The organism is Pseudomonas sp. TE3786 (assembly GCF_054057335.1).
The window spans coordinates 229,548-286,293 of record NZ_JBSRZF010000001.1 but is presented as its reverse complement, the minus strand read 5'-3'; the positions used below and the strand labels follow the sequence as shown (position 1 = coordinate 286,293).

The window sequence follows — 56,746 nt, the reverse complement described above, 5'->3', positions numbered from 1 at the left end:
GTGCCATTCGCCAACACCTCACCCGCTGGTACCTGGCCCGCCTGAGTGCGGCGCTGCCATTCAACATCGAAGTGCTGGGCAGCCTGCCCAGGCAACCGATGCTGTGGCTGAGCAACCATGTGTCGTGGACCGATATCCCGCTGCTGGGCATGTTGGCACCGCTGTCGTTTCTGTCCAAAGCCGAAGTGCGCACCTGGCCGGTGGCCGGATGGCTGGCGAAAAAGGCCGGCACCCTGTTTATTCGCCGCGGCTCAGGCGACAGCGCCCTGCTTGGCCAGCAACTGCTGGAACATCTGCGGGCTGACCGTGCCCTGCTGATTTTCCCCGAAGGCACCACCACCGACGGCCGCCAACTGCGCAGCTTCCATGGCCGCCTGCTGAGCAGCGCCATCGAAGCCGGTACGCCGTTGCAGCCGGTAGCGATTCGGTATGTGCGGGACAACCAGATCGATGTCGAGATTGCGCCGTTTATTGGTGACGACGACCTGGTCTCGCACCTGGTGCGTTTGCTGTCCAGTGATGTGGCGAGCGTGCGGATTCATCTGCTCGAACCGATTGAAAGCGTCGGCGCTTCGCGCAATGTGCTGGCCAAGCAGGCGCATCGGGCCATCAGCCTGGCGTTGTTTGGGGAAAGCGAGGTGGTGGACGTGGAAGAGCAGGACACCGAGTTGGCGGCATAGCTCTATGTAGGACGGTAAATTCTGGATCCCAGCCTGCGCTGGGATGACGGAGTACGCTCCACCACCACCGTCGTCCCAGCGCAGGCTGGGACCCAGAATGTCGAGCCGTACAAACCATCCGAAACCTAGCCAATCTGCGACCGAGCAAACCCCTGCAACTCTGGATAAAACGCCTGAAAGTCTTCGCTCAACGGCTCATACAACTCACGCAATTCGTCCATCGCCCCTTCCAGCATCTGCGGCCGTGACAAGCGCCGGCTCATGCCCAGCAGCACCTGCTGCAACACGGCAAATTCCTGGTAACTGCCCAACCAATCCTGGGCCGCCATGCGCGGGGCGATATAGGCCAGGCGCTCCGGCAGCGCCGGTTCCTCATCCAGTACCCGGTACACCCGCGCGGTGAATTGCGCCAAGGGCTCATCGGCATAATGCTGCCAATGCCGGGCCAGACAGTGGTCGAAAAACAGATCGATCAGGATGCCCGCCGTGCGCCGCCGTGCCTGGGGAAAACGCGCTTTGGCCTGCAGCACCAGCGGATGGCTGTCGGTATAGGCATCGATACGCCGGTGCACGGCGATGGCGTGCTCAAGCGGTGCCGGAAAGCGCCCGGCCAGCGGCCCTTTGACGAAATCGCCATACAGACTGCCCAGCAGTTGCGCCGGCTGATCGCCGCCCAAGTGAAGGTGTGCGAGGTAGTTCATAGGGCGAGTGTAGGGCCTGTCCGGGGATAAATCCCAGCCCGCGGATCACTCGTGCTGATGAGTACTATCGCCAGGATCAATCTGTATATCGGAAGTTACCGATATAAAGTTCGCCGCAAGCCGATAGCTACCCGGCACCACTAGCGAACCAACGGTCACCATCATGCCAATCGACCTCGACGAAATCTTCAAAGCCCTCGCCCACCCGGTGCGCCGCGAGATGCTCGTGTGGATGAAAGACCCGCATCAGCATTTCGTTGAGCAGGACCACCCCTTCGAGATCGGCGTATGTGCCGGCAAGTTCGACCAGAAAACCGGGCTGTCGCAGTCCACCGTTTCCGGCCATCTGGCCAGCCTGCAACGCGCAGGTCTGGTGACCAGCCGCAAGGTGGGGCAGTGGAACTTCTTCAAGCGTAACGAAGACTTGATCCAGGCCTTTATCACCCATTTGTACGACGCGCTCTAAGCGCCGCCGCCCTCTTCTTCCGGAGCCCCTCCATGCCTCTAGCCCTGATTGTCCTGGCGTTGTCCGCCTTCGCCATCGGCACCACCGAATTTGTCATCATGGGCCTGCTGCCCGATGTCGCCGCCGACCTTGGCGTGTCCATTCCCGGTGCCGGTTGGCTGGTTACCGGCTATGCCCTGGGTGTGGCCATCGGTGCGCCGTTTATGGCCATGGTCACCGCCAGCTGGCCGCGCAAGGCCGCGCTGCTGGCACTGATGAGCATCTTTATTGCCGGCAACCTGTTCTGTGCCCTGGCCACCGACTACAACATGCTGATGCTGGCGCGGGTGATTACCGCCCTGTGCCACGGCGCGTTCTTTGGTATCGGTTCAGTGGTCGCCGCCAGCCTGGTGCCGGCCAACCGCCGCGCCTCGGCCGTGGCCCTGATGTTCACCGGTCTGACCCTGGCCAACGTGCTCGGCGTGCCCCTGGGTACCGCCCTCGGTCAAGCCGCCGGCTGGCGCTCGCCGTTCTGGGCCGTGACCCTGATTGGCGTGCTGGCCCTGATCGGTCTGTGGCTGGCTCTACCGAATAAAAAGGAACAGGAAAAAACCGACCTGCGCAGCGAACTGCGCGCCCTGCGTGGCGTAGGTGTATGGCTGGCGCTGAGCACCACGGTGTTCTTCTCCGCCTCGATGTTTGCCCTGTTCACCTATATCGCGCCGCTGCTCGGTGAAGTGACCGGCGTGTCGCCCACTGGCGTGACCTGGACTCTGCTGTTGATCGGCCTCGGCCTGACCGTCGGCAATATCCTCGGCGGCAAGCTCGCCGACTGGCGCCTGGGCACCACCATGACCGGCGTATTTATCAGCCTGGCGGTGCTGTCGACCCTGTTCAGCTTTACCAGCGGCGCGCTGATTCCGGCAGAAATCACCCTGCTCCTCTGGGCCGTGGCCGCCTTCGCTGCCGTGCCGGCCCTGCAGATCAACGTGATGGCCTTTGGCAAAGACGCACCCAACCTGATTTCCACCCTGAATATCGGTGCCTTCAACCTCGGCAACGCCCTCGGTGCCTGGGTCGGTGGCGTGGTGATCAGCCGTGGCCTGGCCCTCACCGATGTGCCGCTGGCCGCCGCCGCGCTGGCCGTGGTCGCCCTGATCGCCACCCAACTGACCCGCAATGCCCGTAACCAATTGCAGCCGGTGCTCGACTGAGCCCGGTTGTTCGAACCAAGCCGTACCCCGCACTTACTTAATAAACAGCCACTGACTCACTAACGATCCTCGGAGATTTACCCATGGCGACTCTTTTCGACCCTATTACCATCGGCGACCTGCACCTGCAAAACCGCATCGTCATGGCCCCCCTCACCCGCTGCCGCGCCGATGAAGGCCGCGTGCCCAACGCGTTGATGGCCGAGTACTACGCCCAGCGTTCGTCCGCTGGCCTGATCCTCAGCGAAGCCACCTCGGTCACCCCGATGGGCGTCGGCTACCCCAACACCCCGGGCATCTGGTCCGACGCCCAGGTGCGTGGCTGGAGCAATATCACCAAAGCCGTACACGCCAATGGCGGCAAGATTTTCCTCCAACTCTGGCACGTCGGCCGCGTCTCCGACCCCAGCTACCTGGACGGTGAACTGCCGGTAGCGCCCAGCGCCATCGCGCCCAAAGGCCATGTCAGCCTGGTGCGTCCGCTGAAAGATTTCGTCACCCCGCGTGCCCTGGAAACCGAAGAGATCGCCGACATCGTCGAGGCCTACCGCCATGGCGCGGAAAACGCCAAAGCCGCCGGCTTCGATGGCGTGGAAGTGCACGGTGCCAACGGCTACCTGCTCGACCAGTTCCTGCAAGACAGCACCAACAAGCGCACCGACCAATACGGCGGCTCTATCGAAAACCGCGCCCGCCTGATGCTGGAAGTGACCGATGCAGTGCTCTCGGTCTGGGAACCGGGCCGCGTTGGCGTACACCTGGCACCGCGCGCCGACAGCCACGACATGGGCGACTCCGACCGCCTGGCGACCTTCGGCTATGTGGCGCGTGAACTGGGCAAACGCGGTATCGCGTTTATCTTCACCCGCGAAAAACTGGGCGACGACAGCATCAGCGCTGAACTGAAAGCAGCCTTTGGCGGTGCCTTTATCGCCAACGAACGCTTCACCAAAGACAGCGCCAATGCCCTGCTGGCCAGCGGTGGTGCCGATGCGATTGCCTTCGGTATTCCCTTTATCGCCAACCCGGACCTGCCGGCGCGCCTGCAGCAAGACGCACCGCTGAACGAACCGCACCCGGAAACCTTCTACGGCAGCGGCCCGGTCGGCTATATCGACTACCCACGCCTGTAACCCTCACGACTGGATAAAAAACGCCCGACGCACCCATGTGCGCCGGGCGTTTTTGCTTTTGCCCTGCGTAGGAGCGGCTTTAGCCGCGATTCCCTGCAAACGGCAATCGCGGCTAAAGCCGCTCCTACGGAACTCAATCTGCACCGCCAAATTCCGTCACTCCTGCGTCAGCTTTCATCCGGCACCCCGCCTGGATATTGCTAGAATGCCCACCCTCAATCTGTATGCCGCCGCTGGAGCCGTTTCATGACCGCCGTTTCGTCCACGCTTTCGCCCACCTTGCAACTGGCTTGCGACCTGATCCGCCGTCCTTCGGTGACGCCCGTGGACGCCGATTGCCAGGCAGTGATGATCGAACGCCTGCGCGCCCTGGGCTTTGCCATCGAGCCGATGCGCATCGAGGATGTGGATAACTTCTGGGCCACCCATGGCGGCGAAGGTCCGGTGCTGTGCTTTGCCGGGCACACCGATGTGGTGCCCACCGGCCCGTTGCAGGCCTGGCAGCACGCCCCGTTCGACGCCAAGGTCGATGAAGATGGCATGCTCTGCGGCCGTGGCGCGGCGGATATGAAGGGCAGCCTGGCGTCGATGATCATCGCCGTCGAGCGCTTCGTTGCCGACCACCCGAACCACAAAGGCCGTATTGCCTTTCTGATCACCAGCGACGAAGAAGGCCCGGCGCACCACGGCACCAAAGCGGTGGTCGAGCGTCTGGCGGCGCGCAAGGAACGCCTGGACTGGTGCATCGTCGGCGAACCGTCGAGCACCACCCTGGTCGGCGATGTGGTTAAAAATGGCCGTCGTGGTTCCCTCGGTGCCAAGCTCACCGTACGCGGTGTGCAGGGCCATGTGGCTTACCCGCATCTGGCCAAGAACCCGATTCACCTGGCCGCGCCAGCCCTTAGCGAACTGGCCGCCGAGCACTGGGATGACGGCAACGCCTTCTTTCCGCCCACCAGCTTCCAGATCTCCAACCTCAACTCCGGCACCGGTGCCACCAACGTGATTCCGGGCGACCTGGAGGCGGTGTTCAACTTCCGTTTCTCCACCGAATCCACCGTGGAAGGTCTGCAACAACGGGTTGCCACCATCCTCGATAAGCATGGCCTGGACTGGCATGTGGAATGGGCCTTGTCCGGCCTGCCGTTCCTCACCGAACCGGGTGCCTTGCTCGATGCGGTGGCCGCCGGAATCAAGACGGTCACTGGCCGCGACACCCAACCGTCCACCAGCGGCGGCACCTCGGATGGACGCTTTATCGCTACCCTGGGCACCCAGGTGGTCGAGCTGGGCCCGGTGAATGCCACTATCCACCAGATCAACGAACGGGTACTGGCCAGCGATCTCGATACCCTCACCGAGATCTACTACCAAACCCTCGTGAACCTGCTCGCCTGATGCTCGCCTGCCCGATCTGCAGCGCCCCGCTGCACGCGGTGGATAACGGTGTGGCCTGCCCGGCCAACCACCGTTTCGACCGCGCGCGCCAGGGCTACCTGAACCTGTTGCCGGTGCAACACAAAAACAGCCGCGACCCGGGCGACAACCAGGCCATGGTCGAAGCCCGCCGGCGTTTTCTTGAAGGCAGCCACTATGCCCCGGTGGCCAAACGCCTGGCCGAGCTGCTCGCCGAACGCGCCCCGGCGCGCTGGCTGGATATCGGCTGTGGCGAAGGCTATTACACCGCCCAGGTGGCCGACGCCCTGCCCGATGCCGATGGCTATGCCCTGGATATCTCCCGCGAAGCGGTGAAGCGCGCCTGCAAACGCAAGCCGCAACTCACCTGGCTGGTGGCGAGCATGGCGCGTATTCCCTTGGCTGACGCCAGTTGCCAGGCGCTGCTCAGCGTATTCAGCCCGCTGGATTGGCAAGAGGCCAAGCGCGTGCTGAGCCCGGGTGGCGGCCTGATGCGCATCGGCCCGACCAGCGAACACCTGATGGAACTGCGCGAAAAACTCTACGACCAGGTGCGCGACTACAGCGACGACAAACACCTGGCCCTGGTGCCCGACGGCATGCGCCATGCCCACAGCGAAGAACTGCGTTTTACCCTGAGCGTGGACAGCGAACAGGCTCGCGCCGACCTGCTGGCAATGACACCCCACGGCTGGCGTGCCAGTGCCGAACGGCGCGAAGCGGTGATTGCCGCACCGTTAAATGTCACCGTTTCCATGCGCTACGATTGGTTTGAATTAGATAGCCAGGCCTAAGCGGCTCTAGACGAATTACGAGAGAACCCCATGCGCCAACCCGATATCGAAATCTACGTAAAAGACGCCGACCACAACGCCATTACCGAGTGGCTGAGTGCCGCCCTGGGCCCTGTATCGGCCTGGCGCCAGCAAGGGCAAACGTATAAATGCAGCATCGCCAGCAGCCAAGGGCCGATCCCCGTCACCTGGCTGCCCAAGGCCGTGGGCAAATGGAACAGCCTGTTTCTGGAAAGCGACATCACCCCCTGGGACGACGACCTCGCCTGCGCCCGCGCCGCCTTCGCCGCACTGAACGTAGAAGTGCGCTGCGCACCGGGTGGCTGGAGTGAAGAAGAAGCCGAAGAGCAGGCCGATCGCTGGATTCGCATCAGCGCCGATGGCGAAGAAGAGATCACCTGGCATACCAGCTGATCGTCCCAGGCGATATTCGCCCTACAACAAAAAGCCCCGCATTTGCGGGGCTTTTTGTTAAACCGAAGAATCAGCCTCTGACTACGTCTTCGGCCTGGGGACCTTTCTGTCCGTCGATAACGGCGAACTCGACACGGTCACCTTCATTCAGGGACCGATGGCCTTCGCCGCGAATGGCCCGATAGTGAACGAACACATCGGCACCACTTTCACGCTGAATGAAGCCATAGCCTTTGGAATCATTGAACCACTTAACGGTTCCAGTCTCGCGATCAGCCATTACTACTTTCTCCAACTCGCATTTTTTTATGTCCTCTCAAGGAGGTATCGACGGATCAGCGGCAGCCAGCCCGAAACAGGCCAGCGCCGGCGTGATGCGCAAGCACAAAGCCTGCCAACGATTTCTTACATCTTCGCTACAAGGCCCGCAACAGAGCGGGCGGCGTGGCTTTAGAGTTAAGTACGAACGTACGAAATGGCGATAAAAACCCGGCAGCGCTGTGGGTATCGGTAACATTTCGGTGCAGGCCTCTTGTGAAGGCCCCGTGAGGCAGCAACACGCTTCCCACCTCATTCACCGTCATCCCAGCACACGCTGGAACCCAGAATTTCAAGACGAACTCTGTCTCCTTCAATACTCTGGATTCCAGCCTGCGCGGGAATGACAGTGGTTTGCCAGCCATATGTCTTTTGCCGGCACGCAGTTGATACGGCAAACTAGCGTCCCCGAGCCGCGGCTCGATTTCGACAGACTCTGTATGACCCGCTCCCCGTTTCGCCGCCTTGTTTTCGGTACCCTGCGCCGCTTGCTGTATTTGTGGGTGCGCTCGGAAACCATCAATCAATCCGCCTTCACCCTCAAGCTCGACCGCAGCAAGCCGGTGCTCTATGTACTGCAGCAGCCGTCGCTGAGCGATCTGGCGGTGGTCGACACGGAATGCACCAAGGCCGGCCTGCCACGCCCCGTGGTGCCGGTGGCGATCGGTGATCTGATCGAGCCCTCGGCCTTCTTCTACCTGAGCCCGGAGCCGGGCTGGTTGGGCGCGCCGAGCAAACCCGGCACCTCGCCGACCCTGGTGCGCCTGGTTGGCGCGCTAAATCAGCATGCGGTGGACGACGCGCAAATCGTCCCGGTCAGCGTGTTCTGGGGGCAGTCGCCAGACCGCGAAACCAGCCCGTGGAAACTGCTGTTCGCCGACAGCTGGGCCGTTACCGGACGCCTGCGTCGCTTGGTCAGCATTCTGATTCTGGGGCGCAAAACCCGCGTGCAGTTCTCTGCGCCCATTCACTTGCGCGAGCTGGTGGAACAAGACAAAGGCCACGAGCGCACCCTGCGCATGGTGCAGCGCATTTTGCGGGTGCACTTTCGTAACCAGAAATCCGCCGTGATCGGCCCGGATGTGTCGCACCGGCGCAATCTGGTGAAAGGCCTGGTGCATGGCCCACTGGTACGACAGGCGATTGCCGAGGAAGTCGAGCGGGAGAAAATCTCCCCGCAGAAAGCCGAAGCCCTGGCCCTGCGCTACGGCAACGAAATCGCCTCGGACTACACCTATACCGCCATCCGCTTCCTCGAACTGGTGCTCAGCTGGTTCTGGAACAAGATCTACGACGGCATCAAGGTCAACCATATCGAAGGCGTGCAGGACGTCGCCCAAGGTCACGAAGTGATCTATGTGCCCTGCCACCGCAGCCATATCGATTACCTGCTGCTGTCCTACCTGCTATTTCGCAACGGCCTGACCCCGCCGCATATCGCTGCTGGCATCAACCTGAATATGCCGGTGATCGGCAGCCTGCTACGCCGCGGCGGCGCGTTTTTTATGCGCCGTACCTTCAAGGGCAACCCGCTGTACACCGCAGTGTTCAACGAATACCTGCACACCCTGTTCAGCAAGGGTTTCCCGGTGGAGTACTTCGTCGAAGGCGGCCGCTCGCGCACCGGGCGCATGCTGCAACCGAAAACCGGCATGCTGGCGATTACCCTGCGCAGCTTTTTGCGCTCCAACCGCCTGCCGGTGGTGTTTGTGCCGGTGTATATCGGCTACGAGCGCGTGCTGGAAGGTCGCACTTACCTTGGCGAGCTGCGCGGGGCGAGCAAAAAGAAAGAATCGATTTTCGATATCTTCAAAGTCATCGGTGCCCTCAAGCAGCGGTTTGGCAGCGTGTGGGTGAACTTCGGTGAACCGATCAAGCTGGCCGAGTTCCTCGACACCGACCAACCCGGCTGGCGCGAACAAGACCTCGGCCCGCAGTTCCGCCCGAGCTGGTTGAGCGACACCACCCATCGCCTGTCCGAGCGCGTGGCCCGGCACCTCAACGAGGCGGCGGCGGTGAACCCGGTGAACCTGGTGGCGCTGGCCTTGCTCTCCACCAGCAAACTGGCCCTCGACGAACGCGCCCTGACCCGCGTGCTCGACCTGTACCTGACCCTGCTGCGCAGCGTGCCCTACTCGCCGCACACCACCCTGCCCGAAGGCGATGGCCAGGCGCTGATCCAATACGTGCAAGGCATGAAGCTATTGGCCGAGCAGAAAGACGCCCTGGGCAAAATCCTTTATCTGGATGAGCAGAACGCCATCCTGATGACCTACTACCGCAACAACGTGCTGCATATCTTTGCCCTGCCGGCCTTGCTCGCAAGCTTCTTCCAGAGCAGCGCACGGATGAGCCGCGAGCAGATTCTGCGCTACACCCGCGCGCTGTATCCGTACCTGCAGTCGGAGCTGTTTATCCGCTGGAGCCTGGAAGAGTTGGACGCGGTGGTAGACCAGTGGCTGACGGCGTTTGTCGAGCAAGGCCTGCTGAAATTCGAAACCGACGTGTATGTGCGCCCGGCACCCAGCTCGCGCAACTTTGTGCTGCTCACCCTGCTGTCGCGGGCGATTGCGCAAACCCTGCAGCGCTTCTATATGGCCACCGCCCTGCTGCTGCACGCCGGCCAGAGCGCCATCAGCGCCGAAGAGCTGGAAGACCTGTGTACGGTCATGGCCCAGCGCCTGTCGATTCTGCATGGCCTGAACGCCCCGGAGTTCTTCGACAAGAGCCTGTTCCGCCACTTTATCCAGACCCTGCTGGACCAAGGCGTACTGCGCCAGGATGCGGCCGGCAAACTCAGCCATCACCCGCTGCTGAACGAACTGGCCGAAGGTGCCGCCAAACGCGTATTGCCGGCCGAAATTCGTCTGTCCATCCGCCAGGTGGCGATGGATCGCAGTGAAGATGTGGCAGACGGCCTCTGAACCATGGCTGGCCGTGCCGAATTCCACCAGCAGAACCTCGAGCGCGCCCGCGCCGAGGCGCAGCGGTTGCTCGCCGAGCGGCCGCGGTTGGCCGGGTTATGGCTGAACTGGGTGGCCGCTGAGTTGTATCAACTGGGGCCGCCTGCGTACGCCAACATGGTCCGGCGCGAGCTGGAACAGGCGGCCAGCGCAGAATAAAAAATATCGTTTGCACGGATCGCGGCTGAAGCCGCTCCTACAGGTAGCACGCCCCGTAGGAGCGGCTTCAGCCGCGATCCCTGCGCACAGGGCTTAACGCGCCAACCGCTGCTTGCTGCGCAAATCAATCATGTCCTGTTCGGTGCAGGTCAATGGCGTGGCGCCGGTCAGGTCGTAGCAGCGCTGGCCGTAGCCCATGGGCCAGTAAATGATCGCGAACGGCGGCCAGAAAATCGACGCCACGCGAAAGCGCGAACGCAGCTTGCCTTCCTGCAGCACGGTGCCGCTGTCGTCGGTCAACTTATAGGGAATACCGCCAGCCGCACTCCAGGCAAACGGACGGGTTTTCACCAGGCCTTCGCTGTAGGTGGTCTCGCGTTTATAGATTTCGACTTTGCTGTGTTCAGGCAGCTTGAAATAGGTGGAGGTAGAGCAACCACTCACCAGAGCGGCCAACGCCAGAGCGCCGGCAATACGGGAAAACTTCATTGCGGGGGAATGTCCTTATACGCACGTTCTGCCGCCACCCAAAGCGGTAGCGGGCGCGCATAGTGCCTAGCCAAAGGCACTATTTCCAGCCCTTCGGTCTGCTTGCACGCGCGTACCGGGGTTGGCGCGGAGCGTAGGTTGGGTCGCTCCGTATTGGGCTGCGCCGTTGGCTCACCGAACGCGGACCGACCCAACCTAGGGTTACGCCGCTTTCGCTTTCATCTTCGCCCGCACCGCCACCAGGCAAGCCGCCACCAGGGCATTGGCCATTTCCAGCAGGTATTGGGCGGTATTGCGGCCAGCGTCGTTATCCAGGCTGTCGGTCATCAGCAGCCGGGTAACGCCATCCAGCAGGATCACAGTCTGTTCCAGCGCGTCGGTCAGCGGCACATCGGCATTTACCGCAAACACCGGAACGTCATCGGGTACACAGAAGGTTTGAGGTTGGGTGGTTTTCATCACAGCACCTCCCGGTTCAGAACAGGAGGATGGGGGGTGAGGGTATCGGGATAAGTCATTTTTAAGTTTCCTGGTAGTGATGCTGCTCCAGGTCGCCGTCAAACGATTAGGTGGCAGCTGTACGCGGGTTGACGGACCGGATTACCAGGAAACTCCAGCGCACCCGAGGATGCCCCACGCACAGCCGCCATGACAGAGAACAACAGACACCAGAAATGCATCTGCCATTCGGGGGGCTATGCGCCTGATAACTTCGGGCCGTCAAACCCGATCGCTGAACCATTCAGCGACGGGCTGGACTATGCCGACCGAACGAAAACCCTGACAAGCCAGCTCCCGCCGACAATCCCGTAGGCAACCAGGCGCATCGGGCGAGCATAGCCCGTAGGAATAGTCACGCCAACGTCCCCTCGGCCCCCCACTCACCCGGCCCCGCCACTGGGCTGCCAGCTGCCGCGCAGGCAGCGCTCGAAGATTATTCCTACGCAATTGCAGGCAGTCCGCCCACCCGCCAACCGGAAGCAAATGACATCAGCCCCGGCACCGCATTGCCGAAGCTTAGCGCCTCAATTCTCTTGCAGGTGTTGCCATGAAATCCCTCCCGTTTTCCCGCTCCCCCCTCGCCCAGGCCCTCTTCCCCTGGCGCCTTATTCCCGCCGCTGTTCTCTCCACACTCACCCTTCTCGCCGCCCAGCCCGCTGGGGCGGTGATGATGGATTTGGGGAATTTGCCTGGAGCCAGCGGTGGTATAGAAGCGCAGGCCATCAGCGGCGATGGCAAGGTGGTAGTTGGCGACGCGTGGACACAAAATCTCGGTTATATGCTATTCAGCCAAAGTGCTACTCAAGGTTTGATTCAAGTAGGCCGCACCTTCGGAACAGGCGCCTATGCCTATGGAGTGAGCAGTGACGGAACATCCATAGTGGGTACCGCCCAGATAGTACCCAGCAGCCCTGTCCGAAGGGCTTTCCTCTGGTCTGCCAGTAGCGGTTTTAAAGATCTAGGCACCTTGGGTGGGGAGGACAGCGATGGTCGTGGCATTAGCGACGACGGCAGTGTAGTGGTGGGGGGAAGCGCAAATGCCGCTGACACAAATCGTGCGTTTCGCTGGACAGCAGGAGGCGGGATGCAAGATCTCGGCAGCCTAGTACAAAATGGCGAGAGTTACGCCTTTGCCGTTAGTGGTGACGGCAATGTCGTGGTAGGCCGCAGTGACACTGCAGCCGGTGTACGCGCCGTTATCTGGAATAACTCTACCGGCGTTACCACCAACCTCGGTTCGTTTGGGGGTACCAGCGAGGCAAGAGCAGCAAACCGGGATGGCTCGGTGGTGGTGGGTGACAGCTCGGATGGTGCAAACTCCAGAGCGTTTCGCTGGACCTTGGCGGGCGGTTTACAAAATCTTGGAACGTTAGGGGGCGCTCGAAGCTACGCTCGCGATGTCAACGCCGATGGTTCGGTTGTGGTGGGTGGCGCGCAGCAAGCTGATGGAGCTACGCGGGCCTATCGCTGGACACAAGCCGGCGGCATGACCAACCTCGGCGTGCTGACGGGCCAGACCGTCAGTGAAGCCCGCGGCGTCAGCGACGATGGCCACACCGTAGTCGGCACCAGTGGCAACCGCGCCTTTATCTGGAGCGCCACCGACAGCGCCATCCAGGACCTCAGCAATGTGCAAGTTTCCCAGATCATCAGCTCCGATACTCTTTACCATCTCACCAGCGCACAAAACCGCCGTATCCGCGACCTTAACCAAACCCAGTGCATTCCCGGTGCCACCCAGCGCTATTGCCTGAGTGCAGGCCTTACCGGCTATAAAGGCGAAGCCACCACCAGCGGCACCCAGGGTATTGGCCAAGTGGCCGCCGGCCTGCGTTTGAACGAGCACTGGGCCCTGGGCGCCTCCGCGCAACTGGCCAACGCCGACCTGAACATCGACAGCGCCAAGCAAGACAAAGCCTATGCCCTTAGCCTATGGGGTTCGTTCCAGCAAAACGCCGATAACCTCGGTTGGAACGGCAACGCTAGCCTGGCCATGGGCAATAGCGACAGCAGCTTTGAACGCGGCATCGGCCTTACCGATGTACAACGCGCCCGCGCCACCACCACCATGAGCAGCGCTGCCCTGCGCGCCGCGGTTGGCTATGGCCTGCAAGCCGGCCGCACCCGCCTGACTCCGGAACTGGCCCTGAGCCATGGCCGTACCGATTACGACGGTTTTACCGAACGTAATGTGGCCTTCCCGCTGACCATCAATAGCGGCCATAGCACCGATACCTACGCCACCCTGGGTGTGCGCAGCGATACCCCGATCAGCGCCAAAGGCACTGTGCATCTGAACCTCGCAGTAGATACCTTGCTGAACGACGACACCCCGGCCATCGAAGGCAGCTCGGCGGTGCCTGGCCTGTCGCGCTTTACCTACACCAGCAACCTGGATAAACGCCGGGTGGTGCCGGTGGCCATGGCTGGCTATAGCCATGCCATTGATGCGAACTCCACCCTGGGTGGTGGGGTGCAGGTAGCCACTGCTCAATATCAAGGCGAGCGGGCGGTGTTTGGCTTGGGGGTGCAGTATCGGTATGCGTTTTAACTGAGGCCCAATCGCGGCTGAAGCCGCTCCTACCAGACCGCACAATCCGTAGGAGCGGCCGGCCGGCGCTGCGGTCAGCCGCGATGTTTTTGATCTTTCAGGCCGCGATAAACCATCAAACCGCCCGCCCAAACACCTCCGTCAAATGCTGCTCATAGCGAGCAATATCAGCTTCCACGTTGGGGCGCTTCATTACATCCACGCAGAGAAAGGTCGGCAGACCGGTCATACCCAAAAACTGGTTGGCCTTGTGGAATGGGAAGTACACCGCGTCCACGCCTTTGGCTTCGAAGAAGTCGGTGGGGTCGTCAAAGGCTTGCTGGGGGGCGTTCCAGGTGAGGGAGAGCATGTACTGTTTGCCCTGCAGCAAACCGCCGCTGCCGTATTTCTGCGAGGCGTCCGAGCGGGTGCGGCCGTCGTTGGCGTAGAGGCTGCCGTGGCCTTGGGTAAATACTTCGTCGATGTATTTCTTTACCGTCCAGGGCGCGCCCATCCACCAGCCGGGCATTTGGTAAATGATTACGTCAGCCCAGAGAAACTTTTGCACTTCTTCGGCGATGTCGTAGCCGCCATCGATAAAGGTTTGCCGTACGTCGAAGCCGGCGCGGTCCAGGTGGCTCAGGGCTGCATCGTGCAGGGTCTGGTTGTAGCGGCCGTCGGAGTGGGCGAACTGTTTGCCGCCATTGAGCAGAAGAATGTTTTTCACGGATAAACCTCGGGGAAGAAGCGAATGGCCGGCAGACTACCGGCCTCACGCGAGGTGATAAACCCGGGGAGGCGCAATTGATATTTGCGCTAAAAGCATGAATTACCCAGCCACTCTCTAAGTAAACTGCGGCAATCCACTTCAACCCGGAGCCGCCAGCCATGAGTGAGCAACCCTACGGTTTTATCCTGCACGCCCACACCAAACCGGAACAAGCCGAAGCCTTCCGCGCACTGTTCAGTGCCTATGTGGAACCCAGCCGCGCCGAGCCGGGCTGCATCGAGTACCACATGCTGCGCGATCAAGAAGACCCCAACCTGTTTATCTTTTACGAGATCTGGCAAAGCCAGGCGCACCTCGATGTACACAGCGCCCTGCCGCATATGCAGCGCTTTTTCCAGCAACGGATGGACTACCTGACCCGCGACTTCGACGTGCGCCGTATCGATATGCTCAGCCCCGCCTCGGCCAACCGCTGAGCCGGCCGGCCGAAAAACACTTGAAACCCTCGCCGCAGGTGCCGTCTAAACCTGTACTGCGGTCGCCACTGACCGACCTGCGCGAGGAGCCGAAAAATGAGTACGCACCTGATCAAACTCTTTACCCAGCCCGATCACAGCTGGACAGAAATCCGTAAAGAGGAAGAGCAAAAACCCCGCAACTACCTGCCCCATCTGATTTTTCTCGGGCTGATTCCGCCATTCGCGTTGTTTATTGGCACCACCCGGGTGGGCTGGAGCCTGGCCGAGAACGAAACCGTACGCCTGAGCGCCGACAGTGCTCTGCTGCTAAGCGCGGTGGTGTATGGCGCCATTCTGTTGGGCACGGCGCTGATGGGCGGGTTTATTCGCTGGATGTCGCGCAGCTTCGACGCCCGCCCCAGCCTTAACCAGTGCATCGGCTTTGCCGCCTATACCGCCACGCCGCTGTACCTGGCCGGGCTGGCGGCGCTGTACCCGAGCCGCTGGCTGGCGGTGGTGGTGTTGATGGCCGCCTGCGCCTATTCCACCTTTCTGCTCTTTGTTGGGCTGCCGACCTTTATGCGCCGCCCACAGGAGCAGGGCTTTCTGTTCGCCTCCTGCGTATGGGCGGTGGGCCTGTTGCTGATGGTTACCACCCTGGTGACGGCGATTCTGCTTTGGTACAACGGCCTGTCGCCGGAATACCTGCGCGGGCCGCTGGGGCAGTAACCGCAGACGGTTTTCGCCGCCTGCCTACTCCGCTAAGCTCGGGGCATTACCCTTGAAAGGAATGCCCCATGCTTGGTTCCACTGCCCGTTTCGCCACTCTGTTTGCCGGCCTGGCCCTGTCTGTGAATGCCTTGGCCCTGTCAATCAATGATCTGTCGCAAACCGATGCCAGTGCTGGCCTGAAAGACGCCCTTACCCAAGGCGCTCAGATTGCCGTAAAGCAGCTGGGCACCCCCGGCGGTTTCAGCAATAACGAAGACGTGCGGATCGAGCTGCCGGGCAAACTCGGCAAGGCCGCCAAGACCATGAAAATGATGGGCATGGGCGCGCAAGTCGACCAACTGGAAAGCAGCATGAACAAAGCCGCCGAGGCCGCCGTGCCGCAAGCCCAGGCGCTGCTGGTGGACGCGGTGAAAAAGATGACCGTGAGCGACGCCAAAGGCATCCTCGCCGGCAAGGACGACGCTGCTACCCAATACCTGAACAAAACCAGCCGCGAACAGATCCGCGCCAAGTTCCTGCCCATCGTCAAACAAGCCACCGACCAGGTCGGCCTGGCCAAGCAATACAACGCCTTCGCCGGCCAGGCCGCCAGTCTGGGGGTGGTGGATGCGAAAAGCGCCAATGTCGAAAACTATGTGACCGAGAAGGCCCTGGATGGCTTGTTTGCAATGATCGCCAAGCAGGAAGCCAGTATTCGAAAAGACCCAGCGGCTGCGGCGACCAGCTTGGCCAAGAAGGTGTTTGGGGCGTTGTGATTTGTCCTAAGCCCGATGGCAATGACTGAAAAAGATAGAAGCAAGTGTGAAACAAAAAGCCCGGTCAGTTGACCGGGCTTTTTGTTGGGGCCGTACCGCCTGAAAGGCGGGCGGTTAATTTTCCATCAAAAATCCAAGTACAAATACGCATACTCGTTGATGAAATCGATCCCCCCCACGCCGATCATGAACCCCATAGAGGTGCCGCTTGGCGCACTGATGTTGCGGACGGTTAGGGTGGCGACCCCGGCAGCATTGGTGGTTACGCTTGACGCAGACATTGCTACCGACGCCGAATCCCCACCAAACAATGCCAGGTATACCGGTACGCCCGACAGCGGCTGGCCACTGGGTCCCGTCACCGTTATGGAAATGGTGGACTGCGCGCCAGTGCGGATGGTTGTGGGCGAGGCGATCACAGCCACGTTCGCTACGTTGCGTACCGAAACAGAGCCCTGTACAGCACCGACCGATGCGGTGATGGTGTTATTGCCAGCAAAGGTTGCGCTGGTCATCACCACCGTAGCGACGCCGCTGGCGTTGGTGCTGGATGAAGTGCTGGACAGCTTACCTATCAAGCCCATGGCCCCACTTATGCCCCAGTTAACCGCCACACCCGCACCCAGCGCATTGCCATAGGCATCTTTCAGCGCGGCGCTTAGCGTGGCCGTGCTGCGCCCATCGGCGGCAAGGGCGGCGGCAGTGGTGGTTACGCTGATGGTGGCCAGCGGGCCAACGGTATAGGTCACGTTGGTTGAACCCTGCACACTACCCACGCTGCCTTTCAGCGTGGCAACACCCGCCACCGTGGAGCTGGTCAGCACCACCGTCGCCAGACCCGCCGCATTGGTAGCCGTGGCCGCACTGGCCAGAGTGCCGGAACTGGCCAGCCAATTCACTGAAGTACCCGTCAGCACCGCCCTGCCCTGGGCATCTTTCACTGTAGCCGTCAGCGTAGTAGTGCTGCTGCCATTGGCCGTCAGGCTGGTGGCAGCCGAGGTCACCACCACGCTGGCCGCTGGCCCGACGGTAAAGGCCACGTTCACCGCACGGGTTGCCGTGCCGGCTTTGGCGGTAACGCTGGCGGTGGCCACGGCGGTGGAACTGGTGAGGGTAGCGGTGGCCACGCCTTGGGCGTTGGTCAGCGAGCTGGCGCTGGCCAGGGTGCCGGCGGTGGTCGTCCAGGTGACTGCCTGGCCGGCGCCGAGGGCGTTGCCTTTGGCATCGGTGACGGTTGCGGTTAATACGCTGCTGCTGGTGCCGTCGGCCACGATGGAGGTCGGCGAGGCGGTGAGCGCTACGCTCTGCGGTGCGCCCGGGGTAAAGGTGACGCTGGCGCTGTTTTGCGCTGCTGCGGAAGTGGCGGTCACGGTGCTGGTACCGGTTACGGTGGCGCTGGTCAGTACCACGCTGGCCACACCGTTGCTGCCGGTGGTGGACGTGGCGCTGGCCAGGGTGCCCGCGGTACGGCTCCAGTTGACCACTACGCCGGCACCCACCAGGTTGCCGTTGCTGTCTTTCACCGTGGCACTCAGGGTGCTGGTGCTGGTGCCATCGGCGGTGATTGCGGTTGGCGTGGCGGTGACTACCAGGCTTTGCGCTGCGCCTGGCGTGAAGCTGACGTTACCGGTGTTTTGTGCGGCACCAGCGCTGGCGGTGACTGTGGCCGTGCCGGTTACCGTGGCGCTGCTCAGCACCACGCTGGCGGTGCCATTGCTGCCGGTGGTGGAGGTGGCGCTGGCCAGGGTGCCGGCCGAGCTGCTCCAGTTGACCACTACCCCTGCGCCCACCCGGTTGCCGGTTTTGTCTTTGACTTCGGCGCTCAGGGTGCTGGTGCTGCTGCCGTTGGCAACGATGGCCGTTGGCGTGGCGGTGACCACCAGATTCTGCGGCGCGCCCACGGTAAAGGCCACGGCGGCGGTGTTCTGCGCCGCACCGGCAGTTGCCGTAATGGTGGCCGAGCCCGCCAGGGTGGCGCTGGTAAGTACCACGCTGGCCACACCTTGCGCGTTGGTCAGCGAGCTGGTGTTGGCCAGGCTGCCGGCGCTGGTGCTCCAGTTCACTTGCACGCCTGCGCCCACCAGGTTGCCCTGACTGTCTTTGACTTCGGCGCTCAAGGTGCTGGTGCTGCTGGCGTCGGCAGTGATCGCCGTTGGGCTGGCCGTTACGCTCAGGCCATTGGTGCCGCTGGCTGGGGGGCCGGCAGTGAAGGCCACAGCGGCGCTGTTATTGGCCGCGCCGCTGCTGGCTTGTACCGAGGCAGAGCCGGTGACGGTGGCGCTGGTCAGTACTGCGCTGGCCACGCCCTGGGCATTGGTCAGCGAGCTGGCGCTGGCCAGGGTGCCGGCGCTGGTGCTCCAGTCCACTTGCACACCGGCGGCCACGGTATTGCCGTGGCTGTCTGTGACCACGGCGCTCAGGGTGCTGGTGCTGCTGCCATCGGCAGTGATTGCGGTTGGGCTGGCGCTCAGGCTCAGGCCTGCGCTACCAGCGGCGGGCGCGCCGGCGGTAAAGCTCAGGGCCACGGTGTTTTCCGCCGCCTGACTGCTGGCTTTGACCGTGGCCGGGCCGGTGACGCTGGCGCTGGTCAGCACCACGCTCGCCACGCCCTGGGCGTTGGTGACGGAGGTGGCGCTGGCCAGGGTGCCGGCGCTGGTGGTCCAGTTCACCGTGGCGCCTGCGCCCAGCAGGTTGCCGAAGCGGTCTTTGACTTCCGCGCTGAGGGTGCTGGTGCTGCTGCCGTCGGCGGTAAGGGTCGTTGGGCTGGCAGTCAGCGTAAGACCCGCGCTGCCGCTAGCGGGTAGGCCGGCGATAAAGGTAACGGTGGCGCTGTTATTGGCGGTGCCGCTGCTGGCTTGCACGGTGGCCGGGCCGGTAACGGTGGCGCTGGTGAGCAGCATGCTGGCCACGCCCTGGGCGTTGGTCAGCGAGCTGGCGTTGGCCAGGGTGCCGGCGCTGGTGCTCCAGCTAACCGATACACCGGCGGCTACGGTATTGCCATGGCTGTCTTTGACCACGGCGCTCAGGGTGCTGGCGCTGCTGCCATCGGCGGTGATCGCGGTCGGGCTGGCGCTCAGGCTCAGGCCGGCATTGCCGCTGGCCGGTGCGCCGGCGGTGAAGGTAACCGTCACCGAGTTATGGGCGGTGCCGCTGCTGGCTTGTACGGCGGCGGCGCCAGTGGTGGTGGCGCTGGTCAGCAGCACGCTGGCAACGCCTTGGGCATTGGTGACGGAGGTGGCGCTGGCCAGGGTGCCGGCGCTGGTGCTCCAGTTCACCGCAGTGCCGGCACCCACCGGGTTGCCATTGGCGTCCGAGATTACCGCGCTGATGGTGGAGGTGCTGCTGCCGTCGGCCACGATGGCGGCCGGGGCAGCAGACAGGCTGGCGGCAGCAGCGGCACCTGGGGTGAAGGTAACGGTGGCAGAGCCACTGGCGGCACCTGATTGGGCTGCAACGGTAACGGTACCGGCGCTGGTGGAGCTGGTCAGCACCACGCTGGCAACGCCGTTGGCATCGGTGACCGAGGTGGTTTTATCCAGGCTGCCGTCGCTGCTGGTCCAGTTCACTACCACGCCGGCACCGACCGGGTTGCCATTGGCATCCTTGATCACGGTGCTGATGCTGGTGGTGCTAAGGCCATCCGCCTCAATCGACGACGACGAAACCATGGGCGCAGTAGTTGCCGCAGCCCCCGGGATAAAGCTGACCGAGGTCGAGCCCTTGGCGGTACCCGAGGAGGATTCAACAGTAGCCGTACCGGCGCTGGTGGAGCTGGTCAGCACCACGCTGGCAACGCCATGGGCATCGGTCACCGAAGTGGCGTTATCCAGGCTGCCGTCGCTGGTGGTCCAGTGCACCACTACGCCCGCGCCGACCGGGTTGCCATTGGCATCCTTGATCACGGTGCTGATGGTGGAGGTGCTAACGCCGTCCGCCTGAATCGCCGCCGCGGAAGCCGTTGGCGCGGAGGAAGCCGCAGCGCCTGGAATAAAGGTGACTGAGGTCGAGCCTTTGGCGGTGCCCGAGGTGGCTTCAACGGTGGCTGTACCGGTGCTGGTCGAGCTGGTGAGCACCACGCTGGCGACACCGTTGGCATCGGTGACCGAGCTGGTTTTATCCAGGCTGCCGTCGCTGGTGGTCCAGTTCACCACTACGCCTGCGCCGACCGGGTTGCCGTTGGCGTCTTTGATCACGGTGCTGATGGTGGAGGTACTGCTGCCATCCGCGAGAATGGCCGGCGACGACACGCTTGGCGCGGAACTGGCCGCAGCGCCTGGGGTAAAGGTCACGGAGGTCGAGCCCTTGGCGGAACCGGATGAGGATTCGACGGTAGCTTTGCCCGCGGTAGTCGGGCTGGTCAGCACCACGCTGGCAACACTATTGGCATCGGTCACCGAGGTGGCGTTGTCCAGGGTGCCGCTGCTGGTGGTCCAGTTCACCACCACGCCCGCGCCCACCGGGTTGCCGTTGGCGTCTTTGATTACTGTGCTGATGGTGGTGGTGCTGGTGCCGTCCGCCTCAAGGGACGACGCAGAAGCGCTCGGTGCCGCGGAGGTGGCGCCGCCTGGGGTAAAGGTGACGGAGGTGGAGCCCTTGGCGGCACCCGAGGAGGATTCAACGGTGGCCGCACCTGCAGTGGTCGAGCTGGTCAGCAGCACAGTGGCAACGCCATTGGCATCGGTCAGCGAGGTGGGTTGGTCCAGGGTGCCGTTGCTGGTGCTCCAGTTCACCACCACGCCTGCGCCCACCGGATTGCCGTTGGCATCTTTGATCACGGTGCTGATGGTGGAGGTGCTGATGCCGTCTGCCAGAATCGACGAAGCGGAAGCCGATGGCGCGGCGGAGCTGGCGCTGCCAGGGGTAAAGGTGATCGAGGTCGAGCCTTTGGCGGCTCCCGAGCTGGATTCAACGGTGGCGTTACCTGCGGTGGTGGAGCTGGTGAGCACCACGGTTGCAACGCCATTGGCGTCGGTGACTGAGGTGGCGGTATCCAGGCTGCCGTTACTGGTGGTCCAGTTCACCACTACCCCGGCACCCACGGGATTGCCTTGAGGATCGCGGATCACCGTGCTGATGGTGGTGGTGCTTTTACCGTCGGCGGCAAGGGTGGGCGTACCGACCGTGGCGCGCAGGGTGCTCGGGCTGGTGGATTGCACCGTGATGGTCATCAGGTTGGAGCTCTGCTGATGCCCTGCCCGGCTGACACCATTGGCTTGCAAGGTATAGGTGTTGAGGCCGCCGGTTACGTAGGCCGGCAGATTCAGCGCGGCCTGACCGCTGCTGCTCAGGGGCTGGGCAAAGGCGGCCGCGCTGCCGGTCCAGCTCAGGCTGGCGAAGGCGTTGGCACCTTTGACGGTAAACGCCAGGTTGCGTTTTTCCTCACCTGCCAGGGTGGTCGGCAGGGTCAGGGGCATGGTCTTTTCCCGGTTTTCCATGACCATTTCCTGGTTACGCGACACCAGGTCGTGGCGCATGTTTTCCAGCATGCGGCTGGACATCAGGTTGGCGCTGGACAGCTGCTTGGCCAGCGGCACGCCGAAGCGGTAGGTGAAGCCCAGGTTGACCGAAGTGTTGGCGTTGTCGCCCTGCCCCAGACGATGGTTGACCGCCAGGCCGACCAGGGGGATGGGGTTATAGATAACGCCAACGGTCAGGGCATGGGGGTCTTTGTCGCGGTTGCTGGTGGAGAACAGGCCGACGTCGTCGCCACGGTATTTTTCATACACCAGCCTGCCGCCCAATTGCGGGTAGGCCGGCAGGTAGCCTTCGGCGCGTACGTCCCAGCCTTTGGCCGGGCGTTGCAGGAAGTCCTCTTGTTCGGTGGATTGCCGCCACTTGGAAAGCGGCCGGTAACTGTTGGCGCTGAGTTTGAGGAAGTCGGTCCAGGCTTCCACGCCAAGGCCAAGGCGATGGTGGTTGGCGGTTCGGTCGTGGTCGTAGAAGCTGTTGACGCCCAGCAGCCAGCCGGCCACATCACGGCGGTAGCCCAGGCCGACGTTGGTGGTGGTGCGGGAGTTTTCGCTATAGCTGTTGGCGCGGCGCGCGCCGATTTGGGTGAACAGCAGATTTTTGCCGACGCTGTAGAACGGAATCAGCATATCCAGGCTGCCACTGCGGATACCGCCCGGGGCGGCTTCGATGGCTAGCTCGGCGTTGATGCCATTGCGCGCGAGCCAGGCCTGGGCCACGTCGCTGGCGGAGTTGGAGAGCATCGCCGCGCCCTGGTTCACGGCCTGGCCAAGGCCTTGGCTGCGATCACGCAGTACGCTGGGCGCGAGGTCGCGATCGGTGGAGGCTTGCAGCATCCATTCCGGGCTGTACATGGAAACGTCTGAGGTGGACAAGAGATCGTGGTGAGTTGCCGAAGCGGCGGCCGGGGATGCCGTAGCGGTCGCCGGGCTGCCCAGCTCCGGCAGTTGCTGCTCAACGCGCGAGCCCGATTGGGCTTGGGCAAGGCTGGATGCCACGGGGGTATAAACGGTAGTCAGGCAGAGATAAACAATCAGGTATTTGCGAAGTAGGGCTGACATGATTTCCGGCGTCCTATTGCGAGAGCAGCTCGCGCGTTCAACAGAGCCGGGATTTTTCCTAAACGCGCCTTCTCGTTAAGCAGGACGGATTACCCTTTCTTGTAGGGTGTTTCCTTGGAAAGCCTCTTTCGGCGAAACCAATAAAAAAGCCCGGCCAATTGGCCGGGCTTTTCCCTTACAGGTACGGACTCAATCGGTCCCTACCCGCTCCTCTTTCTTCACCCTGAACCAGGCCGCATACAGCGCTGGCAGGAACAGCAGGGTCAGGGCGGTTGCCACTATCAAGCCGCCCATGATCGCCACCGCCATCGGCCCGAAGAAGGTTGAGCGCGACAGCGGAATCATCGCCAGTACTGCCGCCAAAGCGGTCAGCACGATGGGCCGGAAGCGTCTTACGGTGGCGTCGATGACGGCGTGCCAACGGTCGTGGCCGGCGGCGATGTCCTGTTCGATCTGGTCCACCAGAATCACCGAGTTGCGCATGATCATGCCGGACAAGGCGATGGTACCGAGCATGGCGACAAAGCCGAACGGCTGGTTGAACACCAGTAGGAACAGGGTCACGCCAATCAGCCCCAGGGGCGCGGTGAGAAACACCATGGCCGCGCGCGAGAAGCTTTTCAGCTGCAGCATCAGCAGGCCCAGCACCACCACGATAAACAGCGGAATACCGGCGTTTACCGAGTTCTGCCCGCGGGCCGAATCTTCCACGGTGCCGCCGACATCCAGCAGGTAGCCGTCAGGCAACTTGGCGCGCACGTCATTCAGGGTCGGCAGAATCTGTTTGACGATGCCCGCCGGCTGTTCCTTGCCATAGATATCGGCGCGCACGGTAACGGTCGGCAGGCGGTCGCGGTGCCAGATGATGCCTTCCTCGAAGCCGTACTTGAGGGTGGCGATCTGCGACAGCGCGACGTTTTTACCGGTGTCGGTGGGCACCGACAGGCTAGGCAGCAAGGCCAATTGCTGACGTTCACGCACGGTGCCGCGCAGGAGGATTTCGATCAGTTCGTTGTCTTCGCGGTACTGGCTGACGCTGTTACCCGAGAGCGCACTCTGCAGGAAGGTCGACAGGCTGGCGCTGCTCACCCCCAGGGCGCGGGCGCGTTCCTGGTCGATGCTCAGGTACACCACTTTGCTTGGTTCTTCCCAGTCCAGGTGCACGTTGGTGACATGGGGGTTTTCCCGCACGCGGGCCGCCACTTCGCGGGCCAGGGCGCGCACTTCGTCGATATGCTCGCCAGACACGCGGAACTGCACGGGGTAACCCACGGGCGGGCCGTTTTCCAGACGGGTGATACGGGTGCGCAAGGTCGGGAACTGGTCGGCAAGGGTTTCGATCAGCCATTTGCGGATGGCTTCGCGGTCTTCGATGCTTTTGCTCAGCACCACAAACTGGGCAAAGCTGGCGGCCGGCAGTTGCTGGTCCAGCGGCAGGTAGAAACGCGGCGAACCGGTACCGACATAGGCCACATAGTTGTCGATGCCGGGGTGGTCTTTGAGCATGGCTTCCAGATGGCGAACCTGCTCTTCAGTGGCCTTCAGCGAGGCACCTTCACTCAGTTTCAGATCGACCATCAGCTCCAGCCGCCCGGAGGACGGGAAGAACTGCTGTGGCACGAACTTGAACATAAAGATCGAGCCGGCAAACAGGGCGATGGTCAGCACGATTACGGTTTTGCGATGGCCCACGCACCACTCGATGGCCCCGCGCACCCGGCGGTAGAACGGCGTCGAGTAGGGGTCGTGGCCCTTGTCACTGCCGCCGTGTTTGGCGGCGTGCAATTTGGCCAGATCCGGCAGCAGTTTCTCGCCGATATAGGGCACGAAAATCACCGCGGCAATCCACGACACCAGCAAGGCGATGGCCACCACCTGGAAGATCGAGCGGGTGTATTCGCCGGTGCCCGACTGCGCGGTGGCAATCGGCAGAAAGCCGGCGGCGGTAATCAGCGTACCGGTGAGCATGGGGAAGGCGGTGCTGGTCCAGGCGAAGCTGGCGGCTTTGAACCGTGAGTAGCCCTGCTCCATCTTGATCGCCATCATCTCAATGGCAATGATCGCGTCGTCCACCAATAGCCCGAGGGCCAGCACCAGCGCGCCGAGGGAGATTTTGTGCAGGCCGATGCCGAAGTAGTACATGGCGGTAAAGGTCATCGCCAGCACCAGCGGAATCACCAGCGCCACCACCAGGCCAATGCGCAGACCGAGGGAAAAGAAGCACACCAGCATGACGATGGCCAAGGCTTCCACCAGCACCTGAACAAACTCGCCAACGCCGGTTTTTACCGCCGCCGGTTGGTCGGACACCTTGCTCAGTTGCATACCGGCCGGCAGGGTTTGCTGCATGCGGGCGAATTCTTTTTCCAGGGCATTGCCCAGCACCAGAATGTCGCCGCCGGGCTTCATCGATACGGTCAGGCCAATGGCGTCCTGGCCCATAAAGCGCATCCGTGGTGCGGGTGGGTCACTGAAGCCACGATGCACTTCGGCCACGTCGGAAATACGGAAGGTGCGGTCGCCGACGCGGATCGGAAAGGCCTTGATCTCGTCCACCGATTCAAAACGCCCGGTCACCCGCAACTGAATGCGGTCGCTGGGGGTTTCGAAGAAGCCTGACGAGGCGACGGTGTTCTGTTCTTCCAGGGCTTTTTGCACCGCGGCCAAAGGCAGGCCAAGGGTGGCGGCTTTGACGTTGGAGAGTTCGATCCAGATTTTTTCGTCCTGCAGCCCCAGCAGATCGACCTTGCCCACATCCTTGACCCGCTGCAGTTGCAGCTGAATGCGGTCGGCGTAGTCCTTGAGCACGGCGTAGTCGAAGCCTTCGCCGGTGAGGGCGTAGATATTGCCGTAGGTGGTGCCGAATTCATCGTTGAAGAACGGCCCCTGAATGCCCTGGGGCAAGGTGTAGCGGATGTCGTTGACCTTCTTGCGGATCTGGTACCAGAGCTCGGGAATATCGCGGGAGTTCATCGAGTCGCGGGCAACAAAGGTCACCTGCGATTCACCCGGGCGCGAGAAGGAAATAATCTTCTCGAACTCGCCGGTCTCCATCAGTTTTTTCTCGATGCGCTCTGTTACCTGCCGAGACATTTCCTCGGCACTGGCACCCGGCCAGTTGGTGCGCACCACCATGGCCTTGAAGGTAAAGGGCGGGTCTTCGCTCTGGCCCAACTTGGTGTAGGACAGTGCGCCGACAATCGCCAGAAGCAACATCAGGAACAGCACGATCTGCCGATTGCGCAGCGCCCATTCGGATAGGTTGAAGCTCATCCGTGCTTACTCCTGCGCTGCCAGTTTGACCGAGCGATTGGCGTGGTCCACGGGCCGTACTTCCTGACCCTCACGCAGTACTTGCACACCGGCGGCCACTACCCAGTCGGTGGCCTGCAGACCTTCGAGCACCGGCACCTGGTCTTCGCCATAGGGGCCGACTTTTACCGCGCGGCGCTGCAGCGTGGAGCTTTTCGGGTCCACCACCCAGACAAAGGGATGACCACCCTCGGAACTTAGCGCCGACAGCGGCACGGCCAGAGGCACGTCGCCGGCCACCGGCACAAACACCCGGGCGCTCTGGCCAAGATCGGCAGGCACTTGATCGACGCTAAACGACACGCGGGCGGCATAGGTACGCGATTGCGGGTCGGCGGCTGGCGACAGTTCACGGATATGCCCGGCGAAACGCTTATCCGGACGCGACCAGAGTTCCACGAACACTTCCTGACCAATCTTGAAGCGCTCGATGCTGTGCTCCGGCAGGCTGATCAACACTTCGCGCTCGCCATCGGCGGCGACGGTGTAAACGGTTTGCCCGGCGGCTACCACATTGCCCACCTCCACCAGGCGGCGTGAAATCACCCCCGACTGGGTGGCACGCAGCACCGAGTAACCGGCCTGGTTGCTGGACACATCGAATTCGGCTTTGGCTTGTTTGACCCGCGCTTCACCAGCGCGGTAGAGGTTTTCCGCATTGTCGTATTGCGAGCGGCTGGCCATCTGCCGGTCGAACAGGGTTTTGTAGCGGTCGCGTTCGCTGCGTACCAATTGCAGGTTGGCGCTGGCGGCCGCCACCTGGGCGCGCTGGGCTTCGAGCTGCAGCTGTACGTCCTGCGGGTCGAGCTCGGCCAGCGGCTGGTCCTTCTTCACCCGCTCACCGACATCCACCAGACGCTTGCTCACCTTGCCGCCAATGCGAAAGGCCAGGTCCTGTTCCAAGCGGGCGCGCACTTCACCCGGGTAGGTATCTGCCAACTCCCCCGCCGGTTGCGGCTGCACCACCATGGCGGGGCGCGGCGGCGTTTTCACTGCCTCGGGAGCGCCGCAGGCAACGAGCAGGACAACAAGGGACGCAGGTAAGGCGAGTGGCAGGACATGGCGGAACATGATGTATGACCTTTCGCGAATTAAGGCTTTGAATAATTGTACTGGCGGGTATAGTAAAAATAGCAAACTCGCCAGTCCAGTAATAAAACGCGAAATGTCCGACAAAATATTGCCGTCTAGCGGTCCGGGTCGCCCGAAAGACCTTACGAAGCGCGCAGCCATCCTCGATGCCGCGAAAAACCTGTTTCTGCGCCTGGGTTACGACGGTTGCAGCATGGACGCCATCGCCACCGAGGCCGGGGTTTCCAAGCTCACTGTCTATAGCCACTTCACCGACAAGGAGACGCTGTTCTCCATGGCCGTGCGGGCCAAATGCGAAGAGCAGCTGCCGCTGGTGATTTTCGAATTGCTGGAAACCGCACCTATCGACACGGTGCTGCTGAACATTGCCCAGGCCTTCCATTGCCTGGTGAGCAGCCGCGAATCGATTGAGTTGCACCGGGTGATGATTGCCCTGGGCGCGTCAGACCCGAAGCTGGCGAAGCTGTTTTACGAGTCGGGCCCGCAAGTGGTGCATGACGAAATGACCGGCCTGCTGCGCAAGGCCGATCAATTGGGCAAGTTGCAGATCGATAACCCGGAGCTGGCGGCGGAGCACTTCCTTTGCCTGCTCAAGGGCGGCATCAACTTCCGCCTGTTGATCGGCTGCAACGGCGAAGACGAAAAAACCTCCAGCGAAGAACAGGTTGCCGATGCCGTGCAGATGTTTGTGCGGGCCTATTTGCCAAGGTAATTGGCCCCACGGGGAGGGGAAGCCTTCAGGCCTTGAGCGCTTTCTTCGGATAGATGTCATAGCGACTGGATTTGCCATCCAGCGCATAGCTGGGCTTGGGCCCGGCAATGATCGGCGCTTTGCGCGGGCGTTTGACCACCACCCGGTGTGTGGCCAGCGCCAATGCCGCTTCCAGCAAGGCCGGGGCATCCAGGTCATCGCCCACCAGCGGACGGAACAGGCGCATTTCCTTTTTCACCAGGGCGCTTTTGTCGCGGTGCGGGAACATCGGATCGAGGTAAATCACCTGCGGTGCCTCGCCTTCCCAGGCGCTCATCAGCTCGATGGCATTACCCACCAATAAGCGCATCTGAGCAACGATAGGGCCGACTTCCTCGTCGCCCTTGGCGCGGCTCAAACCATCCTCCAGCAACGCGGCAATCAGCGGCTGGCGCTCGATCATCGCCGTCTGGCAACCCAGACTGGCCAGCACAAAGGCATCGCGCCCCAGCCCGGCCGTGGCATCCAGCACAAAGGGCCGCACCCCCGGTTGCACGCCAACTGCCTTGGCAATCATCTGTCCGGTACCGCCACCAAACAGCCGCCGATGGGCCACAGCGCCGTCGACAAAATCCACTCGAACCGGGCCTGGTGCCTGTGGGCCGAGGTCGGTCAGTTGCAGACCGTCGTCGCCCAGTTGCAAGGCGAAATCCGCCGCCCCTGCCAAGGGCAAACCCAGACGCGCCGCCCACTGCGCCACAGCCTCGGTATAGGCCGGTGCCAAGGCTTCGGCACGCACGACAACGCTGGGAATGTGATCACTCATGGCGGCAGCAACTCAGACAAATCAGGGGCGGCATTCTGCCAGAGCCTAGCGGCAGAGGCTAAACATGCCCATGTCGAGGTGGAAATGGTCGTGGTGGGCGGCGTTGTAATCCGGGCCCAGGGTGACCGTGAACGACTGGCAGGCGGCATCGCGGGCCAAGCGCAGAAAACGTGCATCGTCGCCCTGGCCATTCCAGTCCCGCGCCACGCTGATGCGACGACCATCAGCCAGACGAAACCCCGCAATATCCAGCGCATTGGCGCTGGCATGCTGGCTGCGCCGCGAGCTGCTGCCGATATTGCGGCAGGCGAAGCTGCCCAGATGGTCGATACGCGTGACCCGTTGGCCAAACACCGCTTCGGCAGCAGGCTGCAAGCCGTGGCGCTCGTACATCGCAATGGCCACCGCCAGCGGGCAGGTGGCGATAAAGCTGCTGCTGAACGCGACCGCCGAACCCTGCACACGCACCACGTTGCTCAACGGGCAATTGGCGGTGGCGGCGTTATCGGCCAACGGCAGGTAACGCACAGGCGAAGTGGCCAGCGCCTGGGCGCACAGCTCGCGGTTCTGGCCCAGGCGCATCATCTTCCAGGGCGTCAGGAAGTTCGGTTGCAGCCGCACATCCAGAGGTGCCCAGGGGTTCCATTGCCCTGGCACCTGCCACCAACCGCGCCAGACCGCCAACGGTGCAGCGCCAAGGACCACTAATACCAGCAGAAACTTGAGCAGCCCGCGCACCGTCAGCCCTTGAACAGGTCGTTCAGTTGCTGGAACGGCAGCGCGCGTTCGGCATAGGTAAAGCGGCCGTGTTGCTGGATGTCCTGCGCGGCACGGAACAACTCGCCATAGGCGGCGCGGGCCAGAGATGAACCCACGCTGATGCGCTTGACGCCCAGGTCCTGCAACTGCGCCACCGTCAGCGTTACGCCCGACAAACCCATCAGCACATTCACTGGCTTGGGTGCCACGGCACGGACCACCGCCTCAATTTCCGCAACCGAACGCAGCCCCGGCGCAAACAACACATCGGCGCCCGCCTCGGCAAAGGCCTGCAAACGGCGGATGGTGTCCGCCAGGTCGTTGCGGCCATTGAGCAGGTTCTCCGCGCGGGCGGTGAGGGTGAAGGGAAAGTTTAGGCTGCGGGCGGCAGTCACGGCCGCCGCTACCCGCTCGACCGCGAGTTGAAAATCATAGATCGGCGACTCGGCGCGGCCCGTAGCATCTTCGATAGAGCCACCGACCAGGCCGACCGCCGCCGCTCTCAGCACAGTGGCGGCGCAGCCCTCGGGGTGGTCGGCAAAGCCGTTTTCCAGATCGCCAGCGACTGGCAGGTCAGTGGCGGCAACGATGGCCTGGGCGTTGTTCAGGTTTTCCTCAAGGGAAATTGCCCCTTCGGCATCCGGCCGACCGAGGGCAAATGCCAGACCGGCGCTGGTGGTCGCCAACGCTTGGTAGCCGAGGCTGGCGAGCATCTTGGCCGAACCGGCATCCCATGGATTGGGAAAAACAAAGGCACCGTCGGCGGCATGCAATTGTTGGAAGGTTTGGGCACGGGCGAGTTGCGAGGACATGGATAGCTTCCTGCTGGATAAGTGACGCCAACCTACAACAGACCGAGCTGCTCCGCCGCCGGTTCGACGGCTAATTCGGCCAATGCCGGCAAACCCGGCAATAGCGCCGTCAACTGCTGATGAAAACGCCGCGCCAGTTGTGCGGCCAGAATATTGTCGGGGGTATGTAAAAACACATAAGGCGTGCGGCCCTCCTCGATCCAGCCGGCGACCTTTGCCAGCCAGGGCTGCATAAACGGATCGTTGGCCGCCAACTCGGGATGGCCAATAAAGCGCAGCTGGGGAAACTGGGTGAACGCCGCCGGGCGCGTAGGCAGACGGGGTTTCTTGGCTTGCGCGTGGAGCACCGCGGGGTCAGTGGCAACGCAGCTGAACAAGGCCCGCGAATCCAGGCATAGGCGCTCCACTGCATGGCCCAGCAGCAAGCGGTTAAGCGCGCGCTCGTCTTCGCCTTTAGCAAAAAACGCCGGGTGGCGAACCTCCACAGCCAGGGGCACTTTCAACTCGGCGAGAAAGCCGGCCAACTCCGGCAAGCGCTGCGGCCCGAAACTGGCGGGCAGCTGCAACCAGAACGGTGCCACCCGCTCCCCCAAGGGTTTGAGCAAGGTAACGAAGGCTTGTGCGGCATCCAGTTGGGCGAACAGATTGGCGGTGTGGCTGATATCGCGGGGCAGCTTGGCGCAGAAACGGAAATGCGCCGGCATCTGCTCGGCCCAGCGCTGCACGGTGGCCGCCGAGGGCTGGGCGTAGAAGGTGGTGTTGCCCTCTACGGTGTTAAAGACCTGGCTGTAGAGGCCGAGAAAGTCGGCGCTACGGGCGCTGTCGGGATACAGATCACCGCGCCAAGCGTTTTCGCTCCAGGAGGGACAGCCTAGGAAATAGGGAAGCATTGGGCATTCCGGAAAAATCAGCGGGCCATAGTGGTCCAGAAAAGCTCGCGGCTAAAGCCCCTACCACAGGAAACGAGTTGTTTGTGGAAGGGGCTTTAGCCGCGAGTTTTTGATTTTACGCGTAGGTATCCAGGCCGAGGATTTCGCTGGCGTCGCTTTCGTTCGAGTAGCTGGCGGTACTGGCGTAGCTGGCCAATGCCTGTTGGGCGCGGTTGCTGACGCCGCTGCGCTGCACCAGTACATCCTGGGAACGCGCCGGCAGGCTGTCGCTGCTGGCAGTGCTGGCTTGCACCCGGCGTTGCTGCGGGGTGCTTTCGATACCTTGGCTGGTCGAAGGGCTGGCCGGGACGTCTCGACGTGTCTCTGCCTCGCGCTGAACCTCGCGAAAAGGCGTGACCGCGCTACCCGGGCGTGGGGTGCGATCCAGCGTATAAGAGGAAGTGAAACCGTCGATGCGCATTACTGCTCAGACTTCTCGTTCAGACGTATCGGATTCAGCTGACATACAGTGGCCATTCGCAACTACGGCCAGTCCATGTGTCGGGTATGTAACCAGAGTCGCTACATAAGCGCAATTGGCCGCTAGTCGCACGGCCAGCCTGGGCGCTGAGTGGTCAAGGAGCGGCCTTGGGGGTTGCCACCTTGTCGCGCAGATACACCGGCTGCGCCTGGTCGGCCGGCAGCGCTTCGCCACGGGCCCAGGCGAATTGCGCCAGGCTCAGCAGATCGAGGGCGTGGGGCAGCATGGCGGGTTCCTGGCCGACGACGGCTACCGGGATACGCGCCGCGAAGGTACCCCAGCCGGTGCCGGCACCGAACCAGTCGCCACTGGCATCGCGCGGCAGATTGGCCTGCTCCGGTGGCAGTACCGCCTCCAGGCCAGCCAGACGCATTTCGCCCTGCTCGGCGCGGTAACAGCCCCAATACACTTCATCCATGCGCGCATCGATGGCGCTGGCCACCTGCTGTGCGCCGTGCTCACGCAACGCCCGTTGGGCCAGCACGGCCAGGTTGGACACCGGCAACACCGGACGATCCAGAGCAAAGGCCAGCCCCTGCACCACACCGATGGCAATGCGCACCCCGGTAAAAGCACCCGGGCCACGGCCAAAGGCAATGCCATCCACTGCCGACAGGCTGATGCCGCCTTCGGCAAGCAGGTCCTTGATCATCGGCAACAGGCGTTGCGCATGCAGGCGCGGAATCACTTCGTAGTGGCTCAGCACCTTGCCGTCGTGCAGCAGGGCAACGGAGCAAGCTTCGGTTGCGGTATCCAGGGCCAGCAGAGTGCTCATTGGTCGATCCAGGGCAAAGAAAAACGGGGCGCAGTATAAACGCCAACGGCCCGCAAGCGGGCCGTTGGTTGAAAAGCGGGTTGTCGTGGCTACAAAGCGATCAGCTCAGCGCAGCGAGAACCTTGGCGGTGATACCTTCCACCGAACCAACGCCTTCAATGTAGCTGTACTTCGGCGTGCCTTCGGCAGCCGACAGTTGCTGATAGAAGTTCACCAGCGGTTTGGTCTGGTCGTGGTAGACCTTCAGACGGTTGCGCACGGTGGCTTCGGTATCGTCGACGCGCTGCACCAGGTCTTCGCCGGTGACGTCGTCTTTGCCTTCCACTTTGGGCGGGCTGTAGATCAGGTGGTACACACGGCCGGAGTCGGCGTGAACGCGGCGACCGGAGATGCGCTGAACGATTTCTTCGTCATCTACCGAGATTTCCACTACATGGTCCAGCTTCACGCCAGCGTCCTTCAGGGCTTCGGCCTGAGGAATGGTGCGTGGGAAGCCGTCGAAGAGGAAGCCATTGGCACAATCTGGCTGAGCGATGCGCTCTTTGATCAGGCCGATGATCAGGTCATCGGAAACCAGACCACCGCTATCCATCACACCTTTCACCTGCAGACCCAGCTCGGTGCCGGCTTTAACCGCGGCACGCAGCATGTCGCCGGTGGAGATTTGTGGAATGTTGAATTTTTCGGTGATGAAGCGAGCCTGGGTACCTTTGCCGGCACCGGGCGCTCCCAACAGAATCACGCGCATCTCTGTGCTCCTCAAGATTGAATAGAACTCGTCGGATTCGCCTCGTGGGGCCAATCTCGGTATAGGTCCCGGCAGCACGGAGCGGCCAAAAGGTTGCTCAAGATACACAGCGCACCGGTACCGCACAAGTCACCGAAAGTAGCAGCGTACGGGGCCATTCGGAGCATCTGGAACGCCCCGCGCAGCCCCCTCGCCCACCCCTCAACCGGTGTTGCGCAGCCCCGCCGCGATACCCGCCACACTCACCAGCAGCGCCTGCTCCAGAGGGCTGTCTGCCTGGCGCTCGGACTGTCTAGAACGGGCCAGCAGCTCGACTTGCAGCAGGTGCAGCGGGTCGAGGTAGGTGTTACGTACGGTGAAGGCCGACAGGGTTTGCGGACTGTGGGCCAGCAGCTGTGACTGCCCGGTCAAAGCCAGCACACAGCTAACGGCCTGCGACAATAGGTCGCGTAAATGCGCACCCAGCGGTCGCAGTTCGTCCGTTACCAGGCGTTCATCGTACAGCCCGGCAATGGCCGCATCGGCCTTGGCCAGAACCATTTCCAGCATGTCGATACGGGTGCGGAAGAACGGCCAGTGCTCGCGCATCTGCGCCAACAGCTCGCCTTCGCCGCGCTGCAGGGCATTGCTCAGCGCCGCTTCCCAGCCCAGCCAGGCGGGCAGCATCAGGCGCGTCTGGGTCCAGGCGAAAATCCACGGAATGGCGCGCAGGCTTTCCACCCCGCCTTCCCGACGCTTGGCCGGCCGACTGCCCAACGGCAGGCGTCCGAGTTCCTGCTCCGGGGTGGCCTGGCGGAAGTACTCGACGAACTGCGGGTGCTCACGCACCACCGCGCGGTAACCGGCCACGCCGTCGTCGGCCAGTTTGCCCATCAGCTCGCGCCAGGCTGGTTCCGGCACCGGTGGCGGTTGCACCGTGGCTTCCAGCACGGCGGCCAGGTACAGGTTGAGGTTCTGCTCGGCGATATCCGGCAGGCCGAATTTGAAGCGGATCATCTCGCCCTGCTCAGTGGTGCGGAAACGCCCCGCCACCGAGCCTGGCGGCTGCGACAGAATCGCCGCATGGGCCGGGCCGCCGCCCCGCCCCACGGTGCCGCCGCGGCCATGAAAGAGCAGCAGCTCCACCTGATGCTCACGGCATACATTCACCAAGGCTTCCTGCGCCCGGTACTGCGCCCAGGCCGCCGCCGTGGTGCCGGCATCCTTGGCCGAGTCGGAATAGCCGATCATCACTTCCTGCGGGCCATGCAAGCGCGAACGGTAGCCGGGCAACCCCAGCAGACGGTCGATGGCCGCGCCGGCACCTTCCAGATCGGCCAGGGTTTCAAACAGTGGCACTACGCGGATCGGCCGTTGCAACCCGGCCTCTTTAAGCAGTAGTTGCACCGCCAGCACATCCGAAGGCGCACCAGCCATGGAAATCACATAGGAACCCAGCGAGGCCTGCGGCGCCTGCGCCACCACCTTGCAGGTGGCGAGCACTTCAGCGGTGTCTGCAGAGGCCTGGTAATGCGTCGGCAGCAACGGCCGGCGGTTGTTCAGCTCGCGCAGCACAAAGGCCACGCGGGTTTCTTCATCCCATTCCTGGTACTTGCCCAGGCCGAGAAAGTCAGTGATCTCGCTCATGGCCGCGGCATGCCGGCTGGAATCCTGGCGCACATCCAGACGCACCAGAAACAGGCCGAAGGTGGCGGCATTGCGCAGGCAGTCGAGCAGCGGGCCGTTGGCAATCACGCCCATGCCGCACTCATGCAGCGAGTGGTAGCAGCGCTCCAGTGGTTCCAGCAGCTCGTTGTTGCTGTGCAGCACCGCAGCGCCAGGTGCCTGCTCGCCATGCAGCGCGGCCTCGGCCCAGGCCCGAGTGGCTTTGAGGCGTTCGCGCAACTGCTTGAGCAAGGCGCGATAGGGCTCCGGGCTATCACCCACCAGTTCGCGCACCGCCGCATTGGCCTGCTGCATGGACAACTCGGCCGCCAGGTTATCCACATCACGCAGATACAGGTCGGCGGCCATCCAGCGCGCCAAGAGCAGCACTTCGCGGCTGACCGCAGCGGTGACATTGGGGTTGCCGTCGCGGTCGCCGCCCATCCACGAGGCAAAGCGGATCGGTGCTGCGGTCAGTGGCAAACGCAGGCCGGTGGCGGCGTACAGCGCATCGTCGGCGCTGCGCAGGTAGTTGGGCACGGCCTTCCATAGCGAATGCTCGATCACCGCGAAGCCCCATTTGGCTTCATCCACCGGGGTGGGACGAGTGCGGCGGATCTCCTCGGTATGCCACGCCTCGGCAATCAGTCGGTGCAGGCGCTGCTTGACCTGGCTGCGCTCGGCCGGTGACAGATCGCTGTGATCCTGAGCCGCCAGTTGCGCGGCAATGGCGTCGTATTTCTGAATCAGGGTACGGCGCGAAACCTCGGTGGGGTGTGCCGTCAGTACCAGTTCGATTTCCAGTCGGCTTAGATGGCGGGCCAGCACCTCGGCGCTGGTTCCGTCCTTTTTCAGGCGTTCCAGCAGCTGCGGTAGCACCTCGGTTTCAAAGCGCGGTGGCTCCTGCGGTGCCAGGCGTCGCACCTGGTGATACTGCTCGGCGATATTGGCCAGATTGAGGAATTGATTGAAGGCCCGCGCTACAGGCAGCAGTTCATCTTCCTTGAGGCTGTCGAGGGTGCTGGTCAATTGCGCGGCACCCGTGGCCGAGCCCTGGCGTGCGGCTTTGGCACCCTTGCGAATGCGCTCGATCTTGTCGACAAACCCCTCGCCCCGCTGGGCACCGATGGTTTCACCAAGCAATTGGCCGAGCAGGTGAACGTCCTCACGCAAGCGCGCGTCGATTTCCGCCATTAGCACTTCTCCGCTGCCGATTCATAACAGGCTTGAGCTTAACCCGCGCTGGGAAACACGCGAACTGGGGTTCGAGAGTGCCGTTCGCGCCAGGTTCTTACAAGGTTGCGACGAATGACATCGACCGCTCACCCCAGGGTCTAGTCTGAAAAAGGTAAGCCGCGCGGCGTTACCCCCACAAGGGATACCCGCCCGCTTGGCCCTCATACACCACCCACGAGGTATTTATGAAGATTCGCGAACTTGTTCGCCACTGGGAACACTTTGCCACCGGCCGCCTGACCCGCACGCCCTACCAGATCCACCTCGACCTCGAAGCCGCCGCACGCCTGGCGGCACTCAGCGAGATGTACCCCAAGCGCCAGCCGGAAGAACTGCTTGGCGAGCTGATCGGTGCAGCGTTGGAAGAACTGGAGGCCGGCCTGCCCTATGTAAAGGGCACGCAGGTAGTGGCCACCGATGAGCTGGGCGACCCACTGTATGAAGATGTGGGGCCTACGCCGCGGTTTCTCGCCCTGTCGAAAAAATACCTGCAGGAAAGTCAGCGCTCGGTATCCGCAGCGGCAAATGAGGCGTGAGGGCGAACAACCTGCTTATCGAGCTGAGCGATGGAGATAGCGCCGCAGCCTAGTCCGGCGCTAACACCTCGACCTTGATACGGTCAGGATCCTCACAGAAAAGCGCGTAATAGTTTTCTCCACCGGCGAACGGGTATTCGTTTTCGTAAAGGCTGGTGTAGCCGTTCGCCTTCACCCAGGCCGCTATCTCGTCTACGTGAGCGCGCGAGCGGCCCAGAAAGGCCAGATGATTCAAGCCAACTCGCTTGCGATGATAGCCAGCAGCCAGGTGCTCTTGCGGGGCTGGCAGGAAACAGAAGTAGGCTTGCTTGTCGTTGATGTAATTCATCCCGCCAGACCAGCGTTCCTGCTCATATCCGAGCAGCTGCATAAAGGGTGTCCAGAAGGCCAGCGCCCTCTCCAAATCACTCACGTAAATTTCGATGTGATGCAGCATGCCGGTGCTCCGCAACAAATGTGCCCAAGGCCCGATAGAGACAGCCTGCAAAGGCGCACCATCGGTAGCAAGGAGACAATACGAATAGCGGGCCGCTACAACCAGCCGTAAGCTGCAGTGAAGGCCATGAACTACGGGCCTTTAGGAGCTGTTCGCGCACGCCATGCTCGTGATCAGCCGCCGGTTAAGAAACGCCCGCAAATCCCTGCCATCGACATCCATGCGCACTCCGCGCCCTGCGAACTATTGGTCGATTCCTGCTTCTCAAAAATCCGCTGCGTAGGTGCCTGAGTACCATCCGTCGTCAATTATGTTGAACATTTTTCGCCACGCCCCAGTCACAAAGAATAAGCCAGCGCATTTGCCATTAGCCGGCAACGTATAGCCATCGTCGGCTAACTATCGGTAAACAGCATGCATCTGGCAGGCAAGTTGTCTTGAATGAAGACATCTTTGGAGCGTCACCAATGGAGCGGAAAATCATGAAGACAAGCCCTGCTTTCACCCACCCCAAAGCCGTTCTGGCGGCACTGGCCCTGGGCAGCAGCCTGGTACTGAGCGGTTGCGCCGGCACCCCGCCCACCGAACAGTTCGCCGTTACCAATACCGTGGTCAAGAGCGCCGTAGCGGCCGGTGGCCCGGAATACGCCCCGGTACCGATGAAAGCTGCGCAGGACAAACTGGTCGCAGCGGAAAACCTGCTGCGTGACGACCAATACGAACAGGCCCGCATGCTGGCCGAACAAGCCGAATGGGATGCCCGCGTAGCCGAACGCACCGCGCTGGCCGCCAAGGCGCAGAAAACCCTGCAGGACTCGCAACAGGGTGTTCAGCAAATCCGTGAAGAAGGTGCTCGCACGCCGATCATCGTGCAGTAACGCGCAGCGCTTTTAACCAGATAAGGACAATCCGTCATGAACAAGTTGATTTCAGTTTCTGCCCTGTCGGTACTCAGCCTCGCCCTGGTGGCCTGCGCCTCCAAGCCCAATCCGAACCTGGACCAGGCCCATAGCAACTACTCGGCCCTCACCGCCCAGCCGCAAGCCCAGTCTCTGGCACCGCTGGAAACCAAAGAAGCCGGCGATATGCTCGCCCGCGCCGACATCGCCTATGGCGACCGTCAGCCGCAGGCACAGGTCGACCACCTGGCCTATATCACCAACCAGCGTGTTGAAGTAGCGCGTCAGACCCTGCTGCAGAAGCAGGCTGAACAGAGCCTGGCCAACGCCCCGGCCCAGCGCACCCAGGCGCAGCTGGACGCGCGTAACCAGCAAGTGAACGTGCTGTTGCAACAGCTGCAAGCCAAGCAAACCCCGCGCGGCACTGTGGTCACCCTGGGCGACGTACTGTTCCAGATCGACCGCGCCGAGCTGACGCCAAATGGCCTGCGCAACGTGCAGGAGTTGGGTAACTACCTGCAACAGAACCCGACCAGCCAGGTGGTGGTAGAGGGCTTTACCGATAACACCGGTACCACCGACCACAACCTGCGCCTGTCGCAAGCGCGTGCCGACTCGGTGCGCAGCGCGCTGGTGAGCATGGGGGTTTCGCCCACCCGCATCACCACCCACGGCTTCGGTAAGGACTATCCGGTAGCCAGCAATGCCTCGCCGGATTCGCGCACGTTGAATCGTCGCGTTGAGGTGACCATCGCCAATGGTCCAGGGCCGGTTACGCCGCGCGTGTTGTAAGCCGCGAGGGCAATAAAAAATCCCGCTTTCGAGCGGGATTTTTTATGCCACAACCATCTCCGTAGGAGCGGCTTTAATGACGCTTGTGCACCCCCGGCACATGCAAATGCCCGGCATCGATACAGGCCTCACTCGCCACTGTCGGCGGCGCAGGTTGCTCCAGCTCGCGCAAAATCCCACACGCCTGGTTATTACCCGCCACCTGGCAATGGGCACGCAGATCGCGCAGCTGTTCCTGCAGCGCCCGCAGTTCGGTAATCCGCACTTCAACGTGATGAATATGTTCGTCGATCAGCCGATTGGCCGCCGTGCAGTCGGCTTCCGGCGCATCGCGCAAGGCCAGCAGTTCGCGAATTTCCTGCTGGGTCATATCCAGCGAGCGGCAATGCCGGACAAAGGCCAGGCGCTCGACGTGCACCTGGCTGTACTGCCGGTAATTGCCTTCCGAGCGCGTAGGCGTGGGCAGCAAACCCTCGCGTTCGTAGTAGCGGATGGTCTCCACCGGGCAATCGGTGAGGCGCGCCAGTTCGCCAATTTTCATCCTGTGTGCCTCACTGCTTGACTCTGTAGTAGCTACAGGGTGTGCAATCACGGCCAGAGCGTCAACCCAGGAGTTTTTGCCATGAGCCACGACCACCATCACTGCTGCGACCATCACCACGACACGCCGGCCCCGACTGCGACGGTGGCGATCGGCGGTGCCACCGGTGAACTGCGTTGGAGCAGCCTGCGCATCGAGGCCATGGACTGCCCGACCGAAGAGCGTCTGCTGCGCGATGCCTTAGGCAAGGTGAAGGAAGTGGAAGCCCTGGAGTTCAACCTGATCCAGCGCGTGCTGCGGGTGCAGCATCGCTTTGCCGAATTGCAGCCACTGCAGCAGTTGATCGCCACCTTGGGCATGCACGCCGAGCCTGTGGATAAAACCGCGCCAGCGCCCGTTGCCCAGCACAAGCCCTGGTGGCCGCTGGCGTTGGCCGGCCTGGCGGCGCTGGTGGCCGAAATCCTCGAATGGACGGAAATCGGCCCCACCTGGTTGATCGCCCTGTTTGCCTTGGCGGCGATTGCCGGTGCCGGGCTGCCGACTTACCGCAAGGGCCTGATCGCCCTGAAAAACCGCAACCTGAATATCAATGCGCTGATGAGCATTGCCGTGACTGGTGCCGTGCTGATTGGTCAATGGCCGGAAGCAGCGATGGTCAGTGTGCTGTTCGCGATTGCCGAACTGATCGAAGCGAAATCCCTGGAGCGTGCGCGCCGCGCCATTCGCGGCCTGCTGGATCTGACCCCGGCGCACGCCACAGTGCAGGTCGATGGCCAATGGCGCGAGGTGAATGTCGCCGAGGTCGCGCTTGGCAGCCGCGTGCGTGTGCGCCCTGGCGAACGCATTGCCCTGGATGGCCAGGTGCTCAACGGCCGCTCCAGCGTCAACCAGGCGCCCATCACCGGCGAAAGCCTGCCCGTGGAAAAAGTGCCCGACGACGTGCTGTTCGCTGGCAGCATCAACGGCGAGGGCGAGCTGGAATACACCACCACCCGCGCCGCCGACGACAGTACCCTGGCGCGCATCATCCATGCGGTAGAAGAAGCACAAAGCTCGAAAGCGCCCACCCAACGTTTCGTTGATCGTTTCTCGCGCATCTACACCCCGACCGTGTTTGCCATCGCTGTGCTCACTGCCGTACTGCCCCCCCTGCTGCTGGGCGGCCAGTGGCTGGACTGGATCTATAAAGCCCTGGTTTTGCTGGTAATCGCCTGCCCATGCGCCCTGGTGATTTCCACCCCGGTGACTCTGGTCAGTGGCCTGGCGGCAGCCGCGCGCCTGGGCATTCTGGTCAAGGGCGGGGTGTTTCTGGAAATGGGCCGGCAACTGGCTTGGGTGGCGCTGGACAAAACCGGCACCCTCACCCACGGTCGCCCACAGCAAACCGATGTGCTGCTTCTAGGTGAGCAGCCTCAGGCCCGCGCCCTGGCAGCCAGCCTGGCCGCGCGCTCCGACCACCCGGTGTCGCAGGCCCTGGCCCGTGCCGCCGCGGAGGAACAAATCGAACTGCTGGAGGTGCAAGACCTGATCGCCCTCCCCGGCCGCGGGGTAAAAGGGGTGATCGACGGTACCCCTTATCACCTGGGCAACCATCGCCTGGTGGAAGAGCTGGGCCTGTGTTCGGCCGAGCTGGAAGCCAAGCTCGACAGCCTCGAACGCCAAGGCAAAACCGCCATCGTGCTGCTTGATAATACGGGCCCGCTGGCCCTGTTTGCGGTGGCCGATGCGGTACGCGAAACCAGCCGCGAAGCGATTGCCGAGCTGCACGAGCTGGGGGTGAAAACCCTGATGCTGACCGGCGATAACCCGCATACGGCGGCGGCTATCGCCAGCCAGGTGGGTATCGATGAAGCGCTGGGCAATCTGCTGCCGGAAGACAAGCTGGCCGAGATTCAGCGCCGTCAGGCCGGCGGCCAACGGGTCGGCATGGTGGGTGACGGTATCAACGATGCCCCGGCCCTGGCCCGTGCCGATATCGGTTTCGCCATGGGCGCTGCCGGCACCGACACCGCCATCGAAACCGCCGGGGTGGCGCTGATGGACGATGACTTGCGCAAGCTGCCGGTATTTATCCGCCTGTCACGCCGCACCCATGCCGTACTGATGCAGAACATCGTGCTGGCGCTGGGCATCAAGGTGGTGTTTCTCGGCCTGACCCTGGCGGGTATGGGCAGCCTGTGGATGGCCGTGTTTGCCGATATGGGCGCAAGTTTGCTGGTGGTGTTCAACGGCTTGCGGTTGTTGCGCGCACGCTCTTCGTAGGAGCGGCTTCAGCCGCGATCCCTGGAAAAGGCAATCGCGGCTAAAGCCGCTCCTACGGGACCGTGAAAATTACTCAACCTTCTGCGGCGTTTCCTGCCCCATGCAGCGCACCGCTTTCTTGCGGTTATCCACCAGCACGCCGGTCAGGCCTTTCTGTTCGGTGTCGAACAGCACCACGATGCCATCCACGCACTGCGCCACTTGCGCGGCCGGTTCCAGGGAGACTTTGTAGTCTTCACCCGGCACGGTCTTGAGCATGGTGAATTCCGCCAGCAGCAAGGCGTCTTCTGGCTTGGCGATATGCAGATAACCGTAGAACCACAGCGCGGCCACGGTGCCCATGATGGACAGCACGCCAGTGATGATCAGGGGTCTTGCGTCGCGTGGTTGGCTCATTGCGGGGTCTCATCGGAAGTCGGGGTATTGGGCACTTCAGCCAGGCGTCGCAGCCCGGTAAAACCCGTGGGGTCGCTCAAGAACATCAGCATCACCTGCCGCCACACCGGGTCGGCGAAGGTCTGCACATGGCCACCACGTGTGGGCTGTAGCACCCTCGGCGGGCGCGCAGCTTGATACAAGCTCACGCCGTTGGAAAGGGGCACGACCGTATCGTCAATGCTCTGGTAGATCAACAGCGGCAGCTGCGACAAATTGCCAATGCTATTGATCGCACTGTCGTCATCGGGCACCAGCCAGGACAGCGGCACCTGCAGCGGCCAGGTCAGCCACGAGCTATCCAGGGTCAGGCGGGCAATGGCGCGGTAACTGGCCGGCACGCCATCCAGCACCATGGCGGTCAGGCGCTTGGCCTGCTCGGGGTGCTCGCTGAGGTAATGCACCGCCAGCGCGCCGCCGATGCTTTGCCCCAGCAGGTACAGCGGCTGGCCCTGGGTTTCTGGCGCGCGCTTCAACCAGGCGAAGGCGGCGTCGATGTCCTGATACACGCCCGGCAGGTCCGGCGAACCCTCGGACTTTCCGTAGCCGCGGTAGTCCAGCAGTAACACCTGATAGCCCTGCTCCGGCAGCCAGTAACTACCGCCCAGGTGCGTCGCGACGTTGCCGCCGTTGCCATGCAGGTGCAGCACCGTGCCCTTGAGCGCCACCCCGGGTTTCACCGGCAACCACCAGGCATGCAGGCGCGTGCCGTCGGCGGCAGTCAGGGTGATATCGCGAAATTCCAGCTTGGCCACAGTGGGGGTGAAAGGCACTTCCTTGAGCGGGAAGAACAACAGGCTGCTGCAACCGCCCAGACTCACCAGCAACAGGCCCAGCACCAGCAAGCGGCGCATCAGTCGCCCCCAGCGCGTTTTTCCTCGCGGGCTTTATAGGTAGCCTCATAAACCCGTTCGGCCAGCCGTGAAAACGGTAGGCTTTGCAGCCACACGGTGCCGGTGCCTTTCAGGGTGGCGAGCACGATGCCTTCGCCGCCGAACAGCATGCTTTTCAGGCCGCCGGACAACTGGATGTCGTAGTCGATGCCTTCGCTGAAGGCCACCAGGCAACCGGTGTCTACCCGCAGGGTCTGGTTGTGCAACTCCTTGCGCACCACGGTGCCACCGGCATGCACAAACACCAGGCCATCGCCTTCGAGTTTTTGCAGGATAAAACCTTCGCCGCCAAAGAAGCCGGCACCCAGGCGCTTGTTAAAGCACACGCCAATGTGGGTGCCGAGGGCAGCACAGAGAAAGGCGTCTTTCTGGCAGATCAGGGTACCGCCCAGCGTTTCCAGTTCGATAGGCACCACGCTGCCCGGATAGGGCGCGGCGAAGGCCACGCGGGCCTGGGTTTTACCGTGGTTGGAAAAGTGCGTCATAAACAACGACTCGCCGCCGATCATGCGCTTGCCGGCGCTCCACAACTTGCCCATCACGCCGTTGGCCGAGCCATCGCCCAGGTGCGCGTCGAAGTGGATGCCGTCGGTCATGTAATTCATCAGCCCGGCTTCGGCGATCACCGATTGCTCGGGGTCGAGGATGATTTCCACCGTTTGCGCCGAGGTGCCGAGAATTTCATAAGCGAGTTTCTGGCTGGGCATGCTGGGCTCCATCCTGTGGTGTTCGGCTGACGACTCTGGGTCCCGGCCTGCGCCGGGACGACGGAGTTTTTCCAATCTACACCGTCGTCCCGGCGCACGCTGGGACCCAGAATATCTAAGCAAACGAGCATTCAAGGGCGACCACCGCTCCTACAAAATATTCGCGTAATCCGCTTCGATACGATCCAGGCTCAGGTGGTTGAGGAAGTTGGAGAAACACATCCACGCCGACAAGGCATTGAGGTCACGGAACTGCGGTGGCAGGTATTTGGGCGGCACCACCAGTCCCTCATCCACCAGCTGGCGCAGGGTGCGCATATCTTCCAGAGTGGCCTTGCCGCAGAACAGCAGCGGAATGGCCTCCAGCTTGCCTTTGCGCACCGCCAGCTGAATGTAGTTGTAGATCAGGATAAAGCCCTTGAGGTACGACAGATCCTTGGTGAACGGCAGGCCGTCCGGGGTCGAGCCACGGAAGCTGCGGCTGGCGTTGGCGTAGCTCTGCTCCATATCGAAGCCTTGCTCGCGGAAGAAGTCGAACACCTGCAGAAAGTCGGCACCCTCTTCGGCCATATGGATGGCGCGGGTGCGGTTGGTCAGCTTGCGCAAGCGGCTCGGGTAGGAGGCGAAGGCAATCACTTCCATCAGAATCGCCAGGCCTTCCTGGGTTACGGTCGACGAGGGTGGGCCCTTGGCCAGAAAGGTGCAGATCGGCTGGTTCAAACCATTGAGCGTGGTACCGACATGCACCAGCCCTTCATGCACTTCCAGGGCGCGCACATCGCGTTCGTTGAACATCGCATCGGCGCGGATCTTGATGTAATCGGCACCCGCCGCTGCGTCGGCCAGAATGCCGTCGGATTCGAACACGCGGATGGTGCTCTGCTCTTCACCGAACACCGTATTCAGGCGGCCCTGCAGCATCTGCACGGCATCCTTGGCGGTCAGGGTTTTCGGTTCGTCCTTAAGGTCGCCGCGGTCATCGATCTTGTTCAGGTAATCGGAAAACATCAGGCCGAGATCGGCCAGGGTCGGGTCGCCAGCATGGAAGGCATCCGAGGCCGAGCCGTAGAGTTCTTGCGATATCAAGCCGAAGTCCGGGGTGCCGCGGGCTTCGAGCATGCGGATGACCATGCGGTATTCCTTGCACATACGCCGCATGATCTGCCCCACCGGATTGAACTGGCCGAGCTGGCGGGTGATATCCCGTTCGATGTTCTGGAATTCCAGCTTCTTGGCCCCGGAATCGAAGCCCAGCGGGCGGCCGGCGTAGTAATCGCTGCCGACTTGCGGCAGTTCCTTGCCTTTGCCCTTGAGGAACGCCTTGCGCACATTTTCATCCCACTTGACGGCGTCCAGCACGCGGATCGGCGTTTGCGCCTCCACCAGCCGGTCGGACAAGGCGCGAATCACCAGTTGGTAGTCGTCAAGTTGGGTCTGGCTGTTCATCGGTCCCTCGCCTTGTTTTCAGGATCAACAGCATCGCGGCTGAAGCCGCTCCTACAAGATTGTGCAGTCCGTAGGAGCGGCTTCAGCCGCGATGCTTTTAAGCGTCAGTCGCCAGTGCGTTGATACCTGGCCACCTCGATAAATACATCGGAGTTGGCCTGATCGTCCAGATAGGCGAAGACTTTCTCCAGCGGGCTGGTGATCAGCACACCATCACCCTCGGGGGTTTCCACCACATTGCCCTGCAAACCACCCACTTGCAGCTCCTGGCTGACCCGGTCGATATCCAGATTGTAGAGCAGCAGTTCGTTGTCTTTGGTCAGTTCGAAACCGCCGATGGCGAAGTTGGCGCCCAGGCGTTTCGGCAGGCCCGCGGACAGGTACCAGCGACTGCCGTGATGGGACACGGTGAAGCTGTATTCCTCGACGCTTTTATCGTTGTCCGGGGTGTTGATATAGGTGCGCGCTTTATAGACGTTGGAGCCGGAGCGGCTGATGTCCAGGTACAGGGTGTCGCCGAACTCGTTCTTGCGCGTCCACTCGCCCAACAGCGGAATCGGCGCCGCTTCGTTGGCCGGGATGGGGTCCTTGAAGGTCACCAGGCAGCCGCTGAGCAACAGAAACGACACTGCAATCAGCACCCGCCAAGCCTTCACCGAGGTTTCCATTCGCTGCCCACTCCTCTTTGCTGAAAACAAAACCGCGCACCCTACGCTAGAAATGTGACAAGTGATGCGACCGAGGATTCATCGCAGGTTGGGCTGTAAAGCCCAACCTGCCTATTAAAGGCCCAGCACCAGATACATATAGCGCTTGAGGATCGCCAGCATATCGGCACCATCCAGATTCGCCGCGCCATCGATCAGGCCCTGATACTCCATGCGCTCCACGATGCCGGTCAGCACTTTGGCATCCTGCTCCGGTTGCTGCGAACCGAGCACTTCGAAAAAGTGCGTCGCCCCCTGTTGGAGAATCTGCCGGTGCGCGCGCACCAGGTCGTGCAGGCGCGGGTTGAGCAAGGCTTCCTGCTGGAAGGCGCGCTCGGCGAGCAGATGGGCCGGGCGCTCCTGCACTTGCTGGCGGACATACTCCACGGCCATCGCAGCAATGTAGTCGGCCAGTTCGCGGCGCGATTCGACGCTGCCATTGAGCTTGTCGACGCGGGTGCGCAACAGGCCTTCAGTGCCCTCCCAGAACGCCGCCATATCGGCGGCACTGCGCTCCACAAACAGGGCGAAGGTGTCGGTGATCAGGTCGTTGATGTCTTTGAAATAGTAGGTGGTGGCCGACAATGGCACTTCCGCCTCGGCAGCTACAGCGCGGTGGCGCACGGCGCGCACGCCTTCACGAACGATGATGCGCATGGCGGCATCAAGAATCGCCTGGCGGCGCTGCTCGCTGCCCTGGCGGCTGGCCTTGCGACCCTGGTACTGAACGCTTTCGGCAACGGCGCTGGCAACGTCAGCGGTGCTGTCTCGGGAAGGTTGGATCACGACTGAGCTTACCTCTCGCACTATCTATTGAAAGCAGACCCGAACTCTTTTGAAGTCGGCGGGCCTTGGAGCCTGGCTAGGCAGAATAGATCCCTCTGGGCCGAACAAACGCCCCGAACAGTAACAAAAAACCGCCCGAAGGCGGCTCTCTGTCAGCATCAGGCTTGCGGGCGCATGTGCGGGAAGAGGATCACGTCGCGAATAGACGGCGCGTCGGTCAACAACATCACCAAACGGTCGATACCAATACCCTCACCGGCAGTTGGAGGCATGCCGTATTCCAGGGCGCGAACGAAATCGGCGTCGTAGTGCATGGCCTCGTCGTCACCGGCGTCCTTCTCGGCCACCTGGGCCTGGAAGCGTTCGGCCTGATCTTCGGCGTCGTTCAACTCGGAGTAGGCGTTGGCGATTTCGCGCCCACCAATAAACAGCTCGAAACGGTCGGTGACGCTTGGGTCTTCGTCGTTACGACGGGCCAGCGGCGACACTTCGAACGGGTATTGGGTAATGAAGTGCGGCTGCTCCAGCTTGTGCTCCACCAGCTCTTCGAAAATCATCACCTGCAGCTTGCCCAGGCCTTCGAAGCCCAGCACCTTGGCACCGGCTTTCTTGGCGATCTCGCGGGCCTTGTCGATATCGGTGAGGTCGGCGGCGGTCAGCTCGGGGTTGTACTTGAGGATCGAGTCAAACACCGACAGACGCACAAACGGCTCGCCGAAGTGGAACACCTTGCCCTGGTACGGCACGTCGGTGGTGCCGAGTACCAGCTGGGCCAACTCGCGGAACAGTTCCTCGGTGAGGTCCATGTTGTCTTCGTAGTCGGCGTAGGCCTGGTAGAACTCGAGCATGGTGAACTCGGGGTTGTGCCGGGTCGATACGCCTTCGTTACGGAAGTTGCGGTTGATCTCGAACACCCGCTCGAAGCCACCGACCACCAGACGCTTGAGGTACAGCTCCGGCGCGATACGCAGGAACATGCCCATATCCAGCGCATTGTGGTGGGTTTCAAACGGCTTGGCCGCGGCACCGCCCGGAATGGTCTGCAGCATCGGCGTTTCCACTTCGAGGAAATCGCGTTTCATCAGGAAGCTGCGGATATGGGCGATCACTTGCGAACGCACGCGGAAGGTCTGGCGGGTTTCTTCGTTGACGATCAGGTCGACGTAGCGCTGACGGTAGCGGGTTTCGGTGTCGGTCAGGCCGTGGTGCTTGTCCGGCAGCGGGCGCAGCGACTTGGTCAGCAGGCGCACGTTGGTCATTTCCACATACAGATCGCCCTTGCCGGAACGGGCCAGGGTGCCTTCGGCGGCGATGATGTCGCCCAGGTCCCAGGTTTTCACCTCGGCCAGCTTCTCTTCCGACAGGGTTTTGCGATTCACATACACCTGAATGCGACCGCTCATATCCTGAATCACCATGAACGCGCCACGGTTGAGCATGATGCGACCGGCCACCTTGACGGGAATAGCAGCGGCTTCCAGCTCTTCCTTGGTCTTGTCCACGTACTGCTTCTGCAAATCAGCGCAGTAGTTGTCGCGGCGGAAGTCGTTGGGGAAGGCCTGACCCTTGGCACGTGCTGCGGCAAGCTTTTCCTTGCGCAGGGCGATCAGGGAATTCTCTTCCTGTTGCAGCGCTTGCAGGTCGGGCTGCTGTTCGGTGGTGTTGTGGTCGCTCATGGTTTTACAGTTTCCATTACAGGGTGCCGTGTACGGAGTGCCGTGCTATTGGTCGTAGGAGCGGCTTCAGCCGCGATGTTCCTGATCTCTAAAAGCATCGCGGCTAAAGCCGCTCCTGCGCCTGACGGTCGTATCTGGTGGCTGCACTTACAGCCCTTGCTTAAGGCTCGCGATCAGGTAGTCGTCGATGTCGCCATCCAGCACCTTGTCGCAATCGCTGCGTTCGATGCTGGTGCGCAGGTCCTTGATGCGCGAGGCATCGAGAACGTACGAGCGAATCTGATGACCCCAGCCGATATCCGACTTGGTCTCTTCCAGCGCCTGGGACGCCGCGTTGCGCTTCTGCACTTCCTGCTCATACAAGCGGGCGCGGAGCATTTTCATCGCGGTGTCTTTGTTGGCGTGTTGCGAACGTTCGTTCTGGCAGCTGACCACGGTGTTGGTCGGTACGTGGGTAATACGTACGGCCGAGTCGGTGGTGTTTACGTGCTGACCACCGGCACCGGATGAACGATAGGTGTCAATGCGCAGGTCTGCCGGGTTGATCTCGATTTCGATGTTGTCATCGATTTCCGGCGAAACAAACACCGCCGAGAACGAGGTGTGGCGGCGGTTGCCGGAGTCGAACGGGCTTTTGCGCACCAGACGGTGCACGCCGATCTCGGTACGCAGCCAGCCAAAGGCGTATTCGCCCTTGATATGCACGGTAGCGCCCTTGATGCCCGCCACTTCACCGGCCGACAGCTCCATGATGGTGGCGTCGAAACCGCGCTTGTCGGCCCAGCGCAGGTACATGCGCAGCAGGATGTTGGCCCAGTCCTGGGCTTCGGTGCCGCCGGAACCGGCCTGAATATCCAGGTAGGCGTTGTTGGGGTCCATCTCGCCACTGAACATGCGGCGGAATTCGAGTTTTTCCAGGGCTTCGCGCAGGCGCTCGACTTCGGCGGCGACGTCGTCCACCGCACCTTGGTCTTCTTCTTCGGCAGCCATTTGCAGCAGGTCACGGGCATCGCTCAAGCCCGTGCTCATTTCATCGAGGGTCTCGACGATCTGCGCCAGGGCGGCACGTTCGCGGCCCAGGTTCTGTGCGTATTCGGGGTTGTTCCACACGGCCGGGTCTTCCAGCTCGCGGTTGACTTCAGTCAGACGATCACTCTTGTGATCGTAGTCAAAGATACCCCCGAATGGTCTCGGAACGTTCGGAGAGGTCCTTGATGCTGTTAAGGATCGGGTTGATTTCCATGGTGGGCAGCACTCGCAGGCTTGAACTTTCGAAAAGCCGGCGAGTATACCCCAGTGACCGCAAGGGTTGCAGCCGGTAATCGGCGGACCCTGAACCCTGAACCCTGAACCCTGAACCCTGAACCCTGAACCACAGAAACGTAGGGCGAATATCCGCATCGCGGATATTCGCCCTACGCCGCGATTGCTTTAAAGCGCCTGACGCACCTGGCTTTCCAGTTCGAGCTTGAGGGACGGCTCAAGCTTGAGCTGCTTGGCCAGCTCGTCCAGATAGGCGCGCTCCATAAAGTGCTCCTCGTCCACCATCAGCACACTGGCCACATACATTTCCGCGGCCATCTCCGGGGTACTGGCGGCGCGGGCGACGTCGGCGGGGTCGAGGGGTTTGTTCAATTCCAGGTCGAGCCAGCGATTCAGCTCGGCGTCGTTGCTGAGTTTGACGAACTCGCCCTCGATCAGCTGGCGCTCACGGGCATCGACATGACCGTCGGCTTTGGCCGCCGCCACCAAGGCTTTGAGAATGGCCTGGCTGTGCAGCTCGGCTTGGGCGGGTGGCAGACGGTCGAGGGTTTGCGGTTCAGTGGCGGTGCCGGCTTGGTTCGCCTGCCAGTTGCCATAAGCCTTGTAGGCGATCACCCCGAGTGCGGCCAGGCCGCCGTAGGTCAGAGCCTTGCCGCCCAACTTGCGCGCGCTCTTGTTGCCCAGCAGCAGGCCCATGGCCCCGGCCGCCAGTGCGCCGCCGCTCGCGCCGCTGAGCAGGCTGCCCAGATTGGCGCTATCGAGCAGCCCGCCAGCCTTGCCGCCCTGCCCCGGCTTAGCACCGCCAGCGGCCTTGCTTTGCAGCAGGTCCTGGCCGGATTTCAGCAACTGGTCGAGCAAGCCACGGGTGTTCATACAGCCTCCAATCGTCAAATAAACCGACCGGCAGACTAGAACCAAATGCGCGCAAAGCCTTGTTTGAGAGTGTTTGCAGATGTTGCTCTGGAAACCAGCCCACCGCCTGTAGGAACGGTGGCAGACGCCTTACAACATCCCCACCTGATTACGCCCGGCATTCTTGGCCTGATACAACGCCCGGTCCGCGCTCTGAATCAACAAGCGATGCTCTTCACCCTGCTGCGGCAGCATGGTGGCCAGGCCAACGCTCACCGTCAGCACCGATCCCTCGGCCGGCGAGGTATGGGGAATGTTCAGCCCCTCCACCGAGCGGCGAATTTTCTCCGCCACCAGGCGTGCACCGCCCGACGAGGTGCTCGGCAGCACCATGGCGAACTCCTCGCCACCGTAACGCGCCGGCAGATCCGAAGGACGGCTGCAGCCGGCGCGAATGGCTTCGGCCACCTGGTGCAGCACTTCATCGCCCTTGAGGTGGCCATAGCCATCGTTATAGGCCTTGAAGTAGTCCACATCGATCATCAGCAACGACAACTGGCTCTGCTCGCGCATGGCCCGACGCCATTCCATTTCCAGGTATTCGTCGAAGTGGCGGCGGTTGGACAGCCCGGTCAGGCCGTCGGAGTTCATCAGGCGCTGCAGCACCAGGTTGGTCTCCATCAACTGCTGCTGGCTTTCGCGCAGGGCGCGGTGAGCTTCGTCGCGTTGCAGCTGCATCTGGAACGAGCGCGAGTGGTAGCGGATGCGCGCGATCAGCTCGATCGATTCGGGCAGCTTGACCAGATAGTCGTTGGCACCCGCGCCAAAGGCCGAGCTTTTCACCATGCCGTCGTCCTTGGTCGACAGCACGATGATCGGGATATCCGCCGTTACCGGGTTGGCGCGGTAGGCGCGGACCAGCGACAGACCATCCACGCCGGGCATCACCAGGTCCTGAATGATCACCGTCGGTTTTATCTGAATGGCCTGGGCCACCGCCTGATGAGGGTCCGAGCAGAAGTGGAAGCCGATGTTCGGCTCATTCACCAGGGCCCGGCGAATGGCTTCACCGATCATCGCCTGGTCATCCACCAACAACACCATTACGGCGTCTTCGTCGTTAATCACTGCGGCACTACCCCGATCACAAATGGTTGTTCTGTTGCCAATCCCTGATGCAACACCCCTACTTCCATAACCGGCACAAGGTCGGCGCTATGGCCTCCAACGGGCAGATCTCCACGGCGGCATCGATGGCCGCAGCCGCCTTGGGCATACCGTATACCGCCGAGCTCTGCTGGTCCTGGGCGATGGTATGAAAGCCCCGTTCGCGCAGCATTTTCAGGCCATTGGCACCATCACGGCCCATGCCGGTGAGCAGCACGCCCATGGCCTCGCCTTGCCAATACTGCGCGACGCTCTGGAAAAACACATCAATGGAGGGCCGGTAAATATGCTCGCTGGGCTCAACCGTATAGCTCAGCCGGCCGTCGCTGAGCAGGCGCAGATGGTTGTTGGTGCCAGCCAGCAACACCGTGCCCACCTGCGGTGGCTCGCCATCCACGGCCAGGCGCACCGGCATATTCGAGGCGCTGCATAACCACTCGGCCATGCCGGCGGCAAACACCTGATCGACATGCTGCACCAGCACCAGCGCGGCGGGAAAATCCGCCGGCAGGCCCCTGAGCAAAATCTCTAGCGCCGCCGGCCCGCCGGCCGATGCGCCAATGGCCAGCAGCGCCTGACGCTGCGGGGCCGGCGTGCTCTTGGCGGCAGCCACCGGGCTTTTTTCCCGCTGCCCCAGCAACCAGCCGATATTCTGAATCTTGCGCAGCAGCGGTGCCGCCGCCTCCCGCGGGTCGCCCACGCCCAGGGCCGGGGTGTCCACCACATCCACCGCGCCATAGCCCATGGCCTCGAACACGCGGTTGACGCTCTGCTGCGCATTGACCGTCACCACCACAATCGCGCATGGCGTCTTGGCCATGATCTGCCTTGTGGCTTCAACGCCATCCATCACCGGCATGATCAAATCCATCAGCACCACATCGGGCTTGTGTTCAGCACACTTGGCCACCGCCTCGGCACCATCGGCCGCCACCCAGACCACCTGGTGCGCCGGCTCGAACGCCAGCGCCCGGCGCAGCGCCTCCACCGCCAGAGGCATGTCGTTGACTATCCCTATCTTCACCCCTACGGCTCCCCGATCAGGTCGACCACCGCCGCCAGCAGCGCGTCGTCATGGAAACTGGCCTTGGCCAGATAATAGTCGGCCCCGGCATCCAGGCCCCGGCGGCGGTCTTCTTCACGGTCTTTATAGGACACCACCATTACCGGCAGGGACTGCAGGCGGTTGTCGCGGCGAATCAGGGTGACCAGCTCGATGCCATCCATGCGCGGCATATCGATATCGCTCACCAGCAAATCGAAGTGCTCGGCGCGCAATGCGTTCCAGCCGTCCATGCCATCCACGGCCACGGCCACCTCGTAGCCAGCCTGCAGCAGCAATTTGCGCTCCAGCTCGCGCACGGTCAGCGAGTCGTCGACCACCAGAATCCGTTTGCGCGCCACCGCACCGGCCTGCCGCGCGCCGCGGTCGATGCGTTCCAGGCGGCCGGTGCTAAGCAGTTTTTCCACCGAGCGCAGCATGTCTTCCACATCCAGAATCAGCACCGGCGTGCCGTCGTCCAGCAGCGCCCCGGCAGAGATGTCCTGCACCTTGCCCAGCCGCGCATCGATGGGCAGCACCACCAGCGTGCGCTCGCCGATAAAACGCTCCACCGCCACGCCATATACCGCATCGCGCTCACGAATCACCACTACGCGGATATCACCGGCCGAAGGCTCGCCTTCCGGCCGCTGCAGCAACTGGTGCGCCGCCACCAGGCCGATATGCCGACCCTCATGCCAGAAATGCTGGCGGCCTTCGAGCTGCACGATATCGGCCGGTGCCAGCTCCAGCATGCGGTCGATCTGCGCCAACGGAAAGGCATAGGCCTCACCGCCAATGGTCACCACCAGGCTGCGCACCACCGACAGGGTCAGCGGCACTTCCAGATGGAAAGTCGCGCCCTGCCCCGGCACCTGACGCAGCTCGATGGTGCCGCGCAGCTGGCGAACCATATGCTGCACCACATCCAGGCCGACGCCGCGCCCCGACACCTCGGTCACCGTGTCGCGCAGGCTGAAGCCCGGCAGAAACAAAAAACTCAGCAGCTCTTCCTCGCTCATCTGCGCGATGGTTTCGGCGGTGGATAACTGCCGCTGGGCAATCGCCCGGCGCAGCCGTTCCAGGTCGATACCGGCACCATCGTCGCTCAGCTCCAGCACCAGCAGGCCGGCCTGATGCCCAGCCTGGATACTGATCACCCCTTCCGCCGGCTTGCCCGAACGCGCCCGCACTTCAGGGCTTTCGATGCCGTGGTCGACGGCATTGCGCAGCACGTGCACCAGCGGCGCTTCGAGTTTTTCCAACACCTCGCGGTCCACCTGGGTTTTCTTGCCCTGCACGTCCAGACGCACCTGCTTGCCGAGGGAGCGGCCCAGGTCGCGGATCATCCGCTCCTGGCCACGCAGCACATCGTTGAACGGCCGCAGGCGGCAGGCCAGGGCGGTGTCATACAGCAGCTGCGCGCGCTGCTCGGACTGCCAGCTGAACTCGTCGAGGTCGCTGGCCTGCTGGGTGAGCAGTTGCTGGCAGTCATCCACCAGGCGCAGGGCATCGGCCAGCAGTTCCAGAAGCGGCGCATCGGCCTGGGCTTGGTTGAGCGCATCCTGCACGCCATTGAGGGTGCGGCTGGCGCTGGTCTGCAAACGCTTCATACGCTGCATCGAGGTCAGAAACGGCTTGAGCCGCTGCGACTCCACCAGGGATTTGCTCGACAGATCCAGCAACCGATTAAGGCGCTCGGCGGTCACCCGCAGCACCCGCTCGCCGCCGGCATCGGCCACTGGCGCTTCCTCCACTGGCACAGTCGGCGGCTCGGCCGCGACCGGCAACACCGGCTCGACCTCCACGGCCAGCCCCCGCTCAGGCTCGGGCGCGGCCAGGCGGCTTTCCTGCATGGCGATAAAGCCGCCACGACTCATGATGTCCATGGCCTCGATAAAGGCCGCGACATCCGCCGGAGTAACCCCGGCCTCCGGCTTGGCCACCCGCAGTAACAGATCGGTACCCTTGAGCAGCGCGTCGATATGCTCGGCAGTCAGGCGCAACTGACCGTTCTGCGCACTGACCAGGCAATCTTCCATGACATGGGCAATGCCCACCCCGGCATCCACCCCGACAATCCGCGCCGCGCCCTTCAGCGAGTGCGCCGCACGCATACAGGCTTCCAGTTGATCGGCTTGCGTGGGGTTGCGTTCCAGCGCCAACAGGCCGGCATTCAACACCTGGGCCTGGGCTTCGGCTTCCAGCTGGAACAGCTCCAGCATCGAGGCATCGCGCATCTGATCCGGGGTCATGTCAGGCTCCGCATTACCGCCTGCAATAACAGCGCTTCATCCAGCAGCCGCACGCTGCGCTGCTGCCAATGCAATACGCCGCGGGTGAGTTTGCCGCCGGCCGCGTTACCGGCACTCAGGCCCGCCTGACTGGCACTGGCCTCCAGCAGCTGCTGTTCGGGGAAGGCGTGAATGGCCAATACCTCGTCCACCGGTGCCACCACATTGCCGCCCGGGGCAGCCAGAATCAGCAGGCGCGGCAGCACCCGGCCGGTAGTTTTCGCCAGGGCGGCGGGCAGCGCCAGCAACTCGCTCAGCGACACACAGGGCACCAGCGCACCGCGCACATTGGCCACGCCGAGCAAGGCCCGCGAGCGCTGGTGGGGCAGCGAATGAATCGGTGCCAGCGGCGACACCTCCACCAGCGTACGGGTGGCCAGGGCCAGCCATTCATCCTCCAGGCGAAACACAATCAGCGAGCGCGTTACCTGCTCGCTCATATCCTTGGCCTGATCGTAGAGCGCCACATGCTCCTGGCTCAGGCTGTAGCGGTCGAGCAGACGCGTAGCCGCCGCGGCATACACCTCGCAGTTGCGGCAATGCACATGCTCCAGCAGCTTGGCGCAGCTTTTGTCGCCACGAATGCCGATGCGGTTCCAGCAGTCGTCCACCTGCTGGTCGCGGTCATGCAGGCTCAGGCTCAATTCACTCATCGCGGTTACTCATTCCGGCCGGCTCCGCGCTGGGCCCTGGCTTGCAGGCGTTGGGCCGCCACCTGGTCGCCCTGGGCGGCGAGCAAGGCCGCCAACTGCGCCAGCGCGGCCGGGTGTTGCGGTTGCAGGTACAGGGCCTTGCGGTAAAAGCCCTGGGCACCGACGGCGTCGCTCTCCACCTCGCTAAGCAGACCCAACCAATAGAAGACTTCGGCCGACGGGCCATGGCTGGCGAGCCAACTATCGCAGCGCTGCCGGGCTTCGCGGCTGCGGCCCTGATTGGCCAGCGCGGCGATTTGCGCCAGTTGCTCGGCGCTGTTATCCGCCGTGGCCGGGGCGGGTTGCGCTGCCGGTTTGGCCGCGGGCTTTGCGCTAAGGCTCGGCACCGGCCGTGGCGCTGGCAGCGGCGCAGCCGCTGACGCCGCCTCGGTGCGGCGAAAGGCAAAGGACAACGGAATGCCCAGACTCTGCATGCCCACCCGGCTAAACAGGCTGGCCTCGGCGGGACCGATAAACAGCACCCCATCCTCCCGCGTCAAGCGCTTCAGCACCTCCAGCACCTGCTCCTGGGTGGCCCGATCAAAATAGATCAGCAGATTGCGGCAGAAGACAAAATCGTAGGCCTGTTCACCGGCTAGCAGGCCAGGCTGCAGCAGGTTGCCGGCTTGAAAACGCACCTGCTCACGCACCCGCTGATGCAGCAGATAGCCCGTGGCCTCTGCGCTGAAATAGCGGTTACGAAAACTCAGGGTTTCGCCACGGAACGAATTGCGACCGTAGTGCCCGATGCTGGCCCGCTCGATGGACAGCGGGCTGATATCCAGCGCATCCAGCGTAAAAGCCTCGGCCGCCAGGCCGGCATCCAACAGGCACATGGCAATCGAATAGGGCTCTTCACCGGTGGAGCACGGCAGGCTCAGCAGACGCAGCGGGCGCGTGCCGGCCAGCTCGGCAAGCCGCCGGGTAGCCAGGCGCGCCAGGGTGGCAAAGGATTCCGGGTAACGGAAAAACCAGGTCTCGGGCACGATCACCGCTTCGATCAGCGCCTGCAGCTCGGCCTCGGATTGCCCCAGCGCCTGCCAATAACCGTGC

50 protein-coding genes (2 of these 50 only partly in view) are annotated in these 56,746 nt (G+C 62.5%); 18 read left to right on the top strand and 32 right to left on the bottom strand.

Annotated features, from left to right (window positions below; all coding sequences use genetic code 11):
* Positions 1 to 680, top strand: partial view of a lysophospholipid acyltransferase family protein gene (locus tag ACVW0Y_RS01285; RefSeq protein ID WP_457435525.1) — the 3' portion only. Its footprint begins 115 nt before the window's first position; 680 of the gene's 795 nt are visible here — the last part of the coding sequence; its start codon lies beyond the left edge, outside the window; it ends in the stop codon at positions 678 to 680.
* 125 nt (positions 681 to 805) lie between these two features.
* Here ACVW0Y_RS01285 and ACVW0Y_RS01280 read toward each other — a convergent pair whose 3' ends face one another.
* Positions 806 to 1,381: an acyl carrier protein phosphodiesterase gene (locus ACVW0Y_RS01280; protein ID WP_457435524.1), complete on the bottom strand. Its 576-nt coding sequence runs from the start codon at positions 1,379 to 1,381 to the stop codon at positions 806 to 808.
* 163 nt (positions 1,382 to 1,544) lie between these two features.
* Here ACVW0Y_RS01280 and ACVW0Y_RS01275 point away from each other — a divergent pair, with 163 nt between their 5' ends.
* The 6 genes from ACVW0Y_RS01275 to ACVW0Y_RS01250 all read left to right on the top strand — a co-directional run bounded on the left by ACVW0Y_RS01275 (position 1,545) and on the right by ACVW0Y_RS01250 (position 6,797).
* The gene (locus ACVW0Y_RS01275) at positions 1,545 to 1,847 is read left to right on the top strand and encodes an ArsR/SmtB family transcription factor (RefSeq protein WP_457435523.1); all 303 of its coding nucleotides are present in this window, start codon (positions 1,545 to 1,547) and stop codon (positions 1,845 to 1,847) included.
* A 32-nt stretch (positions 1,848 to 1,879) separates the two neighbouring features.
* Entirely contained in the window at positions 1,880 to 3,040 is a 1,161-nt protein-coding gene (locus ACVW0Y_RS01270; RefSeq protein ID WP_457435522.1) for an MFS transporter, read from the top strand.
* Positions 3,041 to 3,123: 83 nt separating this feature from the next.
* A complete protein-coding gene (locus tag ACVW0Y_RS01265; RefSeq protein ID WP_457435520.1) occupies positions 3,124 to 4,173 on the top strand; it encodes an alkene reductase in 1,050 nt (349 codons plus the stop codon).
* A gap of 246 nt (positions 4,174 to 4,419) precedes the next feature.
* Positions 4,420 to 5,571: a succinyl-diaminopimelate desuccinylase gene (gene dapE, locus ACVW0Y_RS01260; protein ID WP_457435519.1), complete on the top strand. Its 1,152-nt coding sequence runs from the start codon at positions 4,420 to 4,422 to the stop codon at positions 5,569 to 5,571.
* Positions 5,571 to 6,383, top strand: coding sequence for a putative RNA methyltransferase (locus tag ACVW0Y_RS01255; RefSeq protein ID WP_457435517.1), 813 nt, complete (start codon positions 5,571 to 5,573; stop codon positions 6,381 to 6,383). Before dapE ends, ACVW0Y_RS01255 begins: the two co-directional genes overlap by 1 nt.
* 30 nt (positions 6,384 to 6,413) lie before the next feature.
* Positions 6,414 to 6,797, top strand: coding sequence for a hypothetical protein (locus tag ACVW0Y_RS01250; RefSeq protein ID WP_457435516.1), 384 nt, complete (start codon positions 6,414 to 6,416; stop codon positions 6,795 to 6,797).
* 70 nt (positions 6,798 to 6,867) lie between these two features.
* Here ACVW0Y_RS01250 and ACVW0Y_RS01245 read toward each other — a convergent pair whose 3' ends face one another.
* A complete protein-coding gene (locus ACVW0Y_RS01245) occupies positions 6,868 to 7,077 on the bottom strand; it encodes a cold shock domain-containing protein (RefSeq protein WP_457435514.1) in 210 nt (69 codons plus the stop codon).
* Positions 7,078 to 7,555: 478 nt separating this feature from the next.
* Here ACVW0Y_RS01245 and plsB point away from each other — a divergent pair, with 478 nt between their 5' ends.
* Positions 7,556 to 10,039: a glycerol-3-phosphate 1-O-acyltransferase PlsB gene (gene plsB / locus ACVW0Y_RS01240; RefSeq protein ID WP_457435512.1), complete on the top strand. Its 2,484-nt coding sequence runs from the start codon at positions 7,556 to 7,558 to the stop codon at positions 10,037 to 10,039.
* Between the two features lie 3 nt (positions 10,040 to 10,042).
* Positions 10,043 to 10,237 carry a hypothetical protein gene (locus tag ACVW0Y_RS01235; RefSeq protein WP_457435511.1) on the top strand — a complete coding sequence of 65 codons (195 nt, stop codon included), beginning with the start codon at positions 10,043 to 10,045 and terminating at the stop codon, positions 10,235 to 10,237.
* Positions 10,238 to 10,330: 93 nt separating this feature from the next.
* Here ACVW0Y_RS01235 and ACVW0Y_RS01230 read toward each other — a convergent pair whose 3' ends face one another.
* Positions 10,331 to 10,726 (bottom strand): hypothetical protein, encoded by a 396-nt coding sequence (locus tag ACVW0Y_RS01230; protein WP_457435510.1) that lies wholly within the window; start codon positions 10,724 to 10,726, stop codon positions 10,331 to 10,333.
* Between the two features lie 201 nt (positions 10,727 to 10,927).
* Positions 10,928 to 11,185, bottom strand: a complete 258-nt coding sequence (locus ACVW0Y_RS01225) for a DUF3077 domain-containing protein (RefSeq protein ID WP_457435509.1) — start codon at positions 11,183 to 11,185, stop codon at positions 10,928 to 10,930.
* A gap of 589 nt (positions 11,186 to 11,774) precedes the next feature.
* On the opposite strand from ACVW0Y_RS01225, the gene ACVW0Y_RS01220 reads away from it, so the two are divergent.
* On the top strand, positions 11,775 to 13,778 hold the full coding sequence (locus ACVW0Y_RS01220) for an autotransporter domain-containing protein (protein ID WP_457435508.1): 2,004 nt from the start codon (positions 11,775 to 11,777) through the stop codon (positions 13,776 to 13,778).
* 115 nt (positions 13,779 to 13,893) lie between these two features.
* Here the strand turns inward: ACVW0Y_RS01220 and ACVW0Y_RS01215 are convergent, their stop codons facing one another.
* Positions 13,894 to 14,484: an NAD(P)H-dependent oxidoreductase gene (locus ACVW0Y_RS01215; protein WP_457435507.1), complete on the bottom strand. Its 591-nt coding sequence runs from the start codon at positions 14,482 to 14,484 to the stop codon at positions 13,894 to 13,896.
* 161 nt (positions 14,485 to 14,645) lie between these two features.
* Between ACVW0Y_RS01215 and ACVW0Y_RS01210 the strand changes: the two genes are divergently transcribed.
* The 3 genes from ACVW0Y_RS01210 (at position 14,646) to ACVW0Y_RS01200 (ending at position 16,432) form a co-directional block, all read left to right on the top strand.
* The gene (locus tag ACVW0Y_RS01210) at positions 14,646 to 14,963 is read left to right on the top strand and encodes a putative quinol monooxygenase (protein ID WP_457435506.1); all 318 of its coding nucleotides are present in this window, start codon (positions 14,646 to 14,648) and stop codon (positions 14,961 to 14,963) included.
* Between the two features lie 96 nt (positions 14,964 to 15,059).
* On the top strand, positions 15,060 to 15,674 hold the full coding sequence (locus ACVW0Y_RS01205; RefSeq protein ID WP_457435505.1) for a Yip1 family protein: 615 nt from the start codon (positions 15,060 to 15,062) through the stop codon (positions 15,672 to 15,674).
* 68 nt (positions 15,675 to 15,742) lie between these two features.
* Positions 15,743 to 16,432: a DUF4197 domain-containing protein gene (locus ACVW0Y_RS01200; RefSeq protein ID WP_457435504.1), complete on the top strand. Its 690-nt coding sequence runs from the start codon at positions 15,743 to 15,745 to the stop codon at positions 16,430 to 16,432.
* A gap of 125 nt (positions 16,433 to 16,557) precedes the next feature.
* On the opposite strand, the gene ACVW0Y_RS01195 is transcribed toward ACVW0Y_RS01200, so the two are convergent.
* The 3 genes from ACVW0Y_RS01195 to ACVW0Y_RS01185 form a co-directional block, all read right to left on the bottom strand.
* On the bottom strand, positions 16,558 to 22,962 hold the full coding sequence (locus tag ACVW0Y_RS01195; protein ID WP_457435503.1) for an Ig-like domain-containing protein: 6,405 nt from the start codon (positions 22,960 to 22,962) through the stop codon (positions 16,558 to 16,560).
* Positions 22,963 to 23,151: 189 nt separating this feature from the next.
* A complete protein-coding gene (locus ACVW0Y_RS01190) occupies positions 23,152 to 26,235 on the bottom strand; it encodes an efflux RND transporter permease subunit (protein ID WP_457435501.1) in 3,084 nt (1,027 codons plus the stop codon).
* A 6-nt stretch (positions 26,236 to 26,241) separates the two neighbouring features.
* On the bottom strand, positions 26,242 to 27,345 hold the full coding sequence (locus ACVW0Y_RS01185) for an efflux RND transporter periplasmic adaptor subunit (protein WP_457435500.1): 1,104 nt from the start codon (positions 27,343 to 27,345) through the stop codon (positions 26,242 to 26,244).
* Between the two features lie 94 nt (positions 27,346 to 27,439).
* Here ACVW0Y_RS01185 and ACVW0Y_RS01180 point away from each other — a divergent pair, with 94 nt between their 5' ends.
* The gene (locus ACVW0Y_RS01180; protein ID WP_457435498.1) at positions 27,440 to 28,078 is read left to right on the top strand and encodes a TetR/AcrR family transcriptional regulator; all 639 of its coding nucleotides are present in this window, start codon (positions 27,440 to 27,442) and stop codon (positions 28,076 to 28,078) included.
* A 25-nt stretch (positions 28,079 to 28,103) separates the two neighbouring features.
* On the opposite strand, the gene ACVW0Y_RS01175 is transcribed toward ACVW0Y_RS01180, so the two are convergent.
* From ACVW0Y_RS01175 to ppc, 8 genes are all read right to left on the bottom strand, one after another.
* Positions 28,104 to 28,883 carry a class I SAM-dependent methyltransferase gene (locus ACVW0Y_RS01175; protein ID WP_457435496.1) on the bottom strand — a complete coding sequence of 260 codons (780 nt, stop codon included), beginning with the start codon at positions 28,881 to 28,883 and terminating at the stop codon, positions 28,104 to 28,106.
* 45 nt (positions 28,884 to 28,928) lie between these two features.
* Complete coding sequence (locus tag ACVW0Y_RS01170; protein WP_457435495.1) at positions 28,929 to 29,621, bottom strand: extensin-like domain-containing protein; 693 nt, start codon at positions 29,619 to 29,621, stop codon at positions 28,929 to 28,931.
* Between the two features lie 2 nt (positions 29,622 to 29,623).
* Positions 29,624 to 30,454 (bottom strand): isocitrate lyase/PEP mutase family protein, encoded by an 831-nt coding sequence (locus tag ACVW0Y_RS01165; protein WP_457435493.1) that lies wholly within the window; start codon positions 30,452 to 30,454, stop codon positions 29,624 to 29,626.
* Positions 30,455 to 30,486: 32 nt separating this feature from the next.
* Complete coding sequence (locus ACVW0Y_RS01160; protein ID WP_457435492.1) at positions 30,487 to 31,344, bottom strand: DUF72 domain-containing protein; 858 nt, start codon at positions 31,342 to 31,344, stop codon at positions 30,487 to 30,489.
* 115 nt (positions 31,345 to 31,459) lie between these two features.
* Positions 31,460 to 31,804: a hypothetical protein gene (locus ACVW0Y_RS01155; protein WP_457435491.1), complete on the bottom strand. Its 345-nt coding sequence runs from the start codon at positions 31,802 to 31,804 to the stop codon at positions 31,460 to 31,462.
* 154 nt (positions 31,805 to 31,958) lie between these two features.
* The gene (gene tsaB / locus ACVW0Y_RS01150) at positions 31,959 to 32,639 is read right to left on the bottom strand and encodes a tRNA (adenosine(37)-N6)-threonylcarbamoyltransferase complex dimerization subunit type 1 TsaB (protein ID WP_457435489.1); all 681 of its coding nucleotides are present in this window, start codon (positions 32,637 to 32,639) and stop codon (positions 31,959 to 31,961) included.
* A gap of 100 nt (positions 32,640 to 32,739) precedes the next feature.
* Positions 32,740 to 33,387, bottom strand: coding sequence for an adenylate kinase (gene adk / locus ACVW0Y_RS01145; protein WP_457435488.1), 648 nt, complete (start codon positions 33,385 to 33,387; stop codon positions 32,740 to 32,742).
* A gap of 201 nt (positions 33,388 to 33,588) precedes the next feature.
* Positions 33,589 to 36,225, bottom strand: a complete 2,637-nt coding sequence (gene ppc, locus ACVW0Y_RS01140; protein WP_457435487.1) for a phosphoenolpyruvate carboxylase — start codon at positions 36,223 to 36,225, stop codon at positions 33,589 to 33,591.
* Positions 36,226 to 36,452: 227 nt separating this feature from the next.
* On the opposite strand from ppc, the gene ACVW0Y_RS01135 reads away from it, so the two are divergent.
* Positions 36,453 to 36,803, top strand: a complete 351-nt coding sequence (locus tag ACVW0Y_RS01135) for a pilin assembly protein (protein ID WP_457435486.1) — start codon at positions 36,453 to 36,455, stop codon at positions 36,801 to 36,803.
* A 49-nt stretch (positions 36,804 to 36,852) separates the two neighbouring features.
* Here the strand turns inward: ACVW0Y_RS01135 and ACVW0Y_RS01130 are convergent, their stop codons facing one another.
* Entirely contained in the window at positions 36,853 to 37,239 is a 387-nt protein-coding gene (locus ACVW0Y_RS01130) for a VOC family protein (protein WP_457435485.1), read from the bottom strand.
* A 467-nt stretch (positions 37,240 to 37,706) separates the two neighbouring features.
* Between ACVW0Y_RS01130 and ACVW0Y_RS01125 the strand changes: the two genes are divergently transcribed.
* Positions 37,707 to 38,117, top strand: a complete 411-nt coding sequence (locus ACVW0Y_RS01125) for a DUF4398 domain-containing protein (protein WP_457435484.1) — start codon at positions 37,707 to 37,709, stop codon at positions 38,115 to 38,117.
* Between the two features lie 36 nt (positions 38,118 to 38,153).
* The gene (locus ACVW0Y_RS01120) at positions 38,154 to 38,930 is read left to right on the top strand and encodes an OmpA family protein (RefSeq protein WP_457435483.1); all 777 of its coding nucleotides are present in this window, start codon (positions 38,154 to 38,156) and stop codon (positions 38,928 to 38,930) included.
* A gap of 73 nt (positions 38,931 to 39,003) precedes the next feature.
* Here ACVW0Y_RS01120 and cadR read toward each other — a convergent pair whose 3' ends face one another.
* On the bottom strand, positions 39,004 to 39,471 hold the full coding sequence (cadR, locus tag ACVW0Y_RS01115; protein ID WP_457435482.1) for a Cd(II)/Pb(II)-responsive transcriptional regulator: 468 nt from the start codon (positions 39,469 to 39,471) through the stop codon (positions 39,004 to 39,006).
* Positions 39,472 to 39,552: 81 nt separating this feature from the next.
* Here cadR and ACVW0Y_RS01110 point away from each other — a divergent pair, with 81 nt between their 5' ends.
* Positions 39,553 to 41,733: a heavy metal translocating P-type ATPase gene (locus tag ACVW0Y_RS01110; protein ID WP_457435481.1), complete on the top strand. Its 2,181-nt coding sequence runs from the start codon at positions 39,553 to 39,555 to the stop codon at positions 41,731 to 41,733.
* A 69-nt stretch (positions 41,734 to 41,802) separates the two neighbouring features.
* Here ACVW0Y_RS01110 and ACVW0Y_RS01105 read toward each other — a convergent pair whose 3' ends face one another.
* The 14 genes from ACVW0Y_RS01105 to ACVW0Y_RS01040 form a co-directional block, all read right to left on the bottom strand.
* Positions 41,803 to 42,129 (bottom strand): hypothetical protein, encoded by a 327-nt coding sequence (locus ACVW0Y_RS01105; protein ID WP_457435480.1) that lies wholly within the window; start codon positions 42,127 to 42,129, stop codon positions 41,803 to 41,805.
* The gene (locus tag ACVW0Y_RS01100) at positions 42,126 to 43,022 is read right to left on the bottom strand and encodes an alpha/beta hydrolase (protein WP_457435479.1); all 897 of its coding nucleotides are present in this window, start codon (positions 43,020 to 43,022) and stop codon (positions 42,126 to 42,128) included. The genes ACVW0Y_RS01105 and ACVW0Y_RS01100 overlap by 4 nt, the downstream gene beginning before the upstream one ends.
* Positions 43,022 to 43,768: a TIGR00266 family protein gene (locus ACVW0Y_RS01095; RefSeq protein ID WP_457435477.1), complete on the bottom strand. Its 747-nt coding sequence runs from the start codon at positions 43,766 to 43,768 to the stop codon at positions 43,022 to 43,024. Before ACVW0Y_RS01095 ends, ACVW0Y_RS01100 begins: the two co-directional genes overlap by 1 nt.
* 150 nt (positions 43,769 to 43,918) lie before the next feature.
* Positions 43,919 to 45,214: a flavohemoglobin expression-modulating QEGLA motif protein gene (locus ACVW0Y_RS01090; RefSeq protein WP_457435475.1), complete on the bottom strand. Its 1,296-nt coding sequence runs from the start codon at positions 45,212 to 45,214 to the stop codon at positions 43,919 to 43,921.
* Between the two features lie 104 nt (positions 45,215 to 45,318).
* On the bottom strand, positions 45,319 to 45,870 hold the full coding sequence (locus ACVW0Y_RS01085) for a hypothetical protein (RefSeq protein ID WP_457435824.1): 552 nt from the start codon (positions 45,868 to 45,870) through the stop codon (positions 45,319 to 45,321).
* Positions 45,871 to 45,996: 126 nt separating this feature from the next.
* On the bottom strand, positions 45,997 to 46,707 hold the full coding sequence (locus ACVW0Y_RS01080; protein ID WP_457435474.1) for a TetR/AcrR family transcriptional regulator: 711 nt from the start codon (positions 46,705 to 46,707) through the stop codon (positions 45,997 to 45,999).
* A gap of 158 nt (positions 46,708 to 46,865) precedes the next feature.
* Positions 46,866 to 48,383, bottom strand: a complete 1,518-nt coding sequence (lysS, locus tag ACVW0Y_RS01075; protein ID WP_457435473.1) for a lysine--tRNA ligase — start codon at positions 48,381 to 48,383, stop codon at positions 46,866 to 46,868.
* 147 nt (positions 48,384 to 48,530) lie between these two features.
* Positions 48,531 to 49,626 (bottom strand): peptide chain release factor 2 gene (prfB, locus tag ACVW0Y_RS01070; RefSeq protein WP_457435472.1). Its coding sequence is split into 2 segments (ribosomal slippage): positions 48,531 to 49,553 and positions 49,555 to 49,626, totalling 1,095 coding nucleotides; the frame shifts between segments, so codons are not numbered across the junction.
* Positions 49,627 to 49,814: 188 nt separating this feature from the next.
* Positions 49,815 to 50,519 carry a tellurite resistance TerB family protein gene (locus ACVW0Y_RS01065; protein WP_457435470.1) on the bottom strand — a complete coding sequence of 235 codons (705 nt, stop codon included), beginning with the start codon at positions 50,517 to 50,519 and terminating at the stop codon, positions 49,815 to 49,817.
* A gap of 129 nt (positions 50,520 to 50,648) precedes the next feature.
* Complete coding sequence (locus ACVW0Y_RS01060; RefSeq protein ID WP_457435822.1) at positions 50,649 to 51,602, bottom strand: diguanylate cyclase domain-containing protein; 954 nt, start codon at positions 51,600 to 51,602, stop codon at positions 50,649 to 50,651.
* 82 nt (positions 51,603 to 51,684) lie between these two features.
* A complete protein-coding gene (gene cheB / locus ACVW0Y_RS01055; RefSeq protein WP_457435469.1) occupies positions 51,685 to 52,689 on the bottom strand; it encodes a chemotaxis-specific protein-glutamate methyltransferase CheB in 1,005 nt (334 codons plus the stop codon).
* A 2-nt stretch (positions 52,690 to 52,691) separates the two neighbouring features.
* Positions 52,692 to 54,962 carry a response regulator gene (locus ACVW0Y_RS01050; RefSeq protein ID WP_457435467.1) on the bottom strand — a complete coding sequence of 757 codons (2,271 nt, stop codon included), beginning with the start codon at positions 54,960 to 54,962 and terminating at the stop codon, positions 52,692 to 52,694.
* Positions 54,959 to 55,654, bottom strand: coding sequence for a chemotaxis protein CheW (locus ACVW0Y_RS01045; protein WP_457435466.1), 696 nt, complete (start codon positions 55,652 to 55,654; stop codon positions 54,959 to 54,961). Before ACVW0Y_RS01045 ends, ACVW0Y_RS01050 begins: the two co-directional genes overlap by 4 nt.
* A 5-nt stretch (positions 55,655 to 55,659) precedes the next feature.
* A protein-coding gene (locus tag ACVW0Y_RS01040; RefSeq protein WP_457435464.1) for a CheR family methyltransferase crosses the window boundary here: on the bottom strand, positions 55,660 to 56,746 show its 3' portion. It continues 128 nt past the right edge of the window; only the last 1,087 of its 1,215 coding nucleotides appear in the window; its start codon lies beyond the right edge, outside the window; the stop codon is at positions 55,660 to 55,662.

Excerpts from the sequence above, each read along its gene's own strand:
- ACVW0Y_RS01255 (WP_457435517.1), top strand. The coding sequence starts at position 5,571 with ATGCTCGCCTGCCCGATCTGCAGCGCCCCGCTGCACGCGGTGGATAAC.
- dapE (WP_457435519.1), top strand. The coding sequence starts at position 4,420 with ATGACCGCCGTTTCGTCCACGCTTTCGCCCACCTTGCAACTGGCTTGC.
- ACVW0Y_RS01100 (WP_457435479.1), bottom strand. The coding sequence starts at position 43,022 with ATGCGCCGCTTGCTGGTGCTGGGCCTGTTGCTGGTGAGTCTGGGCGGT.
- ACVW0Y_RS01125 (WP_457435484.1), top strand. The coding sequence starts at position 37,707 with ATGGAGCGGAAAATCATGAAGACAAGCCCTGCTTTCACCCACCCCAAA.
- ACVW0Y_RS01230 (WP_457435510.1), bottom strand. The coding sequence starts at position 10,726 with ATGAAGTTTTCCCGTATTGCCGGCGCTCTGGCGTTGGCCGCTCTGGTG.
- ACVW0Y_RS01265 (WP_457435520.1), top strand. The coding sequence starts at position 3,124 with ATGGCGACTCTTTTCGACCCTATTACCATCGGCGACCTGCACCTGCAA.
- ppc (WP_457435487.1), bottom strand. The coding sequence starts at position 36,225 with ATGGCGGAAATCGACGCGCGCTTGCGTGAGGACGTTCACCTGCTCGGC.
- ACVW0Y_RS01155 (WP_457435491.1), bottom strand. The coding sequence starts at position 31,804 with ATGCGCATCGACGGTTTCACTTCCTCTTATACGCTGGATCGCACCCCA.
- ACVW0Y_RS01250 (WP_457435516.1), top strand. The coding sequence starts at position 6,414 with ATGCGCCAACCCGATATCGAAATCTACGTAAAAGACGCCGACCACAAC.
- ACVW0Y_RS01200 (WP_457435504.1), top strand. The coding sequence starts at position 15,743 with ATGCTTGGTTCCACTGCCCGTTTCGCCACTCTGTTTGCCGGCCTGGCC.
- ACVW0Y_RS01180 (WP_457435498.1), top strand. The coding sequence starts at position 27,440 with ATGTCCGACAAAATATTGCCGTCTAGCGGTCCGGGTCGCCCGAAAGAC.
- ACVW0Y_RS01195 (WP_457435503.1), bottom strand. The coding sequence starts at position 22,962 with ATGTCAGCCCTACTTCGCAAATACCTGATTGTTTATCTCTGCCTGACT.
- ACVW0Y_RS01165 (WP_457435493.1), bottom strand. The coding sequence starts at position 30,454 with ATGTCCTCGCAACTCGCCCGTGCCCAAACCTTCCAACAATTGCATGCC.
- adk (WP_457435488.1), bottom strand. The coding sequence starts at position 33,387 with ATGCGCGTGATTCTGTTGGGAGCGCCCGGTGCCGGCAAAGGTACCCAG.
- ACVW0Y_RS01065 (WP_457435470.1), bottom strand. The coding sequence starts at position 50,519 with ATGAACACCCGTGGCTTGCTCGACCAGTTGCTGAAATCCGGCCAGGAC.
- ACVW0Y_RS01190 (WP_457435501.1), bottom strand. The coding sequence starts at position 26,235 with ATGAGCTTCAACCTATCCGAATGGGCGCTGCGCAATCGGCAGATCGTG.
- ACVW0Y_RS01060 (WP_457435822.1), bottom strand. The coding sequence starts at position 51,602 with ATGGTGTTGTTGGTGGATGACCAGGCGATGATCGGTGAAGCCATTCGC.
- ACVW0Y_RS01225 (WP_457435509.1), bottom strand. The coding sequence starts at position 11,185 with ATGAAAACCACCCAACCTCAAACCTTCTGTGTACCCGATGACGTTCCG.
- ACVW0Y_RS01270 (WP_457435522.1), top strand. The coding sequence starts at position 1,880 with ATGCCTCTAGCCCTGATTGTCCTGGCGTTGTCCGCCTTCGCCATCGGC.
- ACVW0Y_RS01220 (WP_457435508.1), top strand. The coding sequence starts at position 11,775 with ATGAAATCCCTCCCGTTTTCCCGCTCCCCCCTCGCCCAGGCCCTCTTC.
- ACVW0Y_RS01235 (WP_457435511.1), top strand. The coding sequence starts at position 10,043 with ATGGCTGGCCGTGCCGAATTCCACCAGCAGAACCTCGAGCGCGCCCGC.
- lysS (WP_457435473.1), bottom strand. The coding sequence starts at position 48,383 with ATGAGCGACCACAACACCACCGAACAGCAGCCCGACCTGCAAGCGCTG.
- ACVW0Y_RS01185 (WP_457435500.1), bottom strand. The coding sequence starts at position 27,345 with ATGTTCCGCCATGTCCTGCCACTCGCCTTACCTGCGTCCCTTGTTGTC.
- ACVW0Y_RS01090 (WP_457435475.1), bottom strand. The coding sequence starts at position 45,214 with ATGAACAGCCAGACCCAACTTGACGACTACCAACTGGTGATTCGCGCC.
- ACVW0Y_RS01160 (WP_457435492.1), bottom strand. The coding sequence starts at position 31,344 with ATGCTTCCCTATTTCCTAGGCTGTCCCTCCTGGAGCGAAAACGCTTGG.
- ACVW0Y_RS01280 (WP_457435524.1), bottom strand. The coding sequence starts at position 1,381 with ATGAACTACCTCGCACACCTTCACTTGGGCGGCGATCAGCCGGCGCAA.
- ACVW0Y_RS01175 (WP_457435496.1), bottom strand. The coding sequence starts at position 28,883 with ATGAGTGATCACATTCCCAGCGTTGTCGTGCGTGCCGAAGCCTTGGCA.
- ACVW0Y_RS01110 (WP_457435481.1), top strand. The coding sequence starts at position 39,553 with ATGAGCCACGACCACCATCACTGCTGCGACCATCACCACGACACGCCG.
- ACVW0Y_RS01105 (WP_457435480.1), bottom strand. The coding sequence starts at position 42,129 with ATGAGCCAACCACGCGACGCAAGACCCCTGATCATCACTGGCGTGCTG.
- ACVW0Y_RS01205 (WP_457435505.1), top strand. The coding sequence starts at position 15,060 with ATGAGTACGCACCTGATCAAACTCTTTACCCAGCCCGATCACAGCTGG.
- ACVW0Y_RS01130 (WP_457435485.1), bottom strand. The coding sequence starts at position 37,239 with ATGCTGCATCACATCGAAATTTACGTGAGTGATTTGGAGAGGGCGCTG.
- ACVW0Y_RS01050 (WP_457435467.1), bottom strand. The coding sequence starts at position 54,962 with ATGACCCCGGATCAGATGCGCGATGCCTCGATGCTGGAGCTGTTCCAG.
- cadR (WP_457435482.1), bottom strand. The coding sequence starts at position 39,471 with ATGAAAATTGGCGAACTGGCGCGCCTCACCGATTGCCCGGTGGAGACC.
- ACVW0Y_RS01120 (WP_457435483.1), top strand. The coding sequence starts at position 38,154 with ATGAACAAGTTGATTTCAGTTTCTGCCCTGTCGGTACTCAGCCTCGCC.
- ACVW0Y_RS01135 (WP_457435486.1), top strand. The coding sequence starts at position 36,453 with ATGAAGATTCGCGAACTTGTTCGCCACTGGGAACACTTTGCCACCGGC.
- ACVW0Y_RS01210 (WP_457435506.1), top strand. The coding sequence starts at position 14,646 with ATGAGTGAGCAACCCTACGGTTTTATCCTGCACGCCCACACCAAACCG.
- plsB (WP_457435512.1), top strand. The coding sequence starts at position 7,556 with ATGACCCGCTCCCCGTTTCGCCGCCTTGTTTTCGGTACCCTGCGCCGC.
- tsaB (WP_457435489.1), bottom strand. The coding sequence starts at position 32,639 with ATGAGCACTCTGCTGGCCCTGGATACCGCAACCGAAGCTTGCTCCGTT.
- ACVW0Y_RS01095 (WP_457435477.1), bottom strand. The coding sequence starts at position 43,768 with ATGCCCAGCCAGAAACTCGCTTATGAAATTCTCGGCACCTCGGCGCAA.
- ACVW0Y_RS01245 (WP_457435514.1), bottom strand. The coding sequence starts at position 7,077 with ATGGCTGATCGCGAGACTGGAACCGTTAAGTGGTTCAATGATTCCAAA.
- ACVW0Y_RS01275 (WP_457435523.1), top strand. The coding sequence starts at position 1,545 with ATGCCAATCGACCTCGACGAAATCTTCAAAGCCCTCGCCCACCCGGTG.
- ACVW0Y_RS01045 (WP_457435466.1), bottom strand. The coding sequence starts at position 55,654 with ATGAGTGAATTGAGCCTGAGCCTGCATGACCGCGACCAGCAGGTGGAC.